The following is a 54,156-nucleotide window of genomic DNA, read 5'->3' as shown; positions in this document are numbered from 1 at the left end:
CGGATCTGCAGGTCCATCTCGATGATCCGCGGGCCGAGGCTGTAGTAGCCGTTGCGCACAGCGGTGAGCAGACCGGCGTCGTGCAGGGTCTTGATGTAGCGGTAGCCCGTTGACCTGGAGGTCTCCAACGCCTCAATAAGGTCAGCCGTTGACCAAACAGGCTCCCTTTCCGTGAACAGATCCAGGACGTTGAGCATCCTGGACAAACTGCCCGCGCTGTCCCCAGCCTCGGCTGCCCCGCCGGCCTGCGAATCACGTTCACTCATACACCGACTCCCATTCCCTCTCTTCGCGGGCCCCCGTTGGGCGGGCTGACAATGCAAGGGAGCAGGTCCTACCAATGACGAAGGCCTCAATGGGGCGCACGTCGCCAGCCATTGAAAAACATCTCGATATACAGGATATATCAAGGATGCTTCGAGGAGCTCCGTAAAGTTATTGTCGCCGGCCGTCACCCGTCCGCTGCTGGGTATACTTTCGGTCTGGCGGGTTCCTGGAAGGTTCGCAGTCCGCCGGGCGTTGGCTGTCCACACCAACATGGGGCGGCCTCGGCAACTCCCTGGCCAGTAAGTTCACCACTGCTCGCTGGTCGCGTAACCAGCCGGATGCTCCGCTTGTAACCACGGACCGTGCGGCATCCTCGTAGTGTGGACCAATCTGTCGACTCAGAGTTCGACAGGGCGAGAAGAGCTGCACGGCGACGATATCCTGATTCAGTCCTGGTTTCGGAAGATCAGTGCGCCGGGGAAAGCGAGTGTCTTCCACACGGTCGAATGTCCAGGCCCTTGAAGGGCGTCCTTGGTCGTGCTGCCCTTGGCGCTTGCTCTACCGGCCGTGTGGTCCTGCGCATCGGTGGTCGTGGCGCAAAGCCTCGTGGAGCTGATCGGCATGGTGTTCCGGTTCCTGCCGATGGTCGTAAACAAGACGAGAAGGGGAATCACTGGCCTTCCCATGAGGCGATGGCGCGTTCGACATAGGTTGCGACAGTGGCGCGTATGTCGGTTGTCGGATCGAGGAGCCATTGCAACCCGATGCCGTCCAGCATCCCCGTAAGCAGCCGCGCCTCGATCTCGATCTGCGCAGGGGAAAGGGAAGCGATGTCACCGATCCGGGCAGCTTCGCCCAAATGTGCGGCGAGGGTTGCCAGGTTCGATGTGTAGCGCTGGGTGATGAAAGCGTGCGCTGGGTGGGTCGGATTGGAGGCTTCGGCCGCGATGGTGGTGAACAGTTCGAGCAGGCCGCGGTTGTTCTCGTGGGCGGCCATGACCTCTGGCAGCCGCCGGAAATAGTCCAATCCACTGACATCCGTGAGGCCGTTCTCCACGGTCCGTCGGTCCCATTCTTCCAGCACGGCCGTGAGCAGGCCTTCCTTGCTGCCGAAGTGCTGTATCAGGGTGGCGTGGTTGACGCCTGCCTGCTCGGCGATCGTGCGGAGGGAGCCGCCGGCGAAGCCGTGTTCGCCGAAGACGTCCATCGCGATGACGATGAGCTGCTCGCGTCGGCGGACCCCCGTGCGGTAAGGGCCCCGTGTTTTGGTCTGCGTGCTTTCTGGCATGCCACTACTTTCTCATGACCATTGCCGAAATATAACCATTCGGTTAAAGTTAACTTCCACGGCCGGTAGCCGCAGGGGACCTCCTGACTGGCCGCTGCCTGTCAGCCCAGCCCAGAAACTCGCAGATGGGAATCCTTGAGATGAAGTACTCCGTTCTCGGCCCGACCGGCGTACGCGTGTCCCGCATCTGCGTGGGCACTGCGACCTTCGGCGTGGCACCGGGCCCACAGGAAGCCGATGGCGTCGTGGGGGCGGCATTGGATCTGGGCATCAACTTCTTCGACACCGCGGATGTCTACGGTTCGACCTCGACGTTCGACCGCCCCGGCGCTCCGCCGGCCGCAGAGCGTGAGTCCGCTGAGGAGATCCTCGGCCGCTCACTGGCCGGCCGGCGGGATGAGGTGGTGCTGGCGACCAAGTCCGGGGAGCGGAGGTTCGATCCGGATGCCGGTCTTTCGCGCCGGTACATCATCCAGCAGGTCGAACAGAGTCTGCGCCGGCTGCGCACTGACCGTATCGACCTCCATTACGCGCATTTCCCGGATCCGAACACGCCCCTGGAGCAGACACTTGCCGTCTACGACGACCTGATCCGACAGGGGAAGCTGCGGTATGTCGCTTTGTCCAATCACACAGCCTGGCAGATGACCGAGGCCCTGTGGATCGCCGATGACCGCCGGCTGGTCTCTGCCCCCGTGGCCGTGCAGGTGATGTACAACCTCCTGGACCGAAGCTCCGAAAAGGAGCTCGCCGCCGCGTGCGTGCGGTTCGGTCTGTCGATCATTCCCTATGCGCCGCTGCACGGCGGTCTTCTGGCCGACCTGTCGGTCCTGGACCGTGAGATCGCCGGAGGCAAGCGCTACGGCGGCCCCGGCTTTACTGCGTCCGAGATCGCGGTCGCCCGCAAGCTCGACCGGCTGGCCCGCGAGTGGGGACTGGGGATGCAGCAGGTCTCGCTGGCCTGGCTGATGTCCCGCCCGGCGGTGGCATCGGTGATCGTTGGAGCCGAGACCGTCGAGGAGCTCCGCACCAACGCCGCCGCAGCAGATGTCGAGCTCACCCAGGAAGAGCTGGATGCGGTCTCGGCGCTGACTGCCGGGACCACGTCCTGACCCGTAGATACGAGGAACTCTGATGAAGTACTCACTTCTTGGCCAGACCGGTGTCAGGGTCTCGCGGATTGCGCTGGCCTATCAGCAGATGGGGTTTGCCCGTCCCGGAGTCCCCGATCAGACATAAGAGAGCGCCTTTGCGGATCCAGTCCCCAGTTGCAAGGGTATGGATGGTGGCAGGATTGATGTTCGTGTTCGCCTAGAAATCGAAATCGCCCAACCACTTGGGCCGGGGAAAGTTCGAGGCTTTGACCCGCCGGATTGAGGAGCCCCGGGCCCGGTCATGACACTCGGCCAGCAGCAATTCAGCCAGAAAACCCTGATAGGACAGCTGTTCCTTGCCGGCGAGGGTCAGCGCTTCGTCCAAGACCGCCCGGACGGTAGACAGACGGAGCCGTCGGCATGCCTGATCCACGGCCGCTACCGCGGCTTGCTCAGTCAGGCCGCGACGACGGCGCAGGGTCGGAGTAATGCTGGCGGCAGGTGCGTAGGGGCTCATGAGATGTTCTCCTTCGACACGGTTCCTACAGGATGTTCGGCGCGTTTGGCCAGCAACTCGTCGTAGGCGCCGACCGAGGGCTGGGGCCGGGTATCGGCCCGGGAGACCTGCAATGACGGATGCGGGTTCCATAAGCCGACGCTGAGTCAAGCTGACAACTCGTTGCACTTTCACTTCACCGAGAGCACCACGATGACGGTCCGAACCGGCCCCACTCATGGACTCCAGGATCACGTTTCTGCGGGCTTCGACCGCGACGACGTCAGCGCTGACAGCCCCCACCCCAGAGCCGCAATAATCCCAGCCTCGATGTCTCCAGCCTCCATAGACCGGTGCAGCTCCGTTCTACCGGGGCCATCCAAACCTGTCACAGTCAGCAGGTGGTGCGGACGCCACTTCACGATCTCGTTTCCGTCCTATCGGCAGGAACCGAACGGGGACGGCAGGTCACGCATCGCAATGCCGCGCCGGTGCGATAGATGATTCCTTTTCACGACTTGGCGGTGAAGCCGACGTTTTCCGAGGCTGCGGATCGGATCTATGACCATTGATTATCGCTGAGCTCAGAAGTTGTTGGTGCCTCCAGGCTTCCGGCCTGGCACTCGAACCACTTTTGGGAGGCGCGGCCGGGGCGCTCCGAATCAGAAGATCACGAGACCTGGAGGCCTCCGTTGATGTCATAGGTAGCCGCAGTGATGTAGCCGGAGTCTGCGCCAAGCAGGAAAGAGATCAGGGCTGCGACTTCCTCGCGGGTGCCTACGCGGCCCATCATGATGCCCGCAGACATTTGTGCCTTGCGTTCCTCCGTCAGCATTCCGCCCATAATATCTGTGTCAATGGGGCCCGGGGCTATCGCGTTCACTGTGACGCCGAACTCCCCAACTTCGCGGGCCAGAGCTCGGGTGAAGCCGAGAATTCCAGCCTTCGATGCACTGTAGGCAACCTTAGAGTAGGTGCCTCCGCCTCGCTGGGCGGAAATCGATGAGATGCTGACGATCCGCCCGAGCCCGCGGGAAATCATTCCCTTGAGCACTCGCTGGGAAACGATGAAGGTACCCCTCATGTTGATGGCGAAGACCTTGTCCCATTCCTCCACAGTTGTCTCCATAAACGGTGTGGGTGAGCTGATGCCGGCGAGGTTTGCAAGGGCCACAATCGGCGGCAGCGATTCTTCGAGCTCGGTGATGGCCCGGTCCACTGAGGCGGCGTCGGAAACGTCGGCGCCCACACCGATGGCACTCACTGCGTGCCTGGAGCCGATCTCCGCTGCCGCGGCTTTGGCCTCGTCCCCGTCGATGTCCAGGATGGCGATGGACCAGCCCTCGCTGGCCATACGGTTCGCCGCCGCACGGCCAATGCCGCGGGCGGATGCCGCTCCAGTCAGTACTACGGTGCGTTCCGTGGGGAATGAAATGGGTGTCATTGCTTTTCTTTCGTCGGTATGGAGTGCTCGGGGGTGGCGTTCACTGCGGGCCGTAAGCGCAACTGCAGGATCCGATGCGGCGTCGCCTTTGCGGACGCGCCAGCCCTTGGAGGTACGCAGCGAAACGCCGCCGTCACCGGCGGTTCGCGACTGTACGGATTTCCTCTGCGATGGTCTTGCCCAGCAGTTCCGTGGTGCCGTTACCGCCTAAGTCAGGGGTGAGGGACCGATCGCCCCTTGCGAGGACATTCTCGAAGGCCTGCATCACTGCGGCAGCTGCAGCATCTTCGCCAAGGTGCTGCAGCATCATCGATGCGCTCCAGATCTGACCGATGGGGTTGGCGATGCCCTTCCCCGCAATATCCGGTGCTGATCCGTGGACGGGTTCGAAAAGGCTCGGGAATCGACGTTCGGGGTTAATGTTGCCGCTGGGCGCTATGCCGATCGTTCCGGTACACGCAGGGCCGAGGTCGGACAGGATGTCGCCGAAGAGGTTGCTTGCCACGACCACGTCGAACCGCTCTGGATGTAGTACGAAGTTCGCTGTCAGGATATCGATGTGGTAGCTGTCGGTTCTCACCTCGCTAAAGTTCTGCGCCATCGCATCGACCCGCTCGTCCCAGTACGGCATAGTTACCGAGATGCCGTTGCTCTTTGTTGCCGACGTCAAATGCTTCTTCGGGCGCCGCGCAGCGAGCTCGAACGCGTACTTGAGGATGCGATCGACACCGGTCCGGGTCATGACCGTCTCCTGGATGACCGTTTCCCTGTTCGTCCCCTCGAACATCCTGCCGCCGATGCTGGAGTATTCACCTTCCGTGTTTTCCCGGACGACGTAGAAGTCGATGTCCCCCGGGACCCGCTCCGCCAACGGGCTTTTTACTCCGGCCAGAAGCTTGACGGGCCGGAGGTTGACGTACTGATCGAAGTGGCGCCTGAACTGCAGGAGGCTTCCCCAAAGTGAGATGTGGTCCGGGACGGTATCCGGGGAACCGACGGCACCAAAGAAAATAGCGTCGAAGCCGCCGAGATGATCGGCCCAGTTATCCGGAAGCATCTTCCCGTGCTTTAGGTAGTAATCGCCATTGGCAAAATCGAATACCGTGGTTTTGAGGTTGAAATCGAAGGCCTCCGCCGCGGCTGCCAGCGCCCGTACTCCCTCGGGGACAACCTCCTGCCCAATTCCATCGCCGGCAATCACTGCAATCTTGTGTATGTGTGTCATGGTCGGGCCTTCTCGTTTGGTCGGCGAGCCTGCTAGGCGCCGAACGTTGCACCGTGCCTTCGGCAGGTAAGTGTGAAATGACGAATGGGGGAGTTCATGGTCGTTCAGGCAGCACAAGAGTTTTTTGAAGAGAAAGATGCACTGGCAGGGGCTTGAGCATGTTAACGACCTGGATTTTCTTTGAACAGATTTCCCGATCAAGACGCGCGATGGCCGAAGTGATGGGCATCATGCTTCCATAGGGGCAAGTAACGGCTGACTCGCCGCGTCCTCTCTAAGCGGTCAGCGGTTGTAGGCGGGCATGGGGCCGCGGAGCCCGGCACCTATGGCATCGGAGGCTTCGAGGATATCGGCCGGCAGCGGTCCGTTGGCCACGGCGGCGATATTGGCGCGGAGCTGTTCCACCTTGGATCCGCCCAGCAGGACGGATCCCACACCGTCGCGATATGCGAGCCAGCGGAGGGAGAGCTCTGCCAGTGTGATGCCGGCGTTCTGGGCGATTCGGGTAAGTTCGTCCACGGCGTTAAACAACTGCCGGTCCCAGTAGCGCCGGGTATACATGGCGGCCAGCTTCGAGTCGCCATAGCGGCCCGTGGCCGGTTTGGCGTCGAAACTGTGCTTACCGGTAAGCAGCCCACCGCCCAAGGGGTTGTATACCATCGTGTGCACGTGGTGCGTGGCGGCGAATTCGAGATATTCCTCCTCCACCCGGCGCGCTACCAGGTTGTATAGCTGCTGCGCGACGACGGGTCGAGGTGCCCCCACTTCGCTCGCCACCTGAATGACGTCATCGATCTGCCAGGCCGCGAAGTTGGACACGCCCAGAGCGCCGATCTTTCCTTCCGCAACGAGATCAGCCACGGTGCGCAGGGTCTCGTGCAGGGACGTAGCACGGTCCGGCTGGTGCAAGTAAAAGAGGTCGAGGCGCTCGACGCCGAGTCGTCGAAGGCTCCCTTCCACGCTGTTACGCAGCCCCGCAGGGGAGAGTGGTGAGTTTTCTCCGTGGTCAGCGTGCGTTATGCCTGCCTTCGAGGCGAGGATGACGTCCCCGCGCCCCTTGAGGAGACGGGACAGCATTTCCTCCGTGGTTCCCCCGACATAAGAGTTGGCGGTGTCGATGGTGGTGATGCCGGCGTCGAGCGCTTCGTTCACCATCCGCCCTGCGGTGGCCTCATCGACGGTGTCGCCGAACGTCATGGTTCCAAGGACCATCCGGGAGATGGGGAGTCTCAGACCGTCCACCTGGGTGCCTTCGGGTTGCGTGCTCATGGATTGATTCCTTGTGGTTGCTGTGGTCAATCGGGGTGGGTTACTACAAAGTGTTTGGCCGAATATCGCCAAGAGTGGATTACGCGCCGTGTGCAAAATGGGGGAGCGCGGCCTTCAGCGGTGGATATTTCCGCTGCGTGCCCCGGGACCATCAGCGCCGACGCGCCGACGGATTCCATCCGCTTGCTTCGGCCAGGCCCTGCGCGGTAGCGGCGAAAGTCCTTATCCGCGCCGACGCCCACATAGCGGAGTGCTGCGGGGCCCTGGTTCAGGGGTGTCGTCGTCATTGTCGATCCTCGTGGCGTGGCATTCTGACAAGCGTTAATAGGGCGCTGGTCGGCGTGGCGGCGCTGCCGTAGCAACTGCATTCATTCTGGAGCCGCTGGAGGACACTCCAGGGGCAACAACGCATTTGAGACTTTACCATATCCCGCTATGTTGGATATAGCTAATGCTTCTCCGCTGGATGCTCCGTCCTTATGGGTTCCCCAGACCTTGCGGAACGCCTCCTGCACCAAGCCATATGACCACTATGGGCACGCGTCCAGCCGGCACATTGTCTCGACGCTTCAGGTCTTGGCGGTGGTCACTCGCGCGACAGAGTGGGCAAGGGCGTTCATCCGGAGCCCGGAGCGTTGTCCGGTCGATCCGGAGGTCGCGGGAGGTAGCCAGCTTGAAGCCAGGCCAAGTCTGATCGCCACATATCGATGCAATGTATTGACTGAGTCTCACATTGCAGGATATTGTGAACTCATCTTGAAGGAACTGTGGGCGTCATCACCTCGAACCGCTGAGATTCATGTCTTCTGCATTCCCGCTCGAGGGCGGCCACCGTCCCGGATAAGGGCAGCTTGCCCCCAACGATATGTTTGCGCCCCGTGCACGAACACTAAGTCAAAAAGGTAGTGAAAACGCATGTCCGAACAATGTCGATCGAACCAGTGCGAAGCTTGTGCTCTAGGCCCAGCGGATCGGGCTTGTACCGTGAGTATTGTCCCGGAACGGGCCTTGCTCCCTGTCAGGGACGCGAAAGCCACCAGTTGCTCTAACCTTGTTGCTGCCGCGCGAGAGGGAGGGTTGGGCTGATGAGCACCCATGTTTCTGCGGGCCTCCGGCTCGATAAGCTTCCAATCGGCAAGTTTCACAGGCATCTGATGGTGCTGGTGGGGCTGGGCATGTTTTTTGATTCGTTCGACAACACGCTCTCATCCGCAGTGTTGGCGTCGCTGCTGCCCTCTGGCTTCTCGACTCTTGAGCTGAACTCGCTCTTCTTGTCGTTCACGTACGCCGGCCTTGCGATCGGCGCGGCTTTCGCAGGCTGGCTCAGCGACCGGCTGGGGCGCGGCTTCGCTTTCCAGTTCAACTTGGCGCTTTTCGGGGTCCTGGCTGTGGCTGCATCCTTTGCACCCAACATGGAAGTGCTCATCGGCCTGCGATTCCTGATGAGCATCGGGATGGGTGCCGAATACGTGATCTGCTACGGCATGGTCACCGAGTTCATCCCGCGCAGCCATCGCGGCCGGTACCTGGGCGTCCTCGGAATCTTTGCCGGCCTCGGCGTCTCGTTGTCCTCGCTCATCGGCTGGCTGGTCATTCCTGTGTGGTCCTGGCGCGCGATGTTCGTCCTCGGCGGCGTGGGCGCGCTGATTACCTGGTGGCTGCGCCGTGGTATGCCGGAGTCCCCGAGGTGGTTGGAGTCGCGCGGGCGGCACAAGGACGCCGAGGCCGTCTTCGAGAGGATCGCGAAGGAGTCCGGCATTTCGAGCCAGGAGGTCGGTTCGGTCGCACCCCAGATGCTCAACGTGGAGAACGAAAAGGCCGAGTGGGTGCCGTTCTCGGTGCTGTTCTCGCGCCCTGTCATCCGGCGGACGTTGGTGGCTCTGCTCCTGACCATCATCAGCCTCTTCGGTTCCTATACCGTCACCGGTTGGATACCGACGTTCTTCGTGAAGCAGGGGATGACCGTGTCGTCATCGTTGGGGTTCAACGCGGCCATCATGTCCGGCTACGTCCTTGGACCGATAGTAATCCTCTTGCTCGCCGACCGCCTCGGGCGGCGCAACATCATCATGATGTACGGGACGCTGACAGCAATTGTCGCTGCCATCTACCCGTTCATGAAAGAGCCTGTGCTGATCATCGCCATCGGCTTCTTCATGACCTGCATGGTCTCGTCGTTCCTGACTCTGGCTCTGGGAACTGTCCCGGAGTTCTTCCCCACCGCCTTCCGTTTCCGTGGCGGCGGCTTCGCTCAGACCGTCGGTCGCATCTGCGTCATCTCATCCCCCTTTATCGTCCTGTGGCTGTTCAATAGCCTTGGCATCATCGGGGTGATCCTGACCCTCTCAGGCATGTACATTCTCGTGACGGTGGTCATCGCCGCCGCCCGTGTAGATACATCTGCTGAGGCGTTGGCGCAGATCGCCCCGAACGGCGACACCGCAGATGCCCCGGCGGGGCAGGTGTTCCCGCACGACACGCCGCGATAGTCGGAATCCCTTTTCTGCTCTCTCTCGGGTTCAGCCTGGAGGCGGGGCTTGCTGCCCTGCTCTCTCGGCTGAACGCGTCCTCCACACATATGTTCCGTTGAGCCCGCATGGCCGACGCAACAGCTTGGCTGCCGGCCACCACACACGCGGCGCCGTTCAACTCCTGATCATCGAAAGCGTTAACATGAAAGCCGTTGTTTTCCTGGGCGATAGTAAGCTCGAACTCCGTGAGTATCCGGACCCGGTACCGGGGCCCGATGAAGTCGTCATCCGGATGAAGGCCTCGGGCATGTGCGGAAGCGACCTTCATCACCTCAACGGTCCGCACCGCACCGCAGCGGAGTTGGTCATAGAAGGGCACGAGCCGTGTGGCGTGGTCGAGATTGTCGGTGAGGCTGTCCGGCCCACCGAGGCCAGGGTCGGAGACCGGGTCATGGTCCACCACTACGACGGATGCCGCACCTGCCAGTACTGCCGTTCGGGTTGGACGCAGTATTGCCCAAATGCGCGGATTGTATACGGCGGGCTCGACGGCGACGGCGGGCACGCGGATTTCATGAAGGTTCCCGCGCACACGCTTATCAAACTGCCGGATTCGCTCTCGTTTAAGACAGGAGCTGCCATCTCGTGTGGCACCGGTACGGCCTTCGCTGCGATCAAGAGGGTTCAGCTGTCCGCAGATGATACCGTCGCCGTCTTCGGGCAGGGGCCCGTTGGGCTGAGCGTCACCTTGCTGGCGAAGGCCTTCGGAGCCAGGGTGATAGCGGTCGATGTTGAGCCGTCGCGGCTGGAGATGGCAACTCGCTTCGGCGCCGACCACGTGGTCGACTCCCGGGAGCAGGACCCTGTTGCCGCCATACGCGAGCTGACCAGAAACGGGGAAGGGGCGGACAAATCCATCGAATGCAGCGCAATTGACGCTGTGCGTGAACAGGCGGTTCAGGCCGTCCGGCCTTGGGGCACCGCCTGCATGGTCGGAGTCTTCGGAAGAATCGATTTGGATAGCGAAGAGCTTATCCAGCTGCGGAAAACCGTGGTGGGCTCGCTGACTTTCAGCAAGAACCAGCAGGAAGACTGCGCCCGGTTCGTAGCAGAACGGGGCTTGGACGTTGAGTCGCTATTTACGAATGAGTTTCGGCTGGCCGAAGCAGAGAAGGCCTATGACCTGTTCGATCAACGCAAGATCGGCAAAGGCGTCTTCCTCTTCGACTAGCCAAACGACAAAGGTCACCTTGAGAGGAATGTCATGACCACAATCCAGCAGAGTCCCGCACTGTCCGAGCAAGCGCAGAACTTTTGGTCACGCGAAGTGCACCATCTGTTTATCGATGGCCAGATGGTCCCTGCACAGTCCGGAAAAACGCTGACGACAACCAATCCGTCCACCGGTGAGCCGTTGGCCCGGTTCGCCTCCGGTGGCCAGGCTGACGTTGATCACGCAGTACTCGCTGCACGAAAAGCGTTCAACGGCCCATGGAGCTCCTGGAACCCCTACGAGCGCCAAGCGTTGCTGATGCGCATCGCCGATGTCCTTGACCACAGGTTTGAGGAGCTGATTCAAATTGAGGCGATGGACATGGGTGCCCCGGTATCCAGATTGCGCAATACCAAAGCCTCGTTGATGAAAATGTTGGCTTTTTTCGCCTCCCAGGCCACCAGCATTTCAGGTGAGACGTTGATGAACGGCATCCCCGGGAATGTCACCACCATGACGCTGAAGGCTCCGGTGGGGGTCATCGGCGGAATCATCCCCTGGAACGGTCCCCTCAACAGCCAGTTCTGGATTATCGGGGCAGTGCTCGCCAGTGGATGCACCGCCGTGCTCAAACCGGCCTCCGAAGCCTCTATGTCGGTGCTGCGGGTGGCCGAGATCCTTCATGAAGCCGGAGTTCCCGCGGGTGTAATCAACGTGGTCACTGGTTCAGGCAGGGAAGCGGGAAATGCGTTGGCCGCCCACCACGACGTCGACCGCATCGCTTTCACCGGCTCGACGGAGACCGGCCGCCGGATTATTGAAGCGTCGACCGTGAACATTAAAAAACTCCAGCTTGAACTGGGCGGGAAGTCGGCGGACATCATCTGCGCGGACGCCGATCTGGCCAAGGCAGTGCCGGGAGCGGCGATGGGTGTGTTCGCCAACTCTGGCCAGATCTGCTTCGCCGGCACGCGGGTGCTGGTACAGCGGCCCATCGTGGAGGAGTTCACCGACCGGCTCCTGGCATTTATGAAAACCCTGCGAGTCGGTCACAGCTTGGATTCGGCGGCTGCATTAGGCCCGGTCATCTCCCAGCCGCAACTGGACACGGTGCTGTCGTACATCGATATTGGCCGAAATGAAGGGGCCGAACTGCTCTGCGGCGGCAAGCGGATGGGAAACGAACTCCGAAACGGCTACTTCATGGAGCCGAGCGTCTTTGGTGGTGTGACCAATGAAATGCGAATCGCCCGCGAAGAGATCTTCGGCCCCGTCCTGTCGATACTTCCGTTCGACGACGTGGACGAAGCGATCGCTATCGCTAATGACAGCGAGTACGGCCTCGGGGGAGCGGTGTGGTCCCAAAACCTGTCCACAGCCCTTCGGGTGGTCCAAGGCGTGCATACAGGCACAATGTGGGTGAACTGCTATGGCTACATCGATCCGTTGGTTGGGTTCAGTGGCACGAAGTTGAGCGGGTATGGCTCCAAGGGAACAGCTGCCCACATGGACACTTACCTCTACACCAAGAGCGTTTACCTCCAGTTATGACCACCGTGTCCTGAATGAGGCGATATCCGCCAAGCGTTGGACCAGAGAGAGTTATCCCCTCGCTGCCACGGGCCAGCCGACGGAACCTCAAAGCACCTGTTGGCTCGCTCTTCACGTCAGCTGAAGGCCGCCCCATGATCCCGGACACAGAATGCAGGATTCCCTCCAATTCGTATTCCAGGTATTGAGGTCACGAGTGAACCGAGATAGGCCTGTCCATTCCGACGGCTCATAGGGCTGGGCTACGCGATTACGTGTTTGACGCAGCCCCAGAGGCGATATGGGCTACGAGAAGCTCTTTCTCGCGTCCGGTCCAAGTGTTTGAAGCCCTCCTACTTGCGGACCGCTCAATTCCGCCGGGCTGGCCGTGACCGGAAACCGCCCATGGAGACAGCAGCGCAGTCACGTTTCACTGTTGGGTCCGAGGGGAGGTCCTCGGGTGAGGGCAGAGATGATCGCTTATATTGACGATATCTCATATGCCGGGATATCATTAATATCAATCGATTTCAGCTTTGATTTCCGGTCCAAGGTTGGGCGTACCCGCCCACGCGGGCCGAATCCGTGGGCTTCGGCCGAAGAAAAGGAAGTAACTAGCGTGTCAAAGAAGATCGCAATTCTGCACACAAGCTTCGTCTTTGTTTCCGTCGAGCCTGTGATCAATGACCTCATTGCTGAGCTCATTCCCGATGCTGAAGTTATGCATTTTGTGGACTCTGACGTTTTAGCGACAGTTGTACGCGAAGGTGGAATCTCCTCCGACAGCGAGGCGCGAATGACGCATCTCGCGAAGGCTGCGGAAGCAGCAGGGGCCGATGTCATCTTCTCTGCATGCTCTTCCCTCGGACCGGCCCTGGACGTCGCAGCCCGCAACGTACAAACGCCTGTGGTGAAAATTGACGAGGCGATGGCGATACGCGCCGCCCGCGATGGCTACCGCATAGGCGTTTTGGCCACTGTACCCACCACCCTTGGTCCAACATCAGATTTGATTCGCGCGAAAGCAGACGAAATCGGACGCAGCATTTCACTCGAGCAACGGCTATGCGAAGGCGCATTTTCGGTCCTCATGGCGGGGGACCGCGAAAGGCATGACGCCATGATCATCGAGCAGGCAATGGACCTCGCCCAAAAGGTTGACATAATCGTCCTCGCCCAGGCATCCATGAACCGCCTTGCCGGGGTGCTCCACGAGAAGACCAAGTTGACGGTTCTATCGAGCCCCCGTATGGGCGTGGACTACCTAGCTCGCCGCGTCGCAGAACTTCCTGCGTGACCATGCCGAGCCGCACTGAGAAGACCAGAAGAGCAGCAGTTTGGCGACCCTTCGTTGGCTCCGCTGTTGTGCTTTTCGATGATTGCAAACCCGCACTCGCCAGGGTTGGAGGCAAGTGATGACAAGGAGCAGAACAATAATGGCTGCAGCAAGTCAATTAGACCGTGCAGAGCACTTGAAAGCGCTGCACGAGGCCCCCGAGATTCTCCGGGTTGTGAACGTCTGGGACGCGATCAGCGCAGCGACTGTCGCGGCGGTGCCTGGGACGAAAGCGATCGCTACCGCCGGCCACTCTATCGCCGCCATGTATGGTTACGCCGACGGCACGATGCCTTTGGACTTAGCACTGGAAGGGGTGAAGACGGTTGTCAACGCCGTTGACCTTCCCGTCACAGCCGACCTGGACGACGGTTACGACAACCCGGCCGAGACTGTCCGCCGGGCTATCGGGCTCGGCGTTGTCGGAGCCAACATCGAAGACCGCCTTCGACCCTTCGAGGAAGCTGTCGCCCGCGTGCGCGCTGTCATGGGGGCCGCCAATGATGAGGGCATTGCATTTCAGCTGAACGCGCGGACGGACGCGATCTTTATGGGCGGTGGCCGACCCGTCGCGGACAGCATCGACGACGCTATTGCCCGAGGCCGGGCATTCCTCGACGCTGGCGCAGCGCTGGTGTTTGTTCCGGGAGCACGCACCCGGGAAGTCATCGAGCCTCTAGTGGACGGACTGGGTAGAGGGAAGCTGTCGGTGGGCGGCGGCGCTCCAGGGGCTCTGCCTGCCGCCGAAATGCAGGCACTTGGCGTAGCCCGCGTCTCCTATGGCCCTTTCACCCAACGTGTCGCTCTGCGTGCGCTAAGGGATCTCGCCATTGACCTGTATGGGACCGGAGTCGTTCCCGCTGATACCCCACCCCTGAATTAGCGCGAGGACCTCCAGCCTGGGGCCACCGCACTAAAGTCCTCAGCGGCGGCTTGTCGTATGCGGCAAAGGTTCAACAGTTCGAGATCTCCAGCTTGGGCCCTCATCCGGCCACTTAACCCTGGCCTGGGCGTGGTCTCCCCGAAGAGCGGACCAAACAATTTCCGTCCATTCAAGAAAAGGATCTCTCATGAGTCTCACGCAAATTTCCCACTCCGAAACCGCGCGGAGGACGGCCGAGGCCATCTCGAAGGTCAACACACGTCTGTTCATCAACGGCCAATGGGCCGACGCGGCTTCCGGTGCACGATTCGACGTGGTCAACCCCGCGACTGAGGAGGTTATCGCCACAGTCGCCGACGGGGGCCCTGAAGACGCATGCCGTGCCATTGAAACGGCCGGTCGGATACAGAAGCAGTGGGCCACGACTTCCCCCCGCGAACGAAGCGAGATCCTGCGCCGCGCCTTCGAATTGATCATGGCGCGGCAGGATGAGCTTGCCCTGATCATGACCGCGGAAATGGGTAAGCCTTTGAACGAAGCTAAAGGTGAAGTAGCCTATGCCGCGGAATTTTTCCGATGGTTCTCCGAGGAAGCCGTCCGCATAGGCGGCGACCTGACCACCACGGGTGACGGCAAGAACCGGATCCTTGTATCCAAGGAGCCGGTCGGTCCCTGCGTCCTGGTCACGCCATGGAATTTTCCCCTGGCCATGGGGACCCGGAAGATCGGGCCAGCCATTGCCGCCGGATGCACCATGGTTTTCAAACCGGCCGCCCTGACACCGCTGTCCTCCCTTGCTCTCGTGGACATCCTGATCGAAGCCGGCCTGCCCAAAGGCGTTCTCAACGTCGTCACCACCACCAAGGCCTCCGACGTAGTCACACCGTGGATGGAAAGCGGCATCGCACGCAAGGTCAGCTTCACCGGGTCCACCGGGGTAGGTGTGCGTCTCTTGGAGCAGGCGGCGAAGAACATCATGCGATCATCCATGGAACTGGGCGGCAACGCGCCCCTCATCGTTTTTGAAGATGCAGACCTGGACCGTGCCGTTGAGGGGGCTCTCGCAGCCAAAATGCGCAACATCGGGGAGGCCTGCACGGCCGCGAACCGGATCTTCGTTCAGAGGCCAGTTGCCAAGGAGTTTACACGCCGTCTCGCCGAGCGGCTGGGCTCGCTGTCGGTTGGTGACGGCGCCGATCCGGACACCGAGGTTGGCCCGCTTGTGGAGGAGAAGGCCCTGAGGAAGGTCCAGGAGCTCGTCAATGATGCCGTCAATAGGGGCGCGACGATTGTCTGCGGTGGGACCCGGCCAGAACGCCGGGGCTATTTTTTCCCGCCGACGGTCCTCGCCGATGTTTCAGCTGACGCGGACCTCATGAGCGAGGAGATTTTCGGTCCCGTAGCTCCTGTCATCCCGTTCGACACCGAGGAGGAGGCCGTCGGCATGGCCAACGACACTCCATTTGGCCTGGTGGGCTACCTGTTCACTCAGGATGTAGACCGGGGCTTCCGCGTGGGGGAGGCTCTCGAGGTCGGCATGGTCGGCTTGAACACGGGTATCGTGGCCAGCTCTGCCGCACCGTTTGGTGGCGTCAAGGCCTCGGGTTTGGGCCGCGAGGGAGGGCGAGTTGGCATCGACGAATTCCTCGAATACAAATACATGGCGGTACCGCGGGTGTAGCCCCTAGGCCGCGTCAGAGACGGCCCCGGCTGCCCCCAAGTAAGCCCCGGAGACCTCGCTGCCCAGCAGCTGGTGCAGGCTCTGTTAGGTCATTTGCGTCTGCCTAAGCCAGGAAGAGAGCATGGAAGACACACGGAAGCATCGACACCCCTCGAACGAGTTCGTCGGGTCGGCTGTGGTCGCCGGAGCCGTCTATGGCTCCCGAACCACCCTTTTGAAACTTAGGACTTTTTCCGGGGAACTCATCGAATACACCGTTGGCGACATTCCCGACCCCGCAGGGACAGCCGAGTTCAGCAGCAACAATCTCCGTTTTATCGCGGTCCAGATCCAGCACGGGGGTAAACGATGCAGCGTCATTACGCTGACCCCGGAGGGCCCGCGACGCTCGCTCGCTACTCTGGGCACGGCCCTTGCGCTATTCCGGTCCGGGGCGCATACGGTGGTCGATGGGGGCCTGAAGAGCGGAGTGCCCTGTTCCATATACAAGACGGCCAATGAGCGACGTTCTTCGGGCTGAATTCTTGGCCCAGGGAGGATACGGGCCGGAGATGTGGCGAACACGCGAATGCCGTCCGGCCACTGCCCCTCTCGGGCCTGAGTCTTCACCCGCCGGCAAAATTACTGTCGGCTGTGACCCGTCACGAGAGGTCAGGGACGCAGCCTAGCCAGTATGGACAACCGTAAGGATATCCGCGCGTTGCACCACGGCACCTCACAAGCCGTCACCGCTTTTCCCGCGTGCGACGATCCCCGCGGACCCGTGATACAGAGTTCGCCACGTCAGGAAGTCCATGACCAGCTCACACCCGATTCCCGAACACGGTGTCGGCCGCCCCAAGGGACGCGGCTTCGTCGCAGCCACCCTCTCCTTCGCCTGCGTTTTCGGTGCAGGTTCGGCCGCCATGCCCCTTTACGACACTTACCGAAGTGCTGACGGCCTCACCAACGATCAGTTTTCGCTGGTCTCCGTCGCCTACTTCGTCTGCGCCGTTTTCGCGTTGCTTGTCCTTGGAAGGCTCTCAAACCACCACGGGCGCCGCCCCGTCTCCATAGCTGCGCTCCTGATTGGCGCTGCCGGCTGCCTCACACTCCTGTCGGTCCACAGCTTTCTCCCCCTCTTGGTCGGCCGCGCCCTCCAAGGCCTTGCCGCTGGTCTCGCGTCCAGTGCCATCGGCGCCTATATTGTCGACATCGCACCCCGGCGCCCACGATGGCTTGTCGCCGCGATCACCAGCGCCGGAGCCGCCGTCGGCCTCGCCGTCGGTGTCTTCTTTTCCGGCATCCTCGTCGAACTAGCACCCACCCCGCGCGAACTCACCTTCTTCGTCTTTGCCGGGGTCCTGCTCGGCTGCGCCATCGCCCTCACCAAAGGTCCTGAGACGGTTCCCCGCACAGCCGGGGCGTGGGCCTCACTTGTTCCGCGCCTCGCTGTTCCCGCGGCGTCGCGCCGCTACCTGCCTCTCGCCTCTGGCATCTTTGTCGCCACCTGGGCGATCGGAGGATACTTCACCTCATTCGGCCCCTCCATCGCAGCTGAGAACCTCGGTGCACACAGTCCACTCGCCGCTGCCGCCGTTTTCGCCTCATATATGGCACCAAGTTTTTTCGGTGGGTTCATCAGCGGACGCCTAACCCCGGCGGCTGCGCAACGTGTGGGGATGACGCTTGTAGCCTTATCCGGCATTGGACTCACTTACGCCAGCAGTGCCGGAACTTTGGGCCTCTACATCGGAGCCGGCGTCATTGGCGGCATCGGAATGGGCGCCGCAACTTCGGGCAGCATGAACGCACTCCTGGCCGGCGCCCTTCCCAAGGATCGCGCCGGCCTCCTCGCTGTAATCTTCGCCATCTCATACACGGGATCGGCAGTGCCGAGCTTAATCGCAGGGCAGGCCAGCCGCGTCCTGAACCTTCCCGCCATCACGGCCGGTTACGCTGTCCTGGCTATTCTCGTCTGGCTCACCACAATTGTCGCTGCCCGCAATCCATCCTCCACCTATCCTCACGCCGGTCAAAAGCGGGGGTAGTTTGATCACTATCCATCCGGCCAGACGAACCAAGACCAGATGGGTAATGCGTCAACAGGCTTGCAACACGCAGCCTGGTTCACAACACATAGGAGTCACTGGAAACACGACTTTGGACGCTGCAAAACGAGTACCGGGACACGGTGGAACCTCCCCAATTCACGGCACATGATTTTCATATTTTGTTCTAAAAGTTAACCTCCGACACTGCCTGGATGAACAGGAGGCCTCGGGGGATGTGTACGGGGATGAACTCGAAGGTGAAATTGAATAAGGCCAATCTGCGTTCGCTCGCTGTTGCGTCCGCCTACGCGATTTGAGGCAACCAGGAGCGCATCCCACGAGTCCGCTGCGCTGGGCCTTATCACGGCCTTCAGCCATCTCGGACTCGACCCGGCCACGGTCTCACAAGACCAGTTCGCGGACGGATTCGAGAACTTGTTGGAAAGGTTCGCCGATGAGTGCGCGAAGAAAACAGAGGAGTATTCGAAGATGGCGGTGACGGGGTCTCTCCCTTCGGGCAGTGCAGGGCCCCGGCTGACCGCATAATTAGGCCTCCGCCTCCAGGATGCGGGCAGGGGTGCGCGGAGCCATGGTCCGTGAGCACAGGACTCCGGCGAGGAGAGCGGCAGCAGAAGCCGCGATAAACCATCCCGTGCGGTGGAGGCCGTCATCGCTAATGATCGGGCCGGCAGTCAGCTGGAGCGCGGCTATAGCGAGATTGGCGCCCATAAACTGGACCGTGCGGTACATACCGATGGCCGTGCCGACCTCGGCCACGGACGTGACAGAGTTAATGAGATTCTGGTTGCCAATGTTGTTGAAGCCGTTCGGGATGCCCAATACTGCGGCCACAAGCAGCAGCACCACCAAGGGAGCGGTGGATCGCTCGACCACTGCAAGCAGCACGCCGCCGACGAGCAGCGCGCTTGTGCCGATGACTAGGGTGCGACGGGCACCGAAAAACCGATAGGTACGTGAGCCAGCCATCGTGGAGACCATGCCGACGAGGGCCACGGGAAGCATGGTCAGTCCCGCCTCGATGGCAGTCATCCCCCTCACGTACTGCAACCACTGCGGAATACCAAAGTAGATGCTGTAGAACGTCGTGTACGTGACAAGAGTGCGGCACAGCGTCGCGCTGAGCGCACGGTTGCGGGCCAGGGCCCGGACATCGATAAACGGCTCCGGTGCCCGTCTCTCCCGGGCCACAAACAGTCCCAGTACCGTGGCCCAGACCGGCAGCAACCACCAGCCAGGATCACGGCCCAGAGACAACAGAAACAGCATCGTGGAGGTAACCAGCAGCACGAACAGCGCGATGCCCAGAAGATCGAGCGTATACAACACTTGCCGCCCCGATTTTGGTTCTCCACCGGCAAAGCCAACGTCAGCACGCATGACCGCGACAGCGCTAAGGACGACTAGGGGCAGGTTGACCCATAGGATGGATTCCCACCCGAATGTTCCCACCAGCAGCCCGCCCAAGGTGGGGCCGAGCGCCGCGAACGACTGACTGCACAGCACCAAAGTCATAATCGCGGTTCGCGGCTGCAATCGATAGTGGTCCGCGTAGCTGCGGACCATGGTCATTGCGTTAGGCATATGGGCCGAAATCCCCATTCCCAGCACGACGTAGGCGCCGACCAGCCATCCGACGTCGGGGGCAAACATCCCGCAGATTGAGCCGATTGCCACAAGCCCGAGGCCAGCCAGATACACCCGGCGTGGCCCGAACAGGGCGCCGAGCCGGCCGGCCATCGGTGCCGTAACGGCGGTCGCGATGTACATACCCGAGATCACCCAAGAAATCCCGGAGGACGATCCGAACTGCGCAGCAATGCCCACGATCGCAACTGCAATCATCGACGAGTTCAGTGGCTGGAGAACACTGGCAGTAGCTACGGCGCCGCTCACTCGGAACGGAACGGGCCGGTCCTGTGCGTCGGTGACGGTCACGATTGACCCTGGAGGTCTCCAGGATTTCGATGATGTCGGAGGTGGACCAGAGGGGCGCCGGAGCCGTTTCGCTGGAAAGATGGAGGACGTGGAGCGTCTTGGCCAGGCTGCCGGCGAAGTCCGTGCGTGCGGTCATCTCGAAGGTGCCAGTCGATGATCATTATTCCTTCACCATTTGGGTCTGTGCCCTTCCATCGCGGGACTTAGCCGGAGCGACAGTGGAGTGGTAGATAAGGCATGTGCAAAAAGTCTCACATTACAGGATATTGTACAGGGCCTCGTGGAAACTGCAGTGCTCGTCCGCTGGCCGCGGCTTGGGCTTCAGCAGATGCAGGCTCAGGCCGTGGTTGGGACAAGTTCGCCGCCACTTCCACCGAGCTATTGTCCTGTCCGGGTACGCAGTGATTCCGCCCAAAACCCTGGATCCGCCCGCAAAGCGTCAGCATCCCCGGCCGCTTCCGCGCCAGAATTCAAAGAGCCGATAGTGGTGATTCTGTAAAGCTGGCTTGGCGCGGAACTTCGTAATCCGTTGTGGAAGGGGAGCGGTGTAACGGGCGCAAAAGACGCCGGCTCAGGAGTCTCAAGGATCGCTAAGCGTTCTGCCAGTACTCAGGCATTGGAACAGGGAGGTCGTCACCCCGGTTACGGTCGGAATTCAGTTCCCCGATGGAACCGTTATGGCAGTGTCCAAGCCCTTCGATACCAAGACCGACGCCGTTGCCGGCATCGCCGCTGTACGCGAATACGCCGACATGGGACTGATCGCCGACCACAGCACAACAGCCGCCAAAGCGGCACCGCCCCCCACCTTGAATGATCCCGGCAGTCGCGCTGACCCTTCTCCGCGAATGCCAAAGATCGACTTCCACGCCCGCGCCCGGGCTGTCCGCCGGGCCGTCTCCGGCCCCCGCTGGGCCGGGGCAGTCCACAACCTTTCCTGAACGGCCTGGGAAGAGGGTTTCGCCCCATGGAGCAGCCAAATGCTCCTAACACGAACCCTTACGTCTTCGTCATCCTGTACCGCTCGATCTGCCGCAGCCGCCGCAGGAGGCTGTCGCGCCGGGGGTGCGGGACGGCGTCGGCCGGTTCTGCGGTGAGGTCGATGTGCTTGGTGCCGTACTGCCACAGCAGGAGGTCGTCCATCAGCCGGTCGGGGCCGGGGGAGTAGCGGTGGTCCAGGGCCTTGCGGACCTCGGTGATGCGGTTGGCGCTGAGCAGGCCGGCCAGTTGCACGGTCTGGTTGAGGCCGTGGGCGGCCAGGAGTTCCGCGGCCCAGCCCCAGTCGTCGTCCACTTTCCGGTCAACGTGCGGGAGCAGGGTCCGCCAGACGTCGCGGATCCGGTTCGGGGTGAGGGCTGCCGCGCCTTCCCCGTCCATGTCCCAGAAGCTGCGGACTTCCTCGTACCGTTCATGCAGGTCCGCGAAAGCCGTCTCCACGGTCTCCAGCATGGCGGCGGTGGCCGTGAATTGCCGGTCGAAGTGCGGTGTCCACGCGCGCGGATCCTCGGCCTTGAACCTGATGTCATGCTCAATCTCGCTCCACGCATGGGCGAAGATGGTACGGATCTGGCACTCGAAGAAGTAGCTGCCGTTGGGCACGGCGTCCGGGTTGAAGACCTGCTGGTACTCCTTGACGGCCTCGTTCTGGATGGTCCGCAGGATCAGGTGCCGGCTGGAGTATCCGTAGGTGCCGGATTCGATGGAGCCGATGTCCTTCTCCCGGTCGCCACGGCAGTCGAAGAGTTGCCGCTGGCGCTTGATGATGTTGGCCACCACGGCGTTCTCCGCCGGGAGCTTGGTGATCACCCGGATGCCCACCATGTCATTGAGCGTCCGGAACGGGTCCGGGAACTTGAGCAGCCGCGGGCCGCCGGGCTCCAGGGGCTCTTCGGTCCGAGAGATCTTTTCCTTGAAGGACTCCACGGTCTTGGTGCGGCCGCTGACGAACAGCGGCGTCACCTCGGTACCCTTGAGCATGTCACGAAGGGTGAGGAGGACGTCCCGGGTGATGAGCTTCAGGGCAGGGCGGACGCGCTCATAGATCTCCACATTGTGCTGTACCGACTCACGCTGCGACGCGTCCAGACTCTCCCAGTTACTCGGCATAATCCCAGCTTACGGCCGGGGTCCGACAGGAACCCGCCGGCGCCGCTACGTTTCGCCTGCCGCCGTGGAGCCGCGCACCACCAGGGAACTTTCCAGGACGAGTTCCTCCTGCTCCAACGCCCGCCCTTCCATCAGCCGGCGCAGCTGTTCACCAGCCTTCAGCCCCAGGCTTGCCGCCGGCAGGTGCACGCTGGTCAGGCCCGGGCTGCTGGTCGCCGAATACGGCAGGTCATCGAACCCCGCCACGGCCAGCTCCGCGGGAATGCGCACCCCGGCCACGCGGGCTTCCTGCAGCACCCCGTACGCATGGGTGTCCGTGGCGCAGACGACGGCGGTTACCCCCGCGCGCTGCCAGTCCGGCCACGCGTCGGCGAAGACAGCCGCCGCGGCACCCACATCGATGGTGGTGGCGGGCATTTGGTCCGGATCCACGGTCATGCCCAGTGATGCGGCTTCGGCCAGGAAGGCCTCCCGGCGGATGGTGAACGTGGCGGTTCCGGTAACGCTGTCGAGGTAGGCCACGCGCCGGTGGCCCGCCCCGGCAAGGTGCGCGGCCAGCTCCCGCGCACCTTGGGCGACGTCAAGGTTCACGGCCGGCGCAAGTGACTCCAGGCCGGGAGCGTCCAGCAGGACCAGGGGGCCGGCCACGGAAAGGTCCGCCAGGAACCCGGCATTCGGGGCATCAACCAAAAGCCCTGCCGGCCGCAGGGACATCAGCTTCCGGACGTCCGCAGCCTTGGGAAATTCACCTGAGTCCGTGACCGAGAGGAGCAGCTGGTAATTGGGCCCCAGCGATTCCCGGACCCCGCTGATTACCTTGGCGAAGAATGGGTTGGAGATATCCGGTGCCACCAGGATCACGATCGAACTGACGCCCTTGGCCAGCGAACTGCCGATGCCATCCACCACGTAGCCAAGCTCGGCAATGGCTTCCTGCACCCGGGAAATGTTGTCCTCGGAGACCCGGCCGACCGTCTTGCCGTTGGCCACCAGCGACACCGTGGCAACCGAAACACCGGCCCGCGCGGCCACCATGGCCGCCGTTACCCTCCGGGGCCGCGCCCGCTGCTGCACTTGTTCCCCGGAATCCATACCTCGATCGTAGTGCGACCCTGTGCCGGCAGCTGATCGGGCCGCCCACCACGGACGCGCCGCCGCGGTACGGCGCCGTTCCCGCTACAGGGTCCTTGCCACCAACGCAGCCTGCAGGCGGGATTCCACCTGCAGCTTTGCCAGTACGTTCGAAACGTGTGTCTTGACCGTTGCTTCCGAGATGGACAGGTGGCGTGCGATGCGGGCATTGCTGAGGCCATCGGCCAGGCAGTCCAGCACCTCCCGTTCCCGGGCGGTCAGCTCACCGGCCGGCGCTGCCGGGGTGGGTGCCGCCGCTGCTCCATTGATGGCCGCAGACACCAACCGGCCGGCCACTTCGGGCGCGATCACAGTCCCGCCGTCGTGGACGCGGCCCAGCGCATGGAGTATTTCTGCGGGTTCAGCGGTCTTCAACAGGAAGCCGGCGGCGCCGGCGGACAGCATGCCAAAAAGATAGGAATCGTGGTCAAAAGTGGTCAAAGCCAAGACTTTCGACAACCCGGCAGAGACTATTTCGGCAGTAGCCGACACTCCATCCCTCACCGGCATCCGCACGTCCATCAGGACGATGTCCGGCCGCAGGGTCCGGGCCATGGCGACGGCGGTGGCACCGTCACCTGCCTCGCCGACCACATCGAACCCGGGTGCCCCGTGGAGCACCATCCTGATCCCCACACGGATGGCGGCATGGTCGTCCGCGAGCAATACCGAGATTCGTCCGCTCATGGTGCCTCGTTCTCCACCGTGCCCGTGCCGTTTGTCGGAAGGAACGCCTCTACTCTCCAGCCGTGGCCTTCAGGGCCGGCGATCGCATACCCGCCCAGCTGCTCAGCCCGGGCCCTCATGCTGGGCAGTCCCGTCCCTGTTCCGGCCGTGTTTCCCTGCGGTTCCTCGGTGCCGCCATCGTCAGCAACCCTCAGCCGGATGCCGGAAGGAACTTCCTCAAGGCTGGCCCGGACGCTGGCTCCCGCGGCATGCCGCCCGGCGTTGACCAGTGATTCGGCAATCAACCGGTGGATGGCAGCCTGCGTGCCGCCGGGAAGGTCCTCGCCTCCGCCGGGGAGGGCGTTGTTCCATTCGAGGTCCATCCCGGCAGCGCGATGGCCGGCAATGACGGCGTCCAAATCCCCGACATCGCCGGCCAGGGCCCGCGGCTCCCCGGCGTTCAACATCCGGATCAAGGCGTTCAGGTCGCGCAGCCCCGCTACGCTTTCGCGGCGCACGTGGGCCAGGACCTCCCGGTCCAATGCCGGGTCCGCGGTGTTCAGCGCAGCAGCCGACTGCAACGCGATCGCGGACAGCCTGGACGAAAGGACGTCGTGAAGCTCACGCGCCATCTCCTGCCGCGCGCCGGCGAGCTCAAGTTCGTGCTCACGGGCAGCCAGCCGTGCCTGGTCGCGTGCCGCGCCCCGGATTGCAGCGGCACGCGCCCCCTCGCTGACGGCCAGTTCCCTGGCCTTGCGGACATTCCCTGCCCATTCGGCCGGCAGCAGCAGCACCATGGCACCGGCGAGCAGCGCTACAACGCCATCGGCGAAGGACCCACCTGCCAGCCATGCCGCCGCCCCTCCGGCCGCGCACAGGAGAAGGACCGCCACCTCCGCCGTCTTGGCCGCTTTCGCGGTGCCGAACAACACCAGTGAGAAGACGGCTTCGAACAGCAGGAAGAACCCGCCGGCCGCCCCCGCCAGCAGGAGCACCACCGCTGCGAGGAGGGAAACCGGAACCATTACCCGGGTGGTGCTCCGGCGCAGCACCACGACGGCGGATCCGGCCAGCGCCAGCGCGGGCCACCATGGCTCCAGCGAAGGGACTGCCGGGGCTTCGGTAGCGGTAATGCCCAGTGAGTGCAGCAGCCAGGTGAGCCCCGCGTAAGCCAGGGCCAGGACCACGTCCTCACGGCGGATGGTGCCCGGTGTTGAATGCATGGTCCCATCCTGCCGCAGAGGGGAGCGCCGGCCTGTCTCAAGCGCAGTTTCTGCGACTAAAGGATGAGTCCGCCCTCCCCCCGATGCCTGACGCGCCAGGAGGCAGGTTGGCGAAGACTCTTCCTGTGACTGCAGAACTCCTGGCCCAGTTGGCCATCCTCGCCCTGATCGACAGCACCAGCATCGGCACGCTGGTGATTCCCGTGTGGCTGCTCCTGCGCCGGGACTCCGGGGGGCGGGCAGCCGTCACCGGAAAGGCGGCGGCCTACCTCGCAGCCATCGGGCTCTTCTACTTCCTGCTCGGACTTGGCCTGCTGACAGGTGTGGCCGGGGCCGCCGGGGCGTGGGGTGCGGACCTCGGGGCCCTCGGCGGGTTGCCTGCGGTGCAGTGGGGAATGCTGGTGGCGGGCGGCGGTTTGCTGGCGTGGGCCGTGTTGGGAGGAAGGCCCGGGCGCGGGGTTTCCACGGCGACGGAGCCGCCCTTTCCAAGCAGGATGACCGGTTCCCCGGACACTGCACGCCTCCAAGGCCGCGGCGCCCGTGCCGAGCGGTCCAGCGGGGTGGCCGCTGCGCAGGAGCCCGGGCCATCACCGGTCGAGGCCCGGTGGCAGCGGAGGATTGGCCGTGCAGTGGGGACCCCCGGCGGACTGCTGGGCCTGGCGCTGCTCGCGGGATTGCTCGAGGTGCCCACCATGCTGCCGTATATCGGCGCAATTGGGCTGCTGACGACCTCCAGTGCTGGCTGGGCCCTTTCCGCTGCCCTCCTTGGCGCCTACTGCCTGGTGATGCTGTTGCCTGCCGGGCTCCTGGTGGCCGGCAGGCTTGCCCTTGGCAGCGTGCTGGATGCCCCGCTGGCGCGCCTTGGCGCGTGGCTGTCGCGGGTGGCCGGGGAGGCGGTGCTGTGGGTGGCAGGCATTGTGGGGTTCCTGATGCTCCGGGCCGCGCTGGCGGCACTCTTCCCGGATGCGGCCTGGAATCCCTTCGGTTAGGCAGCCGCTGATCCAGTCAGCAGCCGCAAGGCATCAAGCGTTTGACGTGGGCAAACGCCATCGCAACGTTAAGCGCTTGACGTAGACCACAAAACGGTGCCATGATCACTCCCGGAATACTGGACCCCTGCCTCCCCGGCAGGCCCCAATGACGTGGAGAACCATCGTGGAACCAAACCCGCAACAGAGTCAGCACCAGCCCCGGAAGATCATCCTGGACTGCGACCCCGGCCACGACGACGCCGTGGCCCTGCTGCTCGCGCACGGCAACCCGGACATCGAACTGCTGGCCGTCACCACGGTGGTGGGCAACCAGACCCTCGAAAAAGTCACCCGCAACGCCCTGGCCGTAGGCACCATCGCCGGCATCACCGGCGTCCCCTTCGCCGCCGGCTGCCCGCGGCCCCTGGTCCGCAGCATCGAAACCGCCCCGGACATCCACGGCGAGTCCGGCATGGACGGCCCCGCCCTGCCCGAGTCCACCATCGAACTGGACCCGCGCCACGCCGTCGACCTCATCATCGACACCGTCATGGCCCACGAACCCGGCACCGTCACCTTGGTCCCCACCGCCGGCCTGACCAACATCGCCCTGGCCGCCCGCAAGGAACCGCGAATCGTGGAACGGGTCAAGGAAGTGGTCCTGATGGGCGGCGGCTACCACGTGGGCAACTGGAGCGCCGTGGCCGAGTTCAACATCATCATCGACCCCGAGGCAGCCCACATCGTCTTCAACGAGAAGTGGCCCGTGGTGATGGTGGGCCTGGACCTCACCCACCAAGCGCTCGCCACCCCGGATGTCGTGGCGAAAATCGCCGCCATCGGCACCACCCCGGCGAAGTTCGTCACCGAACTGATGGACTTCTTCGCCCACACCTACAAGGACGCCCAGGGCTTCGACTACCCGCCCGTCCACGACCCCTGCGCCGTGGCCTACGTGATCGATCCCAGCATCGTCAGCACCCGCAAGGTGCCGGTCAACATCGAACTGCAGGGCACCCTCACCCTCGGCATGACCGTGGCCGACTTCCGCGCCCCCGCTCCCGCCGACTGCCACACCAGCGTGGCCGTGGACCTGGACCACGCGCGGTTCTGGGACCTTGTCACCGACGCACTGGTCCGCATCGGCGAGCCCGGCACCGGTGACCACAAGGACAATGGCACCGCGTCCGACGTCGAACCCGGCCGCAGTGCCCACCTCACCGCCGGAGGGGTCAAGTAAATGACTGCCACGACCACCGAAACCGCCACCGGCCGCGGCAATACCGCAGCCCTCATGACCGCCCTGCTGGCCGCCTGCGTGGCGTTCCAGCTCAACGCCTCCATGCTCAGCCCCGCCCTGGTGACCATGGGCGAGGAACTCAAGACCGACCAGGCCGTCATCGGCCTCTCCCAGACCTGGTTCTTCACCGCCGCCGCCCTGTTCTCACTGTTCCTGCCCCGCCTCAGCGACATTGTGGGACGCAAGAAAGTCCTGGTGGGCATGATGGTGCTGATGGCCGCGGGCTCCGTCATCGCCGCGCTCGCCCCGGACGTCACCTGGCTCTTCGTGGGCCGCATCATCCAGGGCGTCAGCGGACCCACCGTCCCGCTTTGCCTGATCATGCTGCGCTCCGCCGTGAGCAACCCGCGCAAATACGGCACGCTCATGGGCCTCATCACCGCCGTCAACGGCGGCGTGGCCGGCGTCGACTCCTTCGTGGGCGGCTACTTCGCCGAGCACTTCGGCTTCCGCAGCATCTTCTGGCTGATGGTGGTCCTGGCTGCCGCCGCCACCGCCCTCGTCCTGGTCCTTGCCAGGGAGAGCAAGCCTGCCGCAGGCACCACCATGGACTGGCGCGGCGTCTTCTTCATCGTCGTGGCCGTGGGCGCCCTGCTGACCGCCCTGAACGAAGGCTCCAAGCTGGTGGCCGGCTTCTCCGCCGCCACGCTGATGCTGGGCATTGCGCTGGTCCTCGTCTCCGCCGTCGCCTTCTTCGCCTTCTGGCGCACCGAACAGCGGGCCGCCCAGCCGATGGTGGAAACCGTGCACCTGCGCCAGCGCGCCACCTGGGCCCCCCTGCTCACCACCACCCTGACCATGACCGGCATCTTTGCCGTCATCAACGGCATCGTCCCGGCCTACGTCCAGGCCGCGGCGCCCGGCTTCAGCATCGGCCCCACCGAAATGTCGCTGATCATCCTCACCCCGTACGCCCTGCTCGGCTGGCTGGTGGGTCCGCTCAGCGGGCGGCTGGCCCCCGTCCTCGGGTACACCAAGGTGCTGCGGATCGGGCTCCTCGGCAGCATCGCCGCACTGGCCGTCATCGCCTTCCTCGGCCTGGGCAGCCTGCCGATGATGATTGCCGGCACCGTCTTGCTGGGCATCATGTACGCCGGTACCGTCAACATCATGCTCAACGGACTCGGCGTTGTCCTCTCGCCCGCCGGCAACCCCGGCTTCCTGCCCGGCATGAATGCCGGCGCCTTCAACCTGGGTGCGGGCCTGAGCTTCCTCATCCTGCCCGCGGTCCTGGTGGCCACGCAGGCGCTCGGCGATGCGAAGGCCTCCTACCTGACCGTCGTGCTTGTCGGGCTGGCCCTCACCGTGGCGGCGTTCGCCGCCTCGCTGCTGATTCCCAAGCCGGTTGAGGCCGAGGTGGCCCCGTGAGTGCCGCGGCGCAGAACACCGGCCGGATCGTCGTCGTCGGCTCCTTGAATGCAGACCTGACCATCTACTGCGAACGCCTGCCGCAGCCCGGCGAGACGGTGCACGGCAACGGATTCGCCGTGAACCCGGGCGGCAAGAGCGCCAACCAGGCCGTGGCCGCGGGCCGGCTGGGCGGACACGTCAGCCTGGTGGGTGCCGTGGGGGATGACGCCAACGGCAACATGCTCCAGGCCTCGGTTGCCGGTGCAGGGGTGGACGTGGGGCACGTGCGGACCTCCAGCGAACCCACCGGCGTCGCGGTGATCGCCGTGGACGCCCACGGCGAGAACAACATCATCATCTCCGCCGGAGCCAACGGCACCCTGTCCCCGGCCGACGTCGCCGGCGCCGCGGACGTCCTGGACGGTGCCGCCGTCGTCAGCCTCTGCCTGGAGGTGGCCATGCCCACCGTGCTGGCCGCAGCCCAGGCAGGGCACGACGCCGGCGCAACCGTTCTGCTGAATCTGTCACCGTACGCGCACATTCCGGCGGAGCTGGCTGAACTGACAGACGTCCTGCTGGTGAACGCCCACGAGGCGGCGCTGTTCCTTGGCCCCGGGGCTTCGGTCCCGGGCGCGGACGCCCACGCGGCGCAATGGGATGCGGTCCGGGAGCGGTTTGCCGGGCGTGGGATCCGGCAGGTCCTGGTGACCCTCGGCGCGCACGGGTCCGTGGTGCTGGATTCGGAGGCGGCTCCAGGCGCCCAGGTAACCTTCGTGGCGCCCACGCGCGTGGACGCCGTGGACACCACCGGAGCCGGCGACGCCTTCACGGGAGCGGTTGCCGTCCGGCTGGCCGCCGGAGACGCCCTCGCCGAAGCCGCCGCCTTCGCCTCTGTGGCGGCTGCCCTGGCCACCACCCGGAAAGGCACCCAGGCGGCGTACCCGGAGACGGCCGACGTCGAACGCCGCCTCCGCGCGTCCTGACCCTTCGCCAGCCGGGGGCTACGCCCGGGCCTTGGTCTGGACGGAGGTCCGTTCGACGGCGGGGCAGTGGATCTTCGCCGCCCCGTCGACGGCAGGGTCGAGGCCCAGAAGCATGCGGACACCCGCAGCGCCCAACTCGTAATGCGGCAGGGCAACCGTGGACAGCGGCGGGCGCAGGTGGGCGGCAATCACTTCCTGGTTGTCGAACCCCACCACCGCCATGTCGTCCGGGATGGCCAGGCCGTGTTCCCGCAGGCCGTCATAGAGGCCCATGGCCATTCGGTCGTTGTAGCAGAACACGGCGGTGACATCCCGTTTGAGCAGCTCCGCCGTGGCCCGGTAGCCGCCTTCCTGGTCCGGATAGGACTCCATCACCAGGGCCGGATCGAACGGGACGCCCGCCTCCTCCAGGGCCTGCCGGTATCCGGCCAGCCGGCCATCCTTGGCCGGCGCCGGAATGGTGGCATTGATGAACGCGATGCGCCGGTGGCCGTTCCGCAGCAGGATCTCCGTTGCCGAGCGGCCACCCTGGACCTCGTCCGGGACGACGGCCCGGGCGCCCGGCTCGTTCGAAAAGCAGTTCACCAGCACAAAGTCGGCTTCGCGCAGCGGGGCCGGGATATCGGTGGCCCGGTGGAACCAGGTGGAGTAGAGGATGCCGCGGACCTTGTATTCGAGCATCATGCTGATGGCGTCCTGCTCCAGCTCGCCGTTGCCCTCGGTATTGGCAATGAGCAGCGCATACCCGTGCTTCCACGCCTCGTCCTGCGCCCCGTGGATGATCTGGCCGGCAAAGGGCGTGGTGGCCACGCCGTCGGCCACCAGCCCGATGAACTTGGAGGTGCCGCTGACCAGGGTCTTTGCCATCGCGTTGGGCCGGTAGCCCAAGGTGCGGAGGGCCTCCTTCACCCGCCGCCGGGTTTCCTCGGCAATGCGGGCGTCCTTCTTCTTGTTGACCACCAGCGATACCGTGGCGGTGGAAACACCGGCCGCTTCCGCGACCTCGCGGAGGGTCACGGGGTGGGCCCGCTCCGGCGCGTGCGGCGGATCCTGCGGCGCGCCGCCGGCCGCGCCCGCACCATTCTCCATTGAACTCATCTGCCCTCCTTCAGGAGTATATCCAGCAGCAGGTGCCGTCATCCCTTGGTCGCTCCGCTCTCGAGCCCCTGGATCATGGCCTTGTTGAGCACCAGGAACACCAGCAGGAGCGGGGTGATGGTCACGCACACGGCCGCAAAGGTTGCCGTCCAGTCCACCTTGCCCATGGCGCCGATGTAGTTCTGCAGGCCCAGGGGGATGGTCTTGAGGTCCTCGGAGAGCACGAACGTGTTGGCGAAAATGAAGTCGTTCCAGATGAAGATGCTGTTCACCAGGACCACGGTGACCACCGTGTTCACTGACAGTGGCAGCGTGATCAGGCCGAAGATCCGGTACGGTCCCGCACCGTCCAGGGATGCCGCCTCATATGTCTCCTTGGGAATATATTCGTAGAACGAGGAGAACAGATAGACGGACATGGGCAGGGAGAAACCGGCCAGCGGGATGATCATCGACTGGTACGTATCCAGCAGGTTCACCTGCGAGTAGTCGATGAACAGCGGAACCAGGGCGATCTGCACCGGGACGATGATGCCGATGAGGAACAGCCCGCGGACCAGCTTGCTGAGCCGGAACCCCAGCACCTGAATGGCATAGGCGGCCATCATCCCCAGCAGGACGATGAGCACGTTGGCGCCCATGGTCACCACGAAGCTGTTCAGGATGTTCCGGCCCAGGTCGCCGGTTTCGAAGGCCCGGGCGTAGTTCTCCCACGTCAGCGAACTCGGCAACGCGAAGGGGTCGCCGGTGGCGAAGTCGTGTTCGCTGCGCAGGCTGGTCAGGAACTGCCAGGCCAGCGGATACACCTGCACGATCACGATGAGCGTGATCAGCACGCGGGAGAGTGTGCGGAACAGGTCCGGCCGGCGCTTGCGGCGCCTCACGGCGGGCGTGGGAGGTACGACGGCGGGCGGCTGGGCGGGCGGGGCTGCCTGGGTGATCATGCGTCTGCCTTTCGCTTCAGCAGGAACAGGATGAGGCCGACGGCGGCCAGGCACTCGATGACGATAAACACCGAGATGGTGCTCGCATAGCCAAAGTCCGTGCTGGTGAACGCCGTCTTGTACATATAGGTGGTGAGCAGTTCGGAGGACTGCCCCGGACCGCCGTTGGTCATCAGGTAGGGGATGTCGAACCCCCGCAGGCCGTACGTGGTGGCCATGATGGTGGTGGTGATCCACACCGGGCGGATGTACGGGAACCGGATCTTGCTGAACAGGGTCCAGCGGGACGCGCCGTCCAGGACGGCCGCTTCCTCCAGTTCCTTGGGCACCGCGAGCAGTGCCGCGTAGATGATCAGCATGTACAACCCGGTGAACCGCCAGCCTTCCGGTGCGGACACGGCCGCCAGGACCGTGTTCACATCCGAAAGCCACGGCCGTTCCAGGCTGCCCAGTCCGATCCAGTGGAGCAGCTGGTTCAGCAGCCCCACTGGTTCCAGCGAGTAGATCCGGACGAACAGGAAGGCAATGGCCACCGTGGAAATCACGGCCGGCAGCAGGTAGAGGGTCTTGATGAGCTCCCGTCCGCGGCGGAGGGAGGTAAGGAGGCTGGCGACTGCCAGGGCACCCCCGAGCTGCAGCACCAGGCAGATGGCGAGGTAGATCAGCGCGTTCAGGAACGCCCGCCAGAAGATGTCATCGCCGACGAACATCCGGATGTAGTTCGCCAGGCCGACGAATTCCATCTCGCTGATGCCGTTCCAGGAGAAGAAGCTCAGGAACAGGGACTGCAGGATGGGGAAGAGGACCGCAGCGCCATAGAGCAGCAGCGGCGGGAGCAGGAAGACCAGGACCGATGTCCGTGACCTGTTGGGCAGCATGGCGGACCTTTACTTGAAGAACTTGGGGGCGTTCTGGGCGATGGTGCTGTCCAGGGTTTCCGTGAACTGCTGGGGAGTGACCTCGCCCTGGACCAGCAGGACCAGTTCCTGCTGGAGCCGGCCGTTGGTGGTGGGGTCCAGCTGGGTGTCCCACGGCATGGCCTGCTTGGACCCGAGGTCCTTTGCCTGGTCCAGGGCCTTTTGGAACAGCGGCGTGGCGTTGGCGGGGACGGTGGTCTGGACGTCGGTGGTGGGCGACAGTGCGCCGGTGGCCGCGTATTGGGCGGGGTACTTCTTCAGGGCGAACTTCAGGAAGTCGCTGACCAGGGGATCGTAGGTCTTGGCGTTGACGGCCATGCCAATGCCCGACGGCGAGACGAACTCGTTCGCCGCCGTCACCGATCCTGCGGTGGTGGGCAGGGTGAAGAAGTCGACGTCGTTGCGGACGGCGGGGTTGAGCTTGTCGGTGGCCAGGCTGGGCAGCTCCCAGGTTCCGATGTTGTACATGGCGGCCTGGCCGGAGGTGAACTGGTTCTGCGCGTCGGAGTAGCCCTGGGCGGAGAAGCCGTCCTGGAAGCACTTGGCTTTACCCAGTTCGGCCATCCAGTTGACGGTCTTCTGCCCGGCGGCATCGCTGAACTTGGCATCGCCCTTTTTCAGTTTCTGCACAAAGCCGGGGCCGGCTTCGCGGAACGGCTGGTAGGCGACGTACCGCTCCAGCGGCCATTGGTCCTGGCCGTCGATGGCAATGGGGGTGATTCCCTTGCTGCGCAGGGCGGTGCACATGGCGGGGATATCGTCCAGGGACTTGGGTACGGCCACGCCGGCCTTGGCCAGCAGTGCCTTGTTGTACCACATGAACTCCAGCTCGAACTGGAACGGAATCATGTAAAGGGAGCCGTCGTCGAAGCGCTGGTAGTCCAGTGCCCCGGGGCGGTAGTTGCCGTAGATGTCCAGGGATTTCAGCAGCTTCTCGGCGTCGAGCATCTTGCCCTGTTTGGCCAGCTGCTGGGCGAACGGGGTGGCATCGGTGTCGAAAAGTTCGGGAAGCTTGTTGGCCGCGGCCAGGGTCTCAAGCTTCTGGATGTAGGAGGGCCGGTCAGGGGTGGTGATCAGGTTCAGCTTGAAGCCGGGGTGGTCCGCGGCGTATTCGTCGGCCAGCTTCTTCATGATGTTGATGACGGCGCCATCTGCCGGGCGGGAGAGGAGCCAGGAGATTTCATGGGGCTTCATCTCGCCGGTGGGGCTGACGTCGGAGGAATTCGTGGAACTGCCGCCGCCACAGGCGGTCAGTGCCAGGGCGGTGGCGGCTGCGACGGCGGCAGCGCGGAGCAGGTTTTTCATTTGGGGCAATCTCCCTTGATTGAACGGATCGTTGGAACGGGTCGGATGGAATGGAGGATGGGTATTCAGTTGTCGGTGCGCTTGCGGACTTCGAGATCTGTGACAGTGACCGAACCTTCGCCCGCGAACACGCCCAGTGCACCGGTGGGGAGGTCGTAGATGCGGGTACTCAGGGCCACCTGCCGGTCCACGACGGCGACGCACAGATCGCCGTCCACCACCACTTCCAGCGTGTGGCGTCCGGGTGCGAGGTCGCACGGGCGTTCAAGTTCTATGGCGTACGGGACGTCGCCCGAGACGTGCCATTGGGCGTCGCCGGTGACGGCTCGTGGCCAGCGGTCGAACACCAGGCGGCCGCGTTTCGGTTCGAGGCGGAGGACGTAGGAGTGGTCGCCGTCCGCGGTCGACCGCAGCAGCAGCCCGCATTCCGTGGTGCCGGGGCCGATGTCCAGCACCGCCTTGGCGTAGAACTGCGTGGGCATCGGATTCGCAGACATGGCGGCAGCGTAGCCGTCCGGGACGTCCAGCCGGAGGGGCAGCCCGCTTCCAAGCTCAAGCGGGACGTTGTCCCAGAAGCTGTCCACCAGTTCGTCGGCGAACCCGAACGCCAACGTCCCGTCGGCGTTTTGGCGGGCCTCCAGCACGGCCATGGTGCCCGCCCACTGCCAGGCGCCGTCGTCGGAATTTCCTTCCTTGCTGGCGATCCAGCCGAAGAAGAACCGCCTGCCGTCCCGCTCCGCCGTTTTTGCAGCGTAGAAGGCGCGCCCGTCGATGCTGTCCCGGGCCGGAACGGTCCACGGGCCGTCGGGGCTCGTGGCCATCCGGTACCGGGTGGTGAAGGTTTCGGAGAACTCCGAGTAGACCATGTACCACCAGCCGCCCCACTGGAACACGTCGGGGCACTCATGGGTGATGTACCGGCGGGGATCCCAGAAGGGTTCGGCGTGGGACCAGGTCATCAGGTCGGTGGAGACGCACTGCGCGATCACGCCCCGGCGGCGTTCCGGTCCGGTGGAGTGCCTGGCGGCAAGGAGCATTCGCCACACGCCGGCTGCCTCATCGCGGAAGACGAAGGGGTCCCGCCAGTCTGCGGAATCGTACCCGTCCGGGGCGCCGAAGGTGAGTTCGGGGTGCTTGGTCCAGGTGGCCATCCCGTCGGTGCTGGTGGCATGCATGACCAGTTGCAGGGGCAGGCCGCCGGGGCCGAGGTTGGCCGGGTTCTGGCCGGTGTAGAAGAGGTGGTGGACGCCGGACTCGTCGGCGACGATGCTGCCGGTATAGCAGTTGAAGTCCAGGTCGTCTGCGGTGCCGTGGTGGAGGGCCACGCCATGGTCCTGGAACTGCGTGAGGTCTTTGGTGGTCACCAGGTTCCACGCCGTACCGGGCTTCGGATCGGCGCGCACTTCATGAAGATAGAAGAGCCAGAACTCGCCATCCTTCTGGAAGGGGATAAGGTCTCCAACCCACGCATCGGCGGGCTGGAAGAAGACTGGGTAGCTCATCAGCGGTGATGTCGTTCTGCTAAAGCGTTTGATCACCTAGAAGCTAGCGTGAAAGCAGGCGCTGATCAAGCGTTTTAGCAAAAATACTTTCCGAGGTGCCCACGGCCGCCCGGGATTCCCTGCGCGCGGTCTTCCACATGACCCCGCCATCGGGATGGCTGTGCGACCCCCAGCGGCCGGTATTCGTCAACGGGGCCCACCACCTGTACTACCTGCATTCCACGCAAAACAACGGGCAGGGCGGGTGGGACCATGCCAGCACCACCGACGCCGTGGCCTTCACCCATCACGGCGTGGCGCTGCCGCTGCAGCCCGATTTTCCCGTGTGGTCCGGATCCGCAGTGGTGGACACCGCCAACACCGCAGGCTTCGGCGCCGGAGCGATCGTCGTGCTCGCCACGCAGCCCACGGACGGCATCAGGAAATACCAGGAGCAATACCTCTACTGGTCCACCGACGGCGGTTACACGTTCACGGCCCTCGCGGACCCGGTAATCGTCAACACGGACGGCCGGGCGGCCACCACACAGGCAGAGATCGACAACGCGGAATGGTTCCGGGACCCCAAGATCCACTGGGACGCTGCCCGCAACGAATGGGTGTGCGTGATCGGCCGCGCCCGGTACGCCGCCTTCTACACATCCGTGAACCTGCGGGACTGGCAGCTGAAACGCAACTTCGACTACCCCAACCACGCGCTGGGCGTGGGCGTGTCCGTCGGCCGCTCCGCGGACGGTGCCCGCCACACAAATATCGGCAAATACGGTGCTGAGCTCTACGTCGACCGCGCACCCTCGGACCTTGCCGGCTACTCACTGGTGCCGTATACCCGTGCCGCGGCCCCCATTGACGCCGCCGCCAGGTCCGTGCACCTGCGCATCTTCGTGGACACCCAGAGCGTGGAGGTGTTCGTGAACGCCGGGCACACGGTTTTGTCGCAGCAGGTGCAGTTCACCGGCGGCGATACCGGCATCTCGTTCTACAGTGACGGGGGACCGGCCGTCTTTTCCGGAATCACCATCCGTGCCTTCTGAACGGTCTAGCTGAGCGCTTCCAGGGTGGTGCCGGTGCAGTCCGCGAGCTGCGCCAGCAAAGCATCCTGGAAACGGGGGTCGCCGGCTGCCGGATGCGGGGTTTGCCGCTCCTGGTGAAACCAGTAGCCGCCGCTGGCCAAGGCCTCCGCATCATCGCTGGTGGCCAGCCACTCCTGGGTGCGGTGGCCCAGTTCCAGGCTGTCAGGCGCCGACCGGCCACCCATCCGGGTGGGCACCCAGCCGGGGTCGACGGCGTTGCTGGCGACGTGTGGCACCAGCCGGGCCAGCGCCAAGGTCAGCGCAGTGACCTGGAGCTTGGTGGTGGAGTAGGAGGCCGTCGTCGTCCGCCCTTCCCAGTCCAGGCCGCCTAGGCCGGCGTCCCCGCCCCGGTGCATGCCGCTGCTCAGGTAGACCAGGCGGCGCGGACCGGGCATGAGGGCCGTCAGCAGGTAAGGGGCAACCACGTTGACGGGCAGCAGCGCCGGGCCGCTGAGTACGCCGGCGTTGTGGATGACGGCGTCGATGTCGCCGATTCCGTTGGCGTCCGCCGCCAGTTGCCTGACGTCCGCCAGGACGGCCAGGTCTCCGACGACGCTCTGCGCCCCGCGGTCCAGCAGGTGCTGTACTGCGGGGAGCCGACGGGAGGACCGCGCATGCACGATCACCTCGTGGCCGTCCCGGAGCAGCGTCTCCGCCGTCGCCAGGCCCAGCCCGTCAGTGGAGCCGGTGATGAAGATGCGTGCCACGGTCAGCCTTTCCTTCGATGGTGGGAGGCGTGACGGCCCAGGCGTCACGCCAGGGCCGTCACATCCGAGAACATCCGGTCAACGGCGCGGGGGGCAAAGATGTCGCGCATCACCAGTGTGGTGAGTCCGTGGCAGGCCGCCAGGTCTTCCGGGTGGCCTGCTTCCACCACCATGCCTTCGGCGATCCGGTCAACGACGTCGGCGAGGACCCGGCGGCCCACCCGCTCCACGAACGTTGCCAGGGAACCCAACTGCCCGCCGAGTACCAGCCGGTCCGGGTTCAGCGTGGTGACGGTGGCGGCAAGTGCCTGCCCCAGGACGTCCGCAGCCGAGTCGAGGGCGTTCAGCACCTCGGCGTTTCCGGCCATCGCTGCATCGCGTACCTGGCCCGCCGTCGAAAAGTCCAGATGACCGAGCTGGTCCTGGATGGCGCGGCCGGAACTGTAGGCTGCGAGGCAGCCGCGGCGCCCGCACCGGCACAGCGGCCCGTCCGGTGTCATCCGGATGTGGCCGATGTCGCCGGCCGACCCGTGGGCGCCCCGGAGGATTGATCCCTCCACCACGATGCCGCAGCCGATGCCCGTCCCGACCTTCACGTAGACAACCGTTTCGGTGTCGCTGTTCCGTTCGCCCAGGGCGGCGGCGCGCGCGTCATTTTCGATGACAAGGGGCAGATCCCATGCCGCTTTCACGGCCGACACCACCGAGTCCGGGGCCCAGCCTGGGATGGTGGTTGGGTGTTTCACGAATCCGGTGACTGCCTCCACCGGCGCGGGGAGGCTGACGCCGATGCCCAGGAGGGTCTCACCCGCGCCTTGCGCCAGCAGCGCGCGTCCGTCCTGGATCAACGGATCCAGGACGGACGCGGCGGGCTCACTGATGTCGAGCCCCCTGGTCACGGAGCGCAATTGCCTGCCGGTGGTGTCGGCAATGCTTACGGTGCCGTGGGTCTGGCCGAGCGTGATGGCCAGGACCACCCGGCCCCGGTCTTCGAAGCGGATCTTCCGCGAAGGGCGTCCGCCGGTTGAATCCAGCGGTTCTGCTTCATAGATGTAGCCCCGGCGGGTGAGGGTATCCAACCGTTCATACAACGTGGCCCGTGACATCCCCGTGGTGGAAAGGAGCTGCTGGCGGGACAATCCGTCCGCGGCGCGGATCAGCTCCAGCAGGTGTCCGTGCGACGTCGCTCCACCCAAGCTGGCAGGCACTCTTTCAACGGTCACGCGGCCCCCTTCTCCCGGTCCACAAGCCTACTTGCCCGACGCGTCCTCCCGCGCGGTTCCAATCCACTCCAAGGCTGCTGCCGCTGTCCATGCCTGGGCGAGGCTCCCCAGCGGTTCGCCGGTGAAGGGCTCGTAGTACTCGCCGAACTGCAGGTCGGAGAGTTGCTGAAGTGATGCGGACCGGAGCTCCGCGAAGAGCCCCGTGGCACCGTCACGGGCGCTGGCCCAGCCCAGGAGCAGGTTCAGGAAGGGCCATACCGGTCCACGCCAATAGGTCCGCGGCCGGAACGCGTCGCTGGTTGGCGAGGTCGAAGGGGGCAGCGGAAACCGGAGCTCCGGGAAGCCCATCCAGCGCGGTCCGCGCAGGAGGTCGCGCTGGGCCGCGAGGAGGGCAGGATCGCCGCCGGCGACGAGGGGGGCGAAGCCGGAAACCGTCTCAGTGCCGATCCACTCCTTGGCGAGCACGTCATAGTCCCTGGCCAGCCCGGTTTCCGGGTCCACCGTGGACGCCACCCCCGCACGGAACCGCGCCGCCATTCCCTGGAGCTCCAAGGCATCCTGTTCGCGTCCGAGTTCCATGGCCAGTCCGGCGAGGACCTCGCTGGACGCCGCCATGATGGCGGAGAAGAAGACGTCCCGGACCCGGAAATCGACCACGTCCTGCACTGCGGCGTCATCGAATTTAACCTCTGCCATCTGCTGCACCAGCCAGAGGTACTTGGTGTACTCGGCGTCGTCGGGCCGTTCGCTGGCGTCCGCGACGTGCAGGACGTCCCGGCGGGTATAGGCCGGAACGGCCCCCGGCGCGATCCTTGAGTAGGGGCCGTCCCAGCGGGGTGAATTATCGAAGCCCGATTCCCAGCCGTGGTGGATTTCGACCAGGCCCACACCGTCCGGGTCGCGGACCGTGGCCAGCCACCGGTGCCACGCCAGCCAACCGTCAAAGGACTCGGCCAGGAACTCCTCGGCCGCTTCCTGGTCGGCGCCGCCGTTTTCCCGCCCGCGGTCAACGATGTGGCGCAGGGCGATGGCGTGCACGGGCGGTTGGCAGATGCCGCTGCTGCGGATTCCTGCGGGCAGTGCTGCAGCGTCTGCTGTTCCCCACCGGTCGAAGCCCGGGAAGTAGCCGGTGTCATTGTCGCTGAAGACGATGTGCGGAATCATCCCCGTGGACCACTGCGCGCCCAGCAGGCTGCGCAGTTCCGTGACGGCGCGGGGGACGTTGGTGCGGGCAAGCCCGATGGCAACGAATGCCGCGTCCCAGCTCCACATATGGGGGTACAGGTTGGGGGCCGCGCTGGTCATGGTGCCCAGGTCGTTGATCTTCAGGACGTCGATGGCGGCTGAGCGCAGTTCTTCACTGGACAGGGAGCGGGTCGGGTTCATTTGGCCTCCAGTGCCATTGATGTTTCGCGGTCATAGACGCGCATAGTGTTCGGGGCGAAGCCCAGCCAGATGGTGTGCCGGGGAGCCGTCTTGAAAGTGGGCGGTGCCTGGACCTTGAGGCTGTGGCCGTCCACATCCACCGTGAGCAGGACGGTGGATCCCATCGGTTCGACGACGAGGACCGTGGCCGCCACGTCGCCTGAAGAGCGCTGGTTGCTGACTGTCACGTTCTCCGCCCGGACGCCCAGGAGAACGTCCTTGCCCGCAAAAGAGCGCAGGATGGACGGCGCCATGAGCTGCTGTTCACCCAGGACCAGCGTGCCGCCGTCGTGGCTGACCGCGGCATCCAGGAAGTTCATGGGCGGGGACCCGATGAAGCCGCCCACGAACTGGTCGGCAGGCGCGTCGTAGACGTCCAGCGGATCTCCCAGCTGGACGATGCGGCCCTTGCGCATGACGGCCACCTGGTCGCCGAGGGACAACGCCTCGCTTTGGTCGTGGGTGACGTAGACCGTTGTGGTGCCGAGGTCCTGAACGATCTTCTTCAGCTCGGACCGGAAGGTCAGGCGCAGCAGGGCGTCGAGGTTGGACAGCGGTTCATCCATCAGCAGCACATCGGCATCCATCACGATGGCCCGTGCCACGGCCACCCGCTGCCGTTGTCCGCCGGAGAGGTTGGCCGGAAGCCGGTCCAGGTATGGACCCAGCTGGAGAAGGTCGGCGGCCCACTGGACCTTCCGCTCAATCTCGTCGGCCGGCACCTTCGCCATCCGCAGCCCGAAGCCGATGTTGTAGCGGACCTTGCGGTGCGGAAACACAGCGTAGGACTGGAACACCATGGAGAGGTTGCGCTTGTTTGGCGGCAGGTAGGTGACGTCACGGCCGCCGATGGAGATCGAGCCGGAGTCCGGAAGTTCGAGTCCGGCGATCATCCGCAGCAACGTGGTCTTCCCGCAGCCGGACGGTCCCAGCAGGACGGTGAACTCGCCGTCGCGGATGGACAGGGACACATCGTCCGTGGCGCGCTCGGATCCGCCCGGATACGTCTTAACAAGGTTGGAGATCTGGATATCAGCCACAATCGGCTCCTTTGGGGAAAGTGGTGGCAGGCCGGCGCGGCCTAACGGATGGTTGAGCCCCACATGTTGGTGAGGTAGCGGCGCATCAGCGCGATAAAGATGATGGACGGAATGACCAGGGCAAAACCGCCCGCAAACCGGTACGCCAGCGGGGAGTCGGACAATGAGCTGAGGACCTGGGCGGGGAGGGTGCGGTGGTCAAGGGTGAGGATCGACGCACCCAGCACTTCGTTCCAGGACATGACGAAGGTAAAGATCGACGCCGCGGCGAGGCCCGGCAGTGCCATGGGCAGCACCACCCGCCCGAATGCGCCGAGCGGTGAGCAGCCAAAAAGGCGTGCCGCTTCCTCGACATCGATGGGAACGCTGAGGAAAACGCTGGCGGAGATCAGGATTGTGGTGGGCAGCGCCAGTGCGGTGTGCAGGAGGATCACTGCATAGGTCGTGTCGTAAATGTCCACCGTGAGGAAGAGCCTGGCGAGCGGGACGGACAGCACCACGATCGGCAGGGCACGGGTGAACAGCAGGAAGAGTTGGTAGGGATCCTTGCCTCGGAAGCTGAAGCGGGCCAGCGCGTATCCCGCGGGTACGCCGATCAGCGCCGCCAGGACCAGCGTTCCGGCCCCGACGATCAGCGAGTTCCCCAGTGCCCCGAAAATGCCCGTCGCCCCCAGGAAGCCGTTGAGCGTTTCCACGGAGAGGTTGGTGGGAAGGAGCGAGAGCGGAAAATCGTTGAGCGACGCCCTGGTGGAAAGCGCTGCGAGGGAGATCAGGTAGATGGGAATCAGCATGAACAGCGAGACGGCGATGCATGCCGCCTGCAGCAGGAACCGGTTCCGCTTCTGCCGGGCGATGGGTATGGTGTCCACTGTGGGGCTCATCGGAGTCCTCCCTGGTTCTTGTCGCGGAGCGCCCGCAGGTAAAAGATCGACGTGGCCATCGAGACGACGAGGATGACCAGGGCCAGTGCGGCAGCCACGTTGGGGTTCTGCAGCCCGGTGTACCAGCGGTACGTTTCGCCCACCACCAGGGGGAAATTCTGGCCGGTTAGCGCCTGCGCCACGGCGAACGTCTGGAAAGCGAGGATGGTCCGGAGGATCAAGGCCACCTGGAGGCTGGGTTTCAGCAGCGGCAGGGTCACGTGCCGCAGGCGCTGCCAGAACGTGGCACCAAATACCTGCGCGGCCTCGTCGTAGTCCTTGGGGATGCCTTGGAGCCCGGCGACGACGATGATCAGCACCAGGGAGGTTGCCCGCCAGAGTTCGGCGATGAGGACGCAGATGAACATGCTGGTCTGGTTGTCGTAGGCGAGCCACGAAGTGCCCTGCAGGCCCATCCATGAGAGCACCGAGTTCAGGTATCCGCGGTCGTTGAAGATCGCAAGCCAAACCAAACCGGCCGCCAGGTCGCTGAGGGCCAGGGGAATGGCCCAGATGAAGAAGTGGACCTTGTGCAGCCGCGGATTGCTCCGCAGCATCAGGGCCATGGCGATCGCAAGCGCGAACTGCAGGGGGATCATCACAACGATCAGGAGCAGCGTGTTGCGGACTGCCGGCCAAAAGTACGGGTCCTGCACCATGCGGCTGACAAACTCGAGGGTGAAGCCCTGGTCATCCTTGAAGGCCTGCAGGACGCCCTGGATAACGGGCCAGCCCAGGAGCAGGGCCATGAAGATGACGGACGGGGCAATCAGCAGGACCGCGGGCGGTATCCTGCGCCGCCGCGGTGGAGCAACTGTTGCGGCTGCTGTGGGGGGTGCCTCTACGGCCATTACGCTACCTCGCATTTCATCGAGATCGGATCGGGCGCCCAGCAAGGAACATTCAGGCCCTTCAGGATGGTGTTCAGCTGGGTTGCCTGCGTATCGAGGACCTGCTGGATGGGCCGGGTTTCCAGGCAAATCTGCTGGAAGCAGTTCTTGAAGATCTGTGAAACTTCCCCTTCCTTGGCGCCCAGCCCTACCGGCGGAAGTGCCAGCAACGCCCCGGCGGATCGCTGTTGCCGGCGTACCGCTGCGGCCTCCAGCGCGATGGCACCGGTCAGGTCCGAGGGAAGTTCGGTCTGGACCACAGGGAAGAACGCGTTGCTGCGCAGGGTCTCGATCTGGGAGGCCGGCTCGGTCAGGGCCCGGATGGCCTTCTCGGCAAGATCGCGGTCCTTGCCGTTCCTGGGCAATGCCATACCCGCGATGATCAGCATGTATCCACGCCCCTTCGGCCCACGGGGCGCCGGGACCATCAGCCAGTCGTCGGGTTTGTCTGCCGGCGCGTTGACCAGGCGTGCAACGTGGTCCCAGGCGACCAGGATTTCGCCGCGGGCCAGGGGTTCCTGCATGTAGTCGTAGTTGGTGGAGGCCGGGGCCATGGCGGACCACAGTTCCTGCATATAGGACCACGCGGCCACCGCATCCTGGTTGCGGAACGTGGTGATTTGGCCGCCGGTAAAGCTGGGCAGCAGGAACCCCTGGTAGAAGCGGTGGTGCAGGCCTTTGGGGCCGGCGGGCATCCCGAATACCGGCCTGCCGGCACCCTGTTTGGCGGCTTTGGCCCAGGCCAGGTAGCCCTCGTAGGTCAGGTCGTTGACGTCCACGCCGGCGGGCAGCCACTCCAGGGCCTTCTTGTTCACGGCCACCACGTAGGTGGCTTGCATCCAGGGGACATAGCGCGAGGTGGCGCCGCCCACCTTGGTGAGGTCAAGCATTTCCTTGGTGAACCCGCGCCCGGCCAGGTCCCGGAGGAGGGCGTCGACATCCTCGAGGGAGTCGGCGAGCGGGGCCAGTTCACCGTGCAGGCCGCCCAGAAGGGAGGTTTTCACGTTCCCGGCGGCCGCCTGGGTGCTCACCGTTGAGGAGAAAACGCCGGGGTCCACGGAGTTGTAGGCCATGGGCACCTTGGCGAACTTCTTGAGGACCGCTTCGTACCGTTGCTTTTCTTCCACCGGGGTGAACTGGGTGGACAGGAACCCTACGGTTCCCTGGCCTGCGGCCGCGCCGCTGGTGTCGAACCCCGCGCAGGATGCCAGGAACGGCGCTGACATGGCCGTTCCCAATCCGGCCAGGAGGAGGCTTCTGCGGGAAACGGCACTGCGCCGGGGGTGGAATGTGGTGTCTGTCATTGACTGCTCCCATCGGATGTGCGCCACTGCACAAACTTTCGTTTAAGCATTAGACATAAGTGGCGCAGTGTCAACCCTCCGTGGGGAGCGTGCGGCCCCCGGAGTTAACGGAAAGAGCCCGGTGCCGCCGTGCGGCACCGGGCTCTGGATCGCGCGGATTAGTGGCGGATGCCGCCGTCGTGCGTCCTGACTGCGGCGGTTCCGTTCACCGGCCCGGCTGCGGGGTCTGCCCCCGTTGCCGCGAACAAGCGGGCCTTTTGCGTTGCGGGGCCGAAGATGGCCAGGGCGACGGCGCCGAAGAGCCAGGTGCCGGCGATGAAGAAGAAGACGCTCTGGTAGCCGCTGCCGTTATAGAGGGCAGCGATGATCAGCGGACCGGCAGCATTGGAAAGCCGGCCCAGTCCGTAGGATACGCCGGTGCCCATGGAGCGTCCGTTGGTGTCGAACAGTTCGGGCGAGTAGGCGTAGGCAAGTGCCGTGTAGCCGCGCTCGAACAGGTTGACCAGGAAGCCGAACAGGACGATCAGCACCGGGTTGAACGTGAGGCCGTAGAGGAGGCCGCATACGGCGATGATGGTGCCAAAGACCACCAGGCACCACTTTCGCTCGAAGCGGTCCGTGACCAGGGACGCGAGGTAGGAGCCGAGGGGTGCGCCGACCGTGGTCAGTGCCACGTAGAAGATGGAGTTTTCAACGCTGAAGCCTTCCTTGGCCAGCAGCGTGGGTGCCCAGCTGGAGTAGCCGAAGAAGCCGATGGTCTGGGTGACCCAGAGGACGGTGAGGAGGAGGGTGGGTGCCAGGTATTTCTTCTGCAGCAGCAGCGTCAGGGGTGCCTTGGCGGCGGCGGGAGTTTCGACCGGGGCGGCGGGCGCGGGGAGGGCTCCCTTCTCCGCGCTGACGGTGGCCTCGATTTCCTTGAGGATGGCGTCTGCTTTGGCGTAGTCGCCCTTGTTTTCATACCAGCGCGGGGATTCCTTGAGCCGCCGCGTGAACAGGATGAAGAGTATGCCCAGTGCGCCCCATACGTAGACCAGCCGCCAGGTCCAGTCCGCCAGGGGGACCACCAGGCTGGCGATGAGGTTGGTGGCCGGTGTCCCGCAGATGCCGATGACGATCGCATATGCCTGGTACTTGCCGCGCTTGGCCGCGGGGAACAGTTCGTTGACGTAGATGACCGCCACCACGGTCATGGCGGAGAGCCCGGCCGAGGTGAGGATCCGGAAGAGGCCCAGCGACACGATGTCCCAGGAGAACGCGGCTACCAGCGAGAAGGACGCGTACCAGAGGGTGGTGATGACCAGGGCATTCTTGCGGCCCCAGCGGTCTGCCATCCAGCTGGCGATGAGTGAGCCGAAGAACATGCCAACGAAGGAAGCGGACGTCACGTATGCCACCTCGTTGACGCTGACACCCCACAGCTTGATCAGTTTGGGCACGGTGGTGGCGAAGCTGTTGATGTCGGCGAACTCGAAGAAGTAGGCGAACGAGACGGCCACCAGGGCGATCTTATGGAATTTGGAAATTGGCAACCGGTCGAGGCGGTTGGCGGCGTTGGAATGCATCATTGAAATCCTTGGGGCAAGAGGGAGGCAGGCTAGGCGTTTTCGCCGGGCCAGTAGAGGTTCATGGGGTTGGTGACGAGGAGTTTGTGCTGGAGGTCCGGGGTGGTGGCCACGTGCGGGATGTAGTCCACCAGGAGTCCGTCGTCCGGCATGTGGTGCGTGAGGTTCGGGTGTGGCCAGTCGGTTCCCCACAGGACACGGTCCGGAAATGCCTCGACGACGGTGCGGCCGAACGCCATAACGTCGCGGTACGGGGCGGGCTCCCCGTCCAGCGCGGGCGGACCGGAGATGCTGAGCCGTTCCGGGCAGCTGACCTTGACCCAGACGTCATTGTTCTCCACGAAGCGCAGGAACCTGCCGAACTCCGGCCCGGTCGCCGGTTTGGCCACGTCGGGGCGCCCCATGTGGTCCACCACCAGCGGCGTGGGCAGCGAACCGAAGAAACCTTCCAGCCCTTCTAGGTCCTGGCCTTCGAAGTAGATGACCACGTGCCAGCCCAGCGGGGCGATCCTGCGGGCGATTGCGGCCAGTTCCTCTTGCGGTGCCGCGTTGACCAGCCGCTTCAGGAAGTTGAACCGGACACCACGCACCCCTGCGGCGTCCAGCCGTTCCAGCTCGGCGTCGCTGATGTCCGGGCGGACGGTGGCCACTCCGCGGGCGCGGCCCTTGGAGGCTCGGACGGCGTCCACCATGGCGCTGTTGTCGGCGCCGTGGCAGGTGGCCTGCACGATCACGTTGCGGCTGACGCCCAGGTGGTCCCGCAGGGCGAACAATTGGTCCTTGCCGGCGTCGCAGGGCGTGTACTTCCGCTCCGGCGCGAACGGAAACTCGTTCCCGGGCCCGAAGACGTGGCAGTGCGCGTCCACTGTGCCCGCCGGAAGCGTGAAGCGTGGCGTGGAGGGGTTGCTGTACCAGTCGAGCCAGCCGGGTGACTTGGTGAAGGTGCTGTCCATGGGGTTCCTTTGGCCGGCAGGTGAATGGGCGGCAGTCCCGCGTGCGTCAGTGGACATAGCGCAGGCCTGCCTCTTCGAGGGGTCCGCGCATGTTGTAAATGTCGAGTCCGAGTTCTCCGTTGGCAAAACGGAGGCGTTTCGCCTCTTCGTTGTCTTCGCGCTTCCGCGCAGCCTCCGCGACGTCCGCGGCGCGCGCGGCGGGGACGACGACGACGCCGTCGACGTCCGCGACCACTACGTCGCCCGGGTTGACCAGGGCGTTGGCACAGATAACGGGGATGTTGACGGATCCGAGGGTGGCTTTGACGGTGCCTTTGGAGTTGATGGCGCGGCTGAAGACCGGGAAGTCCATCTCCTCCAGCGCGGCGACGTCGCGGCAGCCGCCGTCGATGATCAATCCGCGTGCGCCGCGGGCTTTGAGTGAGGTGGCGAGCAGGTCGCCGAAGAAGCCGTCTTCGCTTTCGGTGGTGCACGCGGCCACCACGACGTCCCCGGGCTGGACCTGTTCGGCGGCGACGTGCATCATCCAGTTGTCTCCGGGCTGGAGCAGCACGGTGACGGCGGTGCCGCACATGGCGGCGCCGGGGTAGACGGGGCGAAGGTAGGGGCGCATGAGGCCCAGCCGGCCCATGGCTTCGTGGATGGTGCTGACGCCGAAGGCGGAGAGGGCTTTGACGTCCTGTTCCGCTGCGCGGGTGATGGTGGTGTGGACCACGCCGAGTTCCTGCATGTTCGGGCTCCTGGGATGGCTAGCGGCCCTGCTGCTTGAGCAGGGCGTTGAGGCGGGGGTAGACGGTGCGGGCGTTCTGTTCGTGGACGGCGGCCAGGTCGGCTTCGTTCAGCCCGGCGGCGTCGAGGTAGCGGGCAGTGTCGTCGAAATTGTGGCCGGTGCAGGGGTCGATGTCCCGGACGGCGCCGATCATTTCGGAGGCGAACAGGATGTTCCTGGTGGGGATGACGTCCAGGAGCAGATCGACCCCGGGCTGGTGGTAGACGCAGGTATCGAAGAAGACGTTGCGCAGCAGGTGTTCTTCGAGGGCCGGTTTGCCCAGTGCCATGGCCAGGCCCCGGAAGCGTCCCCAGTGGTACGGGACGGCACCGCCGCCGTGCGGGATGACGAGTCTTAGGGTGGGGAAGTCGGTGAACAGGTCGCCCTGGATGAGTTGCATGACGGCGGTGGTATCGGCGTTGAGGTAGTGCGCGCCCGTGGTGTGGAAGGCTGGATTGACGCTCGTGCTGACATGGACCATGGCGGGGATGTCGAATTCGACCATTTTTTCGTAGATCGGGTACCAGTACCGGTCCGTCAGCGGCGGAGCGGTCCAGTGCCCGCCGGAAGGGTCGGGGTTCAGGTTCAAGGCCACGGCTCCGTATTCCTCAACGCAGCGTGTGAGTTCCGGGATGGATGTGGCCGGATCCACGCCGGGGGACTGGGGAAGCATCGCGGCCGGGACGAACCGGTCCGGGAAGAGCCGGCTGACCCGGTAGCAGAGCTCATTGCAGATCGACGCCCACTCGGCCGAGGTCTCGAAGGAACCGATGTGGTGTGCCATGAAGGAAGCCCGCGGCGAGAAGACGGTGAGGTCGATCCCGCGTTCGTCCATGAGCCGCAGCTGGTTCGCTTCGATGCTCTCCCGGAGTTCGTCGTCGGAAATTCTCAAATCTGCCGGGGACGGCGCCAAGGCGGGATCCTGCAGTGCGGCGACCTGCCGGTCCCGCCACTGCCCCAGGGCGGCCGGCGCCGTGGTGTAGTGGCCGTGGATGTCGATAATCACAGTGTGTGCTCCTGGAATGAGGGATGGGCGGGGACCATGACGGCGCCCGCCATGAGAAGCCGGGCCGTGCGGATCAGCGCGGATTTGACCACTTTGGTGGGGTCGTGGGCGTCCAGGCCGAGCTCGACGGTGAATTCACCGCTGGGGTGTTCAACTGCGACCGTGGGCGCGGTTCCCTCTGGCAGTACGGCGACGTCGTGCGCCACAGTCCCTTTGAGGATTGCGGCGGTGGCGGCCGTGACCGCGGCGAGCACGCCGATGGATTCATGGCAGACGTGCGGGATGAAGCTGCGGGTATTGACCGCACCGCCGGAGGCCGGCGCTGAGACCAGGGTCATTTTGGGGTAGTTCTTGCCCGTCACGTCGCCGAGGCCCATGAGTTTTCCGCATGCCAGCCGCAGGTCCTCAAGGCGGCCCTTGAGTTCGGTGTCCTTGTTAAGGTCGACGACGGACTCCCGCCCCGTGCGGCCCAGGTCACCGGCGTTGATGATCACCAGCGGTTGGCCATTGTCGATGCAGGTCACCTCCACCGCCCCCACCCCGGCGATATCCACGGTGTCGCGGAGGTTGCCGGTGGGCAGCAGTGAGTCGCAGACCGAGCCCGCCGTGTCCAGGAAGTTGATGGTCACTGGCGCGGCCGTGCCGGGAACACCGTCGATCCGGGCGTCTCCGGCGTATTCGACGTACCGTCCTGCCGGCCCCATGGGCGTCCGGACTGTAATCTCGGCGACCATGCCGGTGTTCACGGTGAGGACCCGCGCCGTGGTGGTGTCGCCGTCGGGAGTTAGAAGTCCTGACTCAATCGCGAACGGGAGCGCGGCCGCCAGCATGTTACCGCAGTTGGGCGTGGTATCCACCTGGCTGCTGTCCGGCTGGAGTTGAGCAAACAGGAACTCAAGGTCCACCCCATCCCGATCACAGATCGAGACAATACCGGCTTTGCTGGTTAATGGGTGGGCGCCGCCCAGTCCGTCGATTTGTCGCGGATCCGGCGAGCCCATGGCAGCAAGCAGGACCGCGTCCCGGGTGGCTGTGTCGGCCGGGAGATCGGTGGCACGGAAGAACGGGCCCTTCGACGTCCCGCCGCGCATAAGCCAACAGGGTACGGGGGTTTGGCCCCCGTCTGGCTGTCCGACGTGAGCATGCTTGGTATGCGGCGCCACTGGGTCCACACGGCCCGCGCTCGCCGTCAAGGGAATGCCCTCATCCATGGTCTGTCCTTCGGTGATGTGGGAGGGCGCCCTCGGTAGCGGCGCCGTCGCCTCAAGTGAACCAAGTTACATTCGAGATTGTCAACAATTTCTTCTACATTTATGTTGACGGTTCTCTTTAGGGGTGGATGTCCCTGGATGGAGGGGCAAGTAGGCTGGTACAAAGTTGTTGACAATATTGCTTGCCCTGGACAAGCGCACGGAGGTGGCAAGGCATGGAAACCCTCGAAGGCATCACGGGCCGGTCCCTTACGGTTGCCGAACTGGTGGATGTACTGAGGTCCGCCATCGTGGGCGGAGACCTGGTGCCAAACCAGCGTCTGGTGGAGGCGGACTTGGCCTCCGAATATGGGGCCAGCCGGGGAAACATTCGGGCCGCGTTGGCGGAACTGACGGTCGAAGGCTTGGTGGAGCGGGTCCAGAACCGCGGCGCCCGTGTGCGCGCTGTTTCCGTGGAAGAGGCGGTGGAGATCACCGAGGTCCGCGCCGCCCTCGAGGCGCTCTGCGCACGGAAGGCGGCCGAACGGATTACGGAGGGTGAAGCGGCCGAACTTCAGGAGCTTGCCGGGCGGATGAAGGACGCCGTGGAGCGCGGTGACCGGGACTCCTATTCGGAGTGCAACCAGATCCTGCATGCCAGGGTCATCGACATCAGCGCACAGCAAACGGCCGCAGCTACCATCCACCGGCTCCGCGGCCAGGCCGTTCGCTTCCAGTTCCGGCTCGCCCGGCAGCCCGGCCGGCCGGCAGTTTCGCTGCCCCAACACCTCGCGATCATCGACGCTGTCTGCGCGCACAATCCGGATGCCGCCGCTGACGCGATGCGGGTGCACCTGGAGAGCGTCGCTGACGTCATCCGCTCAACGCACACCTAGGACGCGCCACCCCGCACAACGTGCGGTCCCGCCACGCGTGCTGAGGACCCGGCACACATGGTTACCCGGGAGTAAGTTACCTTGGACAGCAACTGATTCGAGGATGTGAGGGGTTTATGGACAGTTACGCGGCAGCTGTTCGGCCCGCCTTTTCGGCCATGAAGGTACTTGAGCTGGCGCGGTGCGCCATTCTCGTCCTGAGGCGGGAAGACGGGATTATCGTCTCGGCGAATCCGTCCGCGGAAAAACTGTTCGGGCGCGGCCCGGGAGAGCTTGACGAAGTACCTGTCACGTCCCTGCTTCCTGAGTGGAAGATGCAAACAACCACGGGTGTCGCCGGGGCAAATGAACCCGCAGGCGACCCCGACGTTTTCCATACGCGTGGACAGTGGGTAGGGGGCCACAGCTTTACGGTTGAAGTCGGCTTCGGCGGATCGAGCCGGGACCCGTACGTGGTGCTCACCATTCGTGAACTGCGGGACCATGAGGGTGGAACGGCAGAGCTGCAGAATCTCGTCTCGCTGCTAAACGCGACGCTTGAGTCTACTGCTGACGGGCTCTTGGTCGTTGGAGTGGATGGCCGGATCACCGGCATCAACGCAAATTTTGCGTCTATGTGGAGGATTCCGCGCACCATGCTGGCGACCCACGACGATCAAGCAGTGATTGATCTGGTGGTAGAGCAGCTGGAGGAACCGGACGCATTCCTGGCCAAGGTCCGGGAGCTCTATGACCAGCCCCAGGCAGAGAGCCTGGATGTTTTGGAGTTCAAGGACGGCAGGGTTTTCGAGCGTTTTTCCCGCCCCCAGATGATTGGGGATCGAATCGTCGGGAGGGTATGGAGCTTCCGGGACGTTACTGCGAAGCGGCAGGCTGAGGTCAAGGCCGATCAAGCCATGCGCGACCTGGCCAAAAGGGCAGATGACCTGAGGAGGCTCGCGTTTACCGATCCACTGACTGGCTTGGGGAGCCGGGCGCTGTTCAATGAGGAATTGCGAAGGGCATGCAGCTCCGGCGGTCCGCAGCATGCGGCGTTGCTGCTGTTGGACCTGGATGATTTCAAAGAGGTCAACGATGTCTATGGGCACCAGTCCGGAGACCGGATGCTCATCGAGCTCGCCCGACGTATCCGTGGCGTTATCCGTAACGACGACATTGTCGCCAGGATAGGGGGCGACGAGTTTGTCGTGATCATCCCAGACGGCTGCGACGCGGACAGTATCGCGGAGAGGCTCGTAGATCTGTCCCGTCGACCCATAGATGTGGGGGGTGTCCAGATCACGCCGAGCCTGAGTATCGGGATAGCACGGTCCGGTACTGATTGTCCTGGGCGCGATAGCGGCGAGGACCTCTTGCGGCGGGCCGATATCGCCATGTATGCGGCAAAAGCCGCGGGCAAGAGCCGTTTCGTGAGTTTCCAGCCAGAAATGATGAGCAAGCTCATCGAGCGCGCTGCACTGCAGGAGAACCTCCGAAAAGCACTTGCCACGGGCGCCGTTGTCCCCTTTTATCAGGTGGTGGTGGCGCGCAGCGGGGAAGTGGTCCAGCTGGAGGCGCTGGCCCGGTGGCAGCATGAGGGCAAGCTGCGATTGCCCTCCGACTTCATCTCCCATGCCGAAAGCACGGGCCTCATCCGGGACCTCGGTGCGGCCATGCTGACCAAGGCCTGCACGGACATGTCCGGATGGCTGGCGGAAGATGCCGGGCGCAGCATTGCAATCAACGTTTCGGGGCTGGAAATCCGTGACACGGAGTATGCGGGATCGGTGCTGCGGATTTTGCAGACCGCCGGGGTTGATCCGGGACAACTGGTTCTTGAGGTCACCGAGAGTGTGTTTCTCGGTGAGGAGACCGAAGTCATCACGCAGTTGGCGGAGCTTCGTCGCCGGGGCGTTAGGATTTCCGTGGACGATTTTGGTACGGGTTATTCATCCTTTGGCCGTCTGCACGAGCTGCCTGTGGACGCCGTTAAGCTCGACAAGTCCTTTACCCGGCTCATCACCGGCGGTGCCTACCACTCGCCAATCATGGTCTCCATGGTGGACATGGCGCACAACCTTGGCATGGCGGTTACCGCCGAAGGGATCGAAACCAACGAGCAGGCCGATTACCTGAATCGAATTGGGTGCGACTACCGGCAAGGGTATCTCTACGGCCGCCCCCAGGCACTCCGTGATGTCCAGGCGGCCCTTCCATACCTGACCAAGAAGGGCCGCAGGCGTCCGCCTGGCTAACGGCTCCGGGGGACCGGACCGGGTCGTGCAGCGGCGCCGAGCGGTTCGTTGTCCCGACCGCCCGGCGCCACAGCTGTAACCATTCATCCTTCCTGGCCGGATTGGGTCCACTGTAATTCCTGGACTCCCGGCGTCTTCTCAGGTGCGTAGACGATTCACGCCATGACCGGGATTAGACCCTTTTCCGACGCAGGACCAGGGTGAGGAGACCGCCGAAGGCCAGGAACAGCAGGCCCACCAGCAACAAGCCGGTGTTCACCCCCGTGTTGGCCAGGACCGTCGGGGCTGCAGCATAGTTGGCCTGCATCGGAGCCGCTGCGGCGCGGATGTCAGCAGCGCCGGCCCCCGGCTGGGCCGCCGGACCCTCGGTGGACGGAGTGGTGACCGTCGGGGTGGTGACGGTCGGAGGGGTAACTACCGGAGGATTCACGACCGGAGGAGTAACCACCGGGGGGTTCACCACAGGAGGAGTTACAACAGGCGGCGTGACAACCGGAGGGTTCACTACGGTGGCTGTCGAATCACCAATCACGCCCACGGAGGTGGCACCAAGGGAGATTGGAAGAGTGATCGGGGCCGCCACTTGGGTTCCCGAGAGGAGTCCGTCGGTTCCGCCGGTGGTGATGGGTCCAGCGGGCGCCGTCGTGGTGCCTGTGGTGCCGGCGCCTTCAACACTTGCGGCTGAATCCCCGACCAGGCCCACGGACGTGGCCCCGAGGTTGATCGGCGCTGTTACAGGCGCCACTACCTGGGTTCCGGATGCGATGCTGTCACTACCGGTGGTGGTCGCCGCGGGCGCCGGGGCTGCCGGTGCCGTGCCCGAAGTGGCGGGGTTCTGGGTGCTTGCAGCTGAATCACCGACGAGGCCCACGGACGTGGCCCCGAGGTTGATCGGTGCAGTTACAGGCGCCACTACCTGGGTTCCGGATGCGATGCTGTCACCACCGGTGGTGGTCGCCGCGGGCGCCGGGGCTGCCGGTGCCGTGCCCGAAGTGGCGGGGTCCTGGGTGCTTGCTGCCGAGTCGCCAACAGCGCCCACCGAGGTTGCCCCCAGCGTGATGGGAACGGTGATCGGCGCCACTACCTGGGTTCCGGACGCGATGCTGTCACTACCAGTGGTGGTCGCCGCTGGAGCGGGGGCTGCCGGTGCTCCGGCATTCTGTGTGCTCGCTGCGGAGTCGCCAACAAGTCCCAGCGAAGTGGCTCCGAGGTTGACCGGGATGTTGATCGGGGCCACCACCTGAGTGCCTGAAAGTAGCCCGTCATTTCCCGAGGTTGTGGT

Annotated in this window: 44 protein-coding genes and 1 pseudogene (1 of these 45 cut by a window edge); 16 read left to right on the top strand and 29 right to left on the bottom strand. The window is 64.3% G+C overall.

From position 1 onward, the window contains the following. Both C563_RS22615 and C563_RS22930 read right to left on the bottom strand, forming a co-directional pair. Positions 1–266: helix-turn-helix domain-containing protein (locus tag C563_RS22615; RefSeq protein ID WP_026264863.1), on the bottom strand; the 266-nt coding region annotated here is incomplete at its 3' end. Positions 267–937: 671 nt separating this feature from the next. After that, entirely contained in the window at positions 938–1,555 is a 618-nt protein-coding gene (locus tag C563_RS22930; protein WP_018762784.1) for a TetR/AcrR family transcriptional regulator, read from the bottom strand. A gap of 125 nt (positions 1,556–1,680) precedes the next feature. Here C563_RS22930 and C563_RS0114440 point away from each other — a divergent pair, with 125 nt between their 5' ends. Beyond that, positions 1,681–2,667, top strand: coding sequence for an aldo/keto reductase (locus C563_RS0114440; protein ID WP_018762783.1), 987 nt, complete (start codon positions 1,681–1,683; stop codon positions 2,665–2,667). Between the two features lie 76 nt (positions 2,668–2,743). On the opposite strand, the pseudogene C563_RS21395 reads toward C563_RS0114440, so the two are convergent. From C563_RS21395 to C563_RS0114415, 4 genes and pseudogenes are all read right to left on the bottom strand, one after another. Further along, a pseudogene (locus tag C563_RS21395) lies at positions 2,744–3,166 on the bottom strand (ATP-binding protein); the annotation flags it as partial. A gap of 649 nt (positions 3,167–3,815) precedes the next feature. Beyond that, positions 3,816–4,589, bottom strand: a complete 774-nt coding sequence (locus tag C563_RS0114425) for an SDR family NAD(P)-dependent oxidoreductase (protein WP_018762779.1) — start codon at positions 4,587–4,589, stop codon at positions 3,816–3,818. 133 nt (positions 4,590–4,722) lie between these two features. Further along, positions 4,723–5,814, bottom strand: coding sequence for a tartrate dehydrogenase (locus C563_RS0114420; RefSeq protein ID WP_018762778.1), 1,092 nt, complete (start codon positions 5,812–5,814; stop codon positions 4,723–4,725). A gap of 282 nt (positions 5,815–6,096) precedes the next feature. Beyond that, positions 6,097–7,083, bottom strand: coding sequence for an aldo/keto reductase (locus C563_RS0114415; protein WP_018762777.1), 987 nt, complete (start codon positions 7,081–7,083; stop codon positions 6,097–6,099). Between the two features lie 1,085 nt (positions 7,084–8,168). Between C563_RS0114415 and C563_RS0114410 the strand changes: the two genes are divergently transcribed. The 7 genes from C563_RS0114410 (at position 8,169) to C563_RS21390 (ending at position 18,227) form a co-directional block, all read left to right on the top strand. Continuing rightward, positions 8,169–9,572 (top strand): MFS transporter, encoded by a 1,404-nt coding sequence (locus C563_RS0114410; protein ID WP_018762776.1) that lies wholly within the window; start codon positions 8,169–8,171, stop codon positions 9,570–9,572. Between the two features lie 184 nt (positions 9,573–9,756). Further along, entirely contained in the window at positions 9,757–10,785 is a 1,029-nt protein-coding gene (locus tag C563_RS0114405; protein WP_026264860.1) for a zinc-dependent alcohol dehydrogenase family protein, read from the top strand. Positions 10,786–10,818: 33 nt separating this feature from the next. Then, on the top strand, positions 10,819–12,318 hold the full coding sequence (locus C563_RS0114400) for an aldehyde dehydrogenase family protein (RefSeq protein ID WP_018762774.1): 1,500 nt from the start codon (positions 10,819–10,821) through the stop codon (positions 12,316–12,318). A gap of 598 nt (positions 12,319–12,916) precedes the next feature. Next, positions 12,917–13,594: an aspartate/glutamate racemase family protein gene (locus C563_RS0114395; protein WP_018762773.1), complete on the top strand. Its 678-nt coding sequence runs from the start codon at positions 12,917–12,919 to the stop codon at positions 13,592–13,594. A 139-nt stretch (positions 13,595–13,733) separates the two neighbouring features. Continuing rightward, on the top strand, positions 13,734–14,516 hold the full coding sequence (locus tag C563_RS0114390) for an isocitrate lyase/PEP mutase family protein (RefSeq protein WP_018762772.1): 783 nt from the start codon (positions 13,734–13,736) through the stop codon (positions 14,514–14,516). A gap of 187 nt (positions 14,517–14,703) precedes the next feature. Further along, positions 14,704–16,197: an NAD-dependent succinate-semialdehyde dehydrogenase gene (locus tag C563_RS0114385; protein ID WP_018762771.1), complete on the top strand. Its 1,494-nt coding sequence runs from the start codon at positions 14,704–14,706 to the stop codon at positions 16,195–16,197. Positions 16,198–16,991: 794 nt separating this feature from the next. Further along, on the top strand, positions 16,992–18,227 hold the full coding sequence (locus tag C563_RS21390) for an MFS transporter (RefSeq protein ID WP_018762769.1): 1,236 nt from the start codon (positions 16,992–16,994) through the stop codon (positions 18,225–18,227). Between the two features lie 549 nt (positions 18,228–18,776). Here the strand turns inward: C563_RS21390 and C563_RS21385 are convergent. Then, positions 18,777–20,186, bottom strand: a complete 1,410-nt coding sequence (locus tag C563_RS21385) for an MFS transporter (RefSeq protein WP_196803354.1) — start codon at positions 20,184–20,186, stop codon at positions 18,777–18,779. Positions 20,187–20,863: 677 nt separating this feature from the next. Here C563_RS21385 and C563_RS0114355 point away from each other — a divergent pair. Then, positions 20,864–21,127: a hypothetical protein gene (locus tag C563_RS0114355; protein ID WP_018762765.1), complete on the top strand. Its 264-nt coding sequence runs from the start codon at positions 20,864–20,866 to the stop codon at positions 21,125–21,127. A 58-nt stretch (positions 21,128–21,185) separates the two neighbouring features. On the opposite strand, the gene C563_RS0114350 is transcribed toward C563_RS0114355, so the two are convergent. From C563_RS0114350 to C563_RS0114335, 4 genes are all read right to left on the bottom strand, one after another. Beyond that, positions 21,186–22,292: a GTP pyrophosphokinase gene (locus tag C563_RS0114350; protein WP_026264859.1), complete on the bottom strand. Its 1,107-nt coding sequence runs from the start codon at positions 22,290–22,292 to the stop codon at positions 21,186–21,188. 45 nt (positions 22,293–22,337) lie between these two features. After that, on the bottom strand, positions 22,338–23,327 hold the full coding sequence (locus tag C563_RS0114345; protein WP_018762763.1) for a substrate-binding domain-containing protein: 990 nt from the start codon (positions 23,325–23,327) through the stop codon (positions 22,338–22,340). A 141-nt stretch (positions 23,328–23,468) separates the two neighbouring features. Beyond that, a complete protein-coding gene (locus C563_RS0114340; RefSeq protein ID WP_026264855.1) occupies positions 23,469–24,110 on the bottom strand; it encodes a response regulator in 642 nt (213 codons plus the stop codon). After that, the gene (locus C563_RS0114335) at positions 24,107–25,312 is read right to left on the bottom strand and encodes a sensor histidine kinase (RefSeq protein WP_018762761.1); all 1,206 of its coding nucleotides are present in this window, start codon (positions 25,310–25,312) and stop codon (positions 24,107–24,109) included. The genes C563_RS0114340 and C563_RS0114335 overlap by 4 nt, the downstream gene beginning before the upstream one ends. A 125-nt stretch (positions 25,313–25,437) precedes the next feature. Between C563_RS0114335 and C563_RS21380 the strand changes: the two genes are divergently transcribed. The 4 genes from C563_RS21380 (at position 25,438) to C563_RS0114315 (ending at position 29,916) form a co-directional block, all read left to right on the top strand. Beyond that, complete coding sequence (locus C563_RS21380) at positions 25,438–26,301, top strand: GAP family protein (RefSeq protein WP_018762760.1); 864 nt, start codon at positions 25,438–25,440, stop codon at positions 26,299–26,301. Positions 26,302–26,449: 148 nt separating this feature from the next. Then, positions 26,450–27,523, top strand: coding sequence for a uridine-preferring nucleoside hydrolase UriH (gene uriH / locus C563_RS0114325; RefSeq protein ID WP_018762759.1), 1,074 nt, complete (start codon positions 26,450–26,452; stop codon positions 27,521–27,523). Next, positions 27,524–28,951 carry a uridine transporter UriT gene (uriT, locus tag C563_RS0114320; protein ID WP_018762758.1) on the top strand — a complete coding sequence of 476 codons (1,428 nt, stop codon included), beginning with the start codon at positions 27,524–27,526 and terminating at the stop codon, positions 28,949–28,951. Next, the gene (locus C563_RS0114315) at positions 28,948–29,916 is read left to right on the top strand and encodes a ribokinase (protein WP_018762757.1); all 969 of its coding nucleotides are present in this window, start codon (positions 28,948–28,950) and stop codon (positions 29,914–29,916) included. The genes uriT and C563_RS0114315 overlap by 4 nt, the downstream gene beginning before the upstream one ends. Positions 29,917–29,934: 18 nt before the next feature. Here the strand turns inward: C563_RS0114315 and C563_RS0114310 are convergent, their stop codons facing one another. The 5 genes from C563_RS0114310 to C563_RS0114290 all read right to left on the bottom strand — a co-directional run bounded on the left by C563_RS0114310 (position 29,935) and on the right by C563_RS0114290 (position 35,682). Further along, positions 29,935–31,005 (bottom strand): LacI family DNA-binding transcriptional regulator, encoded by a 1,071-nt coding sequence (locus C563_RS0114310; RefSeq protein WP_196803355.1) that lies wholly within the window; start codon positions 31,003–31,005, stop codon positions 29,935–29,937. Between the two features lie 47 nt (positions 31,006–31,052). Beyond that, positions 31,053–31,958, bottom strand: coding sequence for a carbohydrate ABC transporter permease (locus tag C563_RS0114305; RefSeq protein ID WP_018762755.1), 906 nt, complete (start codon positions 31,956–31,958; stop codon positions 31,053–31,055). Then, entirely contained in the window at positions 31,955–32,836 is an 882-nt protein-coding gene (locus tag C563_RS0114300) for a carbohydrate ABC transporter permease (RefSeq protein ID WP_018762754.1), read from the bottom strand. Before C563_RS0114300 ends, C563_RS0114305 begins: the two co-directional genes overlap by 4 nt. 9 nt (positions 32,837–32,845) lie before the next feature. Further along, positions 32,846–34,180, bottom strand: a complete 1,335-nt coding sequence (locus tag C563_RS0114295; protein ID WP_018762753.1) for an ABC transporter substrate-binding protein — start codon at positions 34,178–34,180, stop codon at positions 32,846–32,848. Between the two features lie 65 nt (positions 34,181–34,245). Further along, positions 34,246–35,682 (bottom strand): GH32 C-terminal domain-containing protein, encoded by a 1,437-nt coding sequence (locus C563_RS0114290; protein WP_018762752.1) that lies wholly within the window; start codon positions 35,680–35,682, stop codon positions 34,246–34,248. 137 nt (positions 35,683–35,819) lie between these two features. Here C563_RS0114290 and C563_RS21375 point away from each other — a divergent pair, with 137 nt between their 5' ends. Then, on the top strand, positions 35,820–36,716 hold the full coding sequence (locus tag C563_RS21375) for a glycoside hydrolase family 32 protein (RefSeq protein WP_155845191.1): 897 nt from the start codon (positions 35,820–35,822) through the stop codon (positions 36,714–36,716). A gap of 5 nt (positions 36,717–36,721) precedes the next feature. Here the strand turns inward: C563_RS21375 and C563_RS0114280 are convergent, their stop codons facing one another. The 12 genes from C563_RS0114280 to C563_RS0114225 form a co-directional block, all read right to left on the bottom strand. Further along, complete coding sequence (locus C563_RS0114280) at positions 36,722–37,462, bottom strand: SDR family NAD(P)-dependent oxidoreductase (protein ID WP_018762750.1); 741 nt, start codon at positions 37,460–37,462, stop codon at positions 36,722–36,724. 44 nt (positions 37,463–37,506) lie between these two features. Next, the gene (locus tag C563_RS0114275) at positions 37,507–38,685 is read right to left on the bottom strand and encodes an ROK family transcriptional regulator (protein WP_026264852.1); all 1,179 of its coding nucleotides are present in this window, start codon (positions 38,683–38,685) and stop codon (positions 37,507–37,509) included. A 27-nt stretch (positions 38,686–38,712) separates the two neighbouring features. Continuing rightward, positions 38,713–40,071 carry a glucosylglycerate hydrolase gene (gene ggh / locus C563_RS0114270; protein ID WP_018762748.1) on the bottom strand — a complete coding sequence of 453 codons (1,359 nt, stop codon included), beginning with the start codon at positions 40,069–40,071 and terminating at the stop codon, positions 38,713–38,715. Continuing rightward, positions 40,068–41,150: an ABC transporter ATP-binding protein gene (locus C563_RS0114265; protein WP_018762747.1), complete on the bottom strand. Its 1,083-nt coding sequence runs from the start codon at positions 41,148–41,150 to the stop codon at positions 40,068–40,070. The genes ggh and C563_RS0114265 overlap by 4 nt, the downstream gene beginning before the upstream one ends. Positions 41,151–41,191: 41 nt before the next feature. Beyond that, positions 41,192–42,031: a carbohydrate ABC transporter permease gene (locus C563_RS0114260; RefSeq protein WP_018762746.1), complete on the bottom strand. Its 840-nt coding sequence runs from the start codon at positions 42,029–42,031 to the stop codon at positions 41,192–41,194. Beyond that, on the bottom strand, positions 42,028–42,921 hold the full coding sequence (locus C563_RS0114255) for a carbohydrate ABC transporter permease (protein WP_018762745.1): 894 nt from the start codon (positions 42,919–42,921) through the stop codon (positions 42,028–42,030). The genes C563_RS0114260 and C563_RS0114255 overlap by 4 nt, the downstream gene beginning before the upstream one ends. Continuing rightward, positions 42,921–44,264, bottom strand: a complete 1,344-nt coding sequence (locus tag C563_RS0114250; RefSeq protein ID WP_018762744.1) for an ABC transporter substrate-binding protein — start codon at positions 44,262–44,264, stop codon at positions 42,921–42,923. Before C563_RS0114250 ends, C563_RS0114255 begins: the two co-directional genes overlap by 1 nt. Before the next feature lie 158 nt (positions 44,265–44,422). After that, complete coding sequence (locus tag C563_RS21370) at positions 44,423–45,829, bottom strand: MFS transporter (protein ID WP_018762743.1); 1,407 nt, start codon at positions 45,827–45,829, stop codon at positions 44,423–44,425. Between the two features lie 29 nt (positions 45,830–45,858). Beyond that, positions 45,859–46,779 (bottom strand): amidohydrolase family protein, encoded by a 921-nt coding sequence (locus C563_RS0114240; protein WP_018762742.1) that lies wholly within the window; start codon positions 46,777–46,779, stop codon positions 45,859–45,861. A gap of 46 nt (positions 46,780–46,825) precedes the next feature. After that, a complete protein-coding gene (gene ligK / locus C563_RS0114235; RefSeq protein WP_018762741.1) occupies positions 46,826–47,509 on the bottom strand; it encodes a 4-carboxy-4-hydroxy-2-oxoadipate aldolase/oxaloacetate decarboxylase in 684 nt (227 codons plus the stop codon). A gap of 19 nt (positions 47,510–47,528) precedes the next feature. Then, positions 47,529–48,554, bottom strand: coding sequence for an amidohydrolase family protein (locus C563_RS0114230; protein WP_018762740.1), 1,026 nt, complete (start codon positions 48,552–48,554; stop codon positions 47,529–47,531). Beyond that, positions 48,551–49,717: a 4-oxalomesaconate tautomerase gene (locus tag C563_RS0114225; RefSeq protein WP_255414754.1), complete on the bottom strand. Its 1,167-nt coding sequence runs from the start codon at positions 49,715–49,717 to the stop codon at positions 48,551–48,553. Before C563_RS0114225 ends, C563_RS0114230 begins: the two co-directional genes overlap by 4 nt. Positions 49,718–49,980: 263 nt before the next feature. On the opposite strand from C563_RS0114225, the gene C563_RS0114220 reads away from it, so the two are divergent. Beyond that, complete coding sequence (locus C563_RS0114220; RefSeq protein WP_018762738.1) at positions 49,981–50,640, top strand: GntR family transcriptional regulator; 660 nt, start codon at positions 49,981–49,983, stop codon at positions 50,638–50,640. A gap of 116 nt (positions 50,641–50,756) precedes the next feature. After that, positions 50,757–52,874 carry a putative bifunctional diguanylate cyclase/phosphodiesterase gene (locus C563_RS0114215; RefSeq protein WP_018762737.1) on the top strand — a complete coding sequence of 706 codons (2,118 nt, stop codon included), beginning with the start codon at positions 50,757–50,759 and terminating at the stop codon, positions 52,872–52,874. A 172-nt stretch (positions 52,875–53,046) separates the two neighbouring features. Here the strand turns inward: C563_RS0114215 and C563_RS0114210 are convergent, their stop codons facing one another. Further along, positions 53,047–54,156, bottom strand: partial view of a chaplin family protein gene (locus C563_RS0114210; RefSeq protein WP_018762736.1) — the 3' portion only. 93 nt of this gene lie beyond the right edge of the window; the window shows 1,110 of its 1,203 coding nt (coding positions 94–1,203); its start codon lies beyond the right edge, outside the window; its stop codon occupies positions 53,047–53,049.

Source organism: Arthrobacter sp. 135MFCol5.1 (genome assembly GCF_000374865.1).
Taxonomy (GTDB): Bacteria; Actinomycetota; Actinomycetes; order Actinomycetales; family Micrococcaceae; genus Arthrobacter.
This window is presented reverse-complemented; position numbering and strand designations above follow the sequence as displayed.

Excerpts from the sequence above, each read along its gene's own strand:
- C563_RS0114440 (WP_018762783.1), top strand. The coding sequence starts at position 1,681 with ATGGGAATCCTTGAGATGAAGTACTCCGTTCTCGGCCCGACCGGCGTA.
- C563_RS0114255 (WP_018762745.1), bottom strand. The coding sequence starts at position 42,921 with ATGGCCGTAGAGGCACCCCCCACAGCAGCCGCAACAGTTGCTCCACCG.
- C563_RS22930 (WP_018762784.1), bottom strand. The coding sequence starts at position 1,555 with ATGCCAGAAAGCACGCAGACCAAAACACGGGGCCCTTACCGCACGGGG.
- C563_RS0114355 (WP_018762765.1), top strand. The coding sequence starts at position 20,864 with ATGGCAGTGTCCAAGCCCTTCGATACCAAGACCGACGCCGTTGCCGGC.
- C563_RS0114415 (WP_018762777.1), bottom strand. The coding sequence starts at position 7,083 with ATGAGCACGCAACCCGAAGGCACCCAGGTGGACGGTCTGAGACTCCCC.
- C563_RS0114340 (WP_026264855.1), bottom strand. The coding sequence starts at position 24,110 with ATGAGCGGACGAATCTCGGTATTGCTCGCGGACGACCATGCCGCCATC.
- C563_RS0114215 (WP_018762737.1), top strand. The coding sequence starts at position 50,757 with ATGGACAGTTACGCGGCAGCTGTTCGGCCCGCCTTTTCGGCCATGAAG.
- C563_RS0114335 (WP_018762761.1), bottom strand. The coding sequence starts at position 25,312 with ATGCATTCAACACCGGGCACCATCCGCCGTGAGGACGTGGTCCTGGCC.
- C563_RS0114345 (WP_018762763.1), bottom strand. The coding sequence starts at position 23,327 with ATGGTGGCCGCGCGGGCCGGTGTTTCGGTTGCCACGGTGTCGCTGGTG.
- C563_RS0114400 (WP_018762774.1), top strand. The coding sequence starts at position 10,819 with ATGACCACAATCCAGCAGAGTCCCGCACTGTCCGAGCAAGCGCAGAAC.
- C563_RS0114300 (WP_018762754.1), bottom strand. The coding sequence starts at position 32,836 with ATGCTGCCCAACAGGTCACGGACATCGGTCCTGGTCTTCCTGCTCCCG.
- C563_RS21370 (WP_018762743.1), bottom strand. The coding sequence starts at position 45,829 with ATGATGCATTCCAACGCCGCCAACCGCCTCGACCGGTTGCCAATTTCC.
- C563_RS0114240 (WP_018762742.1), bottom strand. The coding sequence starts at position 46,779 with ATGGACAGCACCTTCACCAAGTCACCCGGCTGGCTCGACTGGTACAGC.
- C563_RS0114390 (WP_018762772.1), top strand. The coding sequence starts at position 13,734 with ATGGCTGCAGCAAGTCAATTAGACCGTGCAGAGCACTTGAAAGCGCTG.
- C563_RS0114385 (WP_018762771.1), top strand. The coding sequence starts at position 14,704 with ATGAGTCTCACGCAAATTTCCCACTCCGAAACCGCGCGGAGGACGGCC.
- uriT (WP_018762758.1), top strand. The coding sequence starts at position 27,524 with ATGACTGCCACGACCACCGAAACCGCCACCGGCCGCGGCAATACCGCA.
- C563_RS0114305 (WP_018762755.1), bottom strand. The coding sequence starts at position 31,958 with ATGATCACCCAGGCAGCCCCGCCCGCCCAGCCGCCCGCCGTCGTACCT.
- C563_RS0114295 (WP_018762753.1), bottom strand. The coding sequence starts at position 34,180 with ATGAAAAACCTGCTCCGCGCTGCCGCCGTCGCAGCCGCCACCGCCCTG.
- C563_RS21375 (WP_155845191.1), top strand. The coding sequence starts at position 35,820 with ATGACCCCGCCATCGGGATGGCTGTGCGACCCCCAGCGGCCGGTATTC.
- C563_RS0114410 (WP_018762776.1), top strand. The coding sequence starts at position 8,169 with ATGAGCACCCATGTTTCTGCGGGCCTCCGGCTCGATAAGCTTCCAATC.
- uriH (WP_018762759.1), top strand. The coding sequence starts at position 26,450 with ATGACGTGGAGAACCATCGTGGAACCAAACCCGCAACAGAGTCAGCAC.
- C563_RS0114420 (WP_018762778.1), bottom strand. The coding sequence starts at position 5,814 with ATGACACACATACACAAGATTGCAGTGATTGCCGGCGATGGAATTGGG.
- C563_RS0114425 (WP_018762779.1), bottom strand. The coding sequence starts at position 4,589 with ATGACACCCATTTCATTCCCCACGGAACGCACCGTAGTACTGACTGGA.
- C563_RS0114250 (WP_018762744.1), bottom strand. The coding sequence starts at position 44,264 with ATGACAGACACCACATTCCACCCCCGGCGCAGTGCCGTTTCCCGCAGA.
- C563_RS0114310 (WP_196803355.1), bottom strand. The coding sequence starts at position 31,005 with ATGGAGAATGGTGCGGGCGCGGCCGGCGGCGCGCCGCAGGATCCGCCG.
- ggh (WP_018762748.1), bottom strand. The coding sequence starts at position 40,071 with ATGAACCCGACCCGCTCCCTGTCCAGTGAAGAACTGCGCTCAGCCGCC.
- C563_RS21390 (WP_018762769.1), top strand. The coding sequence starts at position 16,992 with ATGACCAGCTCACACCCGATTCCCGAACACGGTGTCGGCCGCCCCAAG.
- C563_RS0114405 (WP_026264860.1), top strand. The coding sequence starts at position 9,757 with ATGAAAGCCGTTGTTTTCCTGGGCGATAGTAAGCTCGAACTCCGTGAG.
- C563_RS0114260 (WP_018762746.1), bottom strand. The coding sequence starts at position 42,031 with ATGAGCCCCACAGTGGACACCATACCCATCGCCCGGCAGAAGCGGAAC.
- ligK (WP_018762741.1), bottom strand. The coding sequence starts at position 47,509 with ATGCAGGAACTCGGCGTGGTCCACACCACCATCACCCGCGCAGCGGAA.
- C563_RS0114350 (WP_026264859.1), bottom strand. The coding sequence starts at position 22,292 with ATGCCGAGTAACTGGGAGAGTCTGGACGCGTCGCAGCGTGAGTCGGTA.
- C563_RS0114290 (WP_018762752.1), bottom strand. The coding sequence starts at position 35,682 with ATGAGCTACCCAGTCTTCTTCCAGCCCGCCGATGCGTGGGTTGGAGAC.
- C563_RS0114220 (WP_018762738.1), top strand. The coding sequence starts at position 49,981 with ATGGAAACCCTCGAAGGCATCACGGGCCGGTCCCTTACGGTTGCCGAA.